Source organism: Atopobium deltae (assembly GCF_001552785.1).
Lineage (GTDB): Bacteria > Actinomycetota > Coriobacteriia > Coriobacteriales > Atopobiaceae > Atopobium > Atopobium deltae.
On sequence record NZ_KQ959492.1, the window covers coordinates 1 to 57,671 of the forward strand.

52 protein-coding genes (1 of these 52 running past the window's edge) are annotated in these 57,671 nt (G+C 53.3%); 5 read left to right on the forward strand and 47 right to left on the reverse strand.

Annotated elements, in window-relative coordinates:
* Positions 1-333: 333 nt before the first annotated feature.
* The 39 genes from HMPREF3192_RS03250 to HMPREF3192_RS03440 all read right to left on the reverse strand — a co-directional run bounded on the left by HMPREF3192_RS03250 (position 334) and on the right by HMPREF3192_RS03440 (position 42,571).
* Positions 334-1,011: a DivIVA domain-containing protein gene (locus HMPREF3192_RS03250; RefSeq protein ID WP_066305291.1), complete on the reverse strand. Its 678-nt coding sequence runs from the start codon at positions 1,009-1,011 to the stop codon at positions 334-336.
* 39 nt (positions 1,012-1,050) lie between these two features.
* Positions 1,051-1,302, reverse strand: a complete 252-nt coding sequence (locus tag HMPREF3192_RS03255) for a YggT family protein (RefSeq protein ID WP_066305292.1) — start codon at positions 1,300-1,302, stop codon at positions 1,051-1,053.
* Between the two features lie 82 nt (positions 1,303-1,384).
* Complete coding sequence (locus tag HMPREF3192_RS03260; RefSeq protein WP_066305293.1) at positions 1,385-2,263, reverse strand: cell division protein SepF; 879 nt, start codon at positions 2,261-2,263, stop codon at positions 1,385-1,387.
* Positions 2,264-2,349: 86 nt separating this feature from the next.
* On the reverse strand, positions 2,350-3,123 hold the full coding sequence (locus tag HMPREF3192_RS03265; protein WP_082715609.1) for a YggS family pyridoxal phosphate-dependent enzyme: 774 nt from the start codon (positions 3,121-3,123) through the stop codon (positions 2,350-2,352).
* Positions 3,124-3,141: 18 nt separating this feature from the next.
* A complete protein-coding gene (locus HMPREF3192_RS03270; RefSeq protein ID WP_231723346.1) occupies positions 3,142-4,017 on the reverse strand; it encodes a purine nucleoside phosphorylase YfiH/LACC1 family protein in 876 nt (291 codons plus the stop codon).
* Positions 4,018-4,097: 80 nt separating this feature from the next.
* Complete coding sequence (gene ftsZ, locus HMPREF3192_RS03275; RefSeq protein ID WP_066305300.1) at positions 4,098-5,240, reverse strand: cell division protein FtsZ; 1,143 nt, start codon at positions 5,238-5,240, stop codon at positions 4,098-4,100.
* A gap of 335 nt (positions 5,241-5,575) precedes the next feature.
* Entirely contained in the window at positions 5,576-6,835 is a 1,260-nt protein-coding gene (locus tag HMPREF3192_RS03280) for a cell division protein FtsQ/DivIB (RefSeq protein WP_066305303.1), read from the reverse strand.
* A gap of 13 nt (positions 6,836-6,848) precedes the next feature.
* Positions 6,849-8,516 carry a UDP-N-acetylmuramate--L-alanine ligase gene (locus tag HMPREF3192_RS03285; RefSeq protein WP_082715611.1) on the reverse strand — a complete coding sequence of 556 codons (1,668 nt, stop codon included), beginning with the start codon at positions 8,514-8,516 and terminating at the stop codon, positions 6,849-6,851.
* 159 nt (positions 8,517-8,675) lie between these two features.
* Positions 8,676-10,037 carry a UDP-N-acetylglucosamine--N-acetylmuramyl-(pentapeptide) pyrophosphoryl-undecaprenol N-acetylglucosamine transferase gene (locus tag HMPREF3192_RS03290; protein ID WP_082715612.1) on the reverse strand — a complete coding sequence of 454 codons (1,362 nt, stop codon included), beginning with the start codon at positions 10,035-10,037 and terminating at the stop codon, positions 8,676-8,678.
* Positions 10,038-10,042: 5 nt separating this feature from the next.
* A complete protein-coding gene (locus HMPREF3192_RS03295; RefSeq protein ID WP_066305308.1) occupies positions 10,043-11,620 on the reverse strand; it encodes an FtsW/RodA/SpoVE family cell cycle protein in 1,578 nt (525 codons plus the stop codon).
* Positions 11,617-13,344: a UDP-N-acetylmuramoyl-L-alanine--D-glutamate ligase gene (gene murD / locus HMPREF3192_RS03300; protein ID WP_231723347.1), complete on the reverse strand. Its 1,728-nt coding sequence runs from the start codon at positions 13,342-13,344 to the stop codon at positions 11,617-11,619. The genes HMPREF3192_RS03295 and murD overlap by 4 nt, the downstream gene beginning before the upstream one ends.
* A gap of 39 nt (positions 13,345-13,383) precedes the next feature.
* Positions 13,384-14,415, reverse strand: a complete 1,032-nt coding sequence (mraY, locus tag HMPREF3192_RS03305; protein ID WP_066305310.1) for a phospho-N-acetylmuramoyl-pentapeptide-transferase — start codon at positions 14,413-14,415, stop codon at positions 13,384-13,386.
* A complete protein-coding gene (locus HMPREF3192_RS03310; RefSeq protein ID WP_066305312.1) occupies positions 14,416-15,933 on the reverse strand; it encodes a UDP-N-acetylmuramoyl-tripeptide--D-alanyl-D-alanine ligase in 1,518 nt (505 codons plus the stop codon).
* A gap of 12 nt (positions 15,934-15,945) precedes the next feature.
* Positions 15,946-17,712 (reverse strand): peptidoglycan D,D-transpeptidase FtsI family protein, encoded by a 1,767-nt coding sequence (locus HMPREF3192_RS03315; RefSeq protein WP_066305315.1) that lies wholly within the window; start codon positions 17,710-17,712, stop codon positions 15,946-15,948.
* An 18-nt stretch (positions 17,713-17,730) separates the two neighbouring features.
* Positions 17,731-18,402 (reverse strand): FtsB/FtsL family cell division protein, encoded by a 672-nt coding sequence (locus HMPREF3192_RS03320; RefSeq protein ID WP_066305318.1) that lies wholly within the window; start codon positions 18,400-18,402, stop codon positions 17,731-17,733.
* Between the two features lie 91 nt (positions 18,403-18,493).
* Positions 18,494-19,456, reverse strand: a complete 963-nt coding sequence (gene rsmH, locus HMPREF3192_RS03325) for a 16S rRNA (cytosine(1402)-N(4))-methyltransferase RsmH (RefSeq protein ID WP_082715613.1) — start codon at positions 19,454-19,456, stop codon at positions 18,494-18,496.
* An 11-nt stretch (positions 19,457-19,467) separates the two neighbouring features.
* Positions 19,468-19,902 (reverse strand): division/cell wall cluster transcriptional repressor MraZ, encoded by a 435-nt coding sequence (locus HMPREF3192_RS03330; protein ID WP_066305328.1) that lies wholly within the window; start codon positions 19,900-19,902, stop codon positions 19,468-19,470.
* 384 nt (positions 19,903-20,286) lie between these two features.
* Complete coding sequence (locus HMPREF3192_RS03335) at positions 20,287-21,183, reverse strand: site-specific tyrosine recombinase (protein WP_066305331.1); 897 nt, start codon at positions 21,181-21,183, stop codon at positions 20,287-20,289.
* Between the two features lie 85 nt (positions 21,184-21,268).
* Positions 21,269-22,915: a CTP synthase gene (locus HMPREF3192_RS03340; RefSeq protein ID WP_066305333.1), complete on the reverse strand. Its 1,647-nt coding sequence runs from the start codon at positions 22,913-22,915 to the stop codon at positions 21,269-21,271.
* A gap of 143 nt (positions 22,916-23,058) precedes the next feature.
* The gene (locus tag HMPREF3192_RS03345) at positions 23,059-24,690 is read right to left on the reverse strand and encodes a DNA repair protein RecN (protein ID WP_066305335.1); all 1,632 of its coding nucleotides are present in this window, start codon (positions 24,688-24,690) and stop codon (positions 23,059-23,061) included.
* Positions 24,687-25,544, reverse strand: coding sequence for an NAD(+)/NADH kinase (locus tag HMPREF3192_RS03350; protein ID WP_066305338.1), 858 nt, complete (start codon positions 25,542-25,544; stop codon positions 24,687-24,689). Before HMPREF3192_RS03350 ends, HMPREF3192_RS03345 begins: the two co-directional genes overlap by 4 nt.
* 112 nt (positions 25,545-25,656) lie before the next feature.
* Positions 25,657-26,508 carry a TlyA family RNA methyltransferase gene (locus HMPREF3192_RS03355; protein WP_066305340.1) on the reverse strand — a complete coding sequence of 284 codons (852 nt, stop codon included), beginning with the start codon at positions 26,506-26,508 and terminating at the stop codon, positions 25,657-25,659.
* A 5-nt stretch (positions 26,509-26,513) separates the two neighbouring features.
* Positions 26,514-26,849, reverse strand: a complete 336-nt coding sequence (locus tag HMPREF3192_RS03360; RefSeq protein ID WP_082715614.1) for an exodeoxyribonuclease VII small subunit — start codon at positions 26,847-26,849, stop codon at positions 26,514-26,516.
* Positions 26,850-26,851: 2 nt separating this feature from the next.
* The gene (nusB, locus tag HMPREF3192_RS03365; RefSeq protein WP_231723348.1) at positions 26,852-27,514 is read right to left on the reverse strand and encodes a transcription antitermination factor NusB; all 663 of its coding nucleotides are present in this window, start codon (positions 27,512-27,514) and stop codon (positions 26,852-26,854) included.
* 3 nt (positions 27,515-27,517) lie between these two features.
* On the reverse strand, positions 27,518-27,880 hold the full coding sequence (locus tag HMPREF3192_RS03370) for an Asp23/Gls24 family envelope stress response protein (protein ID WP_066305343.1): 363 nt from the start codon (positions 27,878-27,880) through the stop codon (positions 27,518-27,520).
* Between the two features lie 84 nt (positions 27,881-27,964).
* The gene (efp, locus tag HMPREF3192_RS03375) at positions 27,965-28,528 is read right to left on the reverse strand and encodes an elongation factor P (RefSeq protein WP_066305344.1); all 564 of its coding nucleotides are present in this window, start codon (positions 28,526-28,528) and stop codon (positions 27,965-27,967) included.
* A gap of 81 nt (positions 28,529-28,609) precedes the next feature.
* Complete coding sequence (locus HMPREF3192_RS03380; protein WP_082715615.1) at positions 28,610-29,749, reverse strand: M24 family metallopeptidase; 1,140 nt, start codon at positions 29,747-29,749, stop codon at positions 28,610-28,612.
* A 76-nt stretch (positions 29,750-29,825) separates the two neighbouring features.
* Entirely contained in the window at positions 29,826-31,079 is a 1,254-nt protein-coding gene (locus tag HMPREF3192_RS03385; protein ID WP_066305346.1) for a dehydroquinate synthase/iron-containing alcohol dehydrogenase family protein, read from the reverse strand.
* Positions 31,076-31,618 (reverse strand): shikimate kinase, encoded by a 543-nt coding sequence (locus tag HMPREF3192_RS03390; RefSeq protein ID WP_066305348.1) that lies wholly within the window; start codon positions 31,616-31,618, stop codon positions 31,076-31,078. Before HMPREF3192_RS03390 ends, HMPREF3192_RS03385 begins: the two co-directional genes overlap by 4 nt.
* Positions 31,619-31,773: 155 nt before the next feature.
* The gene (locus HMPREF3192_RS03395) at positions 31,774-32,346 is read right to left on the reverse strand and encodes a prepilin peptidase (RefSeq protein WP_066305351.1); all 573 of its coding nucleotides are present in this window, start codon (positions 32,344-32,346) and stop codon (positions 31,774-31,776) included.
* A 16-nt stretch (positions 32,347-32,362) separates the two neighbouring features.
* Positions 32,363-32,896, reverse strand: coding sequence for a YqeG family HAD IIIA-type phosphatase (locus tag HMPREF3192_RS03400; protein WP_066305353.1), 534 nt, complete (start codon positions 32,894-32,896; stop codon positions 32,363-32,365).
* A 107-nt stretch (positions 32,897-33,003) separates the two neighbouring features.
* Complete coding sequence (mltG, locus tag HMPREF3192_RS03405) at positions 33,004-34,314, reverse strand: endolytic transglycosylase MltG (protein WP_066305355.1); 1,311 nt, start codon at positions 34,312-34,314, stop codon at positions 33,004-33,006.
* Between the two features lie 3 nt (positions 34,315-34,317).
* Positions 34,318-34,836, reverse strand: a complete 519-nt coding sequence (gene ruvX / locus HMPREF3192_RS03410) for a Holliday junction resolvase RuvX (protein WP_082715616.1) — start codon at positions 34,834-34,836, stop codon at positions 34,318-34,320.
* 45 nt (positions 34,837-34,881) lie between these two features.
* The gene (gene alaS, locus HMPREF3192_RS03415) at positions 34,882-37,533 is read right to left on the reverse strand and encodes an alanine--tRNA ligase (protein WP_066305357.1); all 2,652 of its coding nucleotides are present in this window, start codon (positions 37,531-37,533) and stop codon (positions 34,882-34,884) included.
* The gene (locus tag HMPREF3192_RS03420) at positions 37,520-39,076 is read right to left on the reverse strand and encodes an AI-2E family transporter (RefSeq protein ID WP_231723349.1); all 1,557 of its coding nucleotides are present in this window, start codon (positions 39,074-39,076) and stop codon (positions 37,520-37,522) included. The genes alaS and HMPREF3192_RS03420 overlap by 14 nt, the downstream gene beginning before the upstream one ends.
* A gap of 100 nt (positions 39,077-39,176) precedes the next feature.
* Positions 39,177-39,971, reverse strand: coding sequence for a SigB/SigF/SigG family RNA polymerase sigma factor (locus HMPREF3192_RS03425; RefSeq protein ID WP_066305359.1), 795 nt, complete (start codon positions 39,969-39,971; stop codon positions 39,177-39,179).
* Complete coding sequence (locus tag HMPREF3192_RS03430; protein ID WP_066305362.1) at positions 39,961-40,341, reverse strand: serine/threonine protein kinase; 381 nt, start codon at positions 40,339-40,341, stop codon at positions 39,961-39,963. Before HMPREF3192_RS03430 ends, HMPREF3192_RS03425 begins: the two co-directional genes overlap by 11 nt.
* Positions 40,331-41,071: a DUF948 domain-containing protein gene (locus HMPREF3192_RS03435; protein WP_066305365.1), complete on the reverse strand. Its 741-nt coding sequence runs from the start codon at positions 41,069-41,071 to the stop codon at positions 40,331-40,333. The genes HMPREF3192_RS03430 and HMPREF3192_RS03435 overlap by 11 nt, the downstream gene beginning before the upstream one ends.
* Before the next feature lie 69 nt (positions 41,072-41,140).
* Positions 41,141-42,571 carry a replication-associated recombination protein A gene (locus tag HMPREF3192_RS03440; protein ID WP_082715623.1) on the reverse strand — a complete coding sequence of 477 codons (1,431 nt, stop codon included), beginning with the start codon at positions 42,569-42,571 and terminating at the stop codon, positions 41,141-41,143.
* Positions 42,572-42,809: 238 nt separating this feature from the next.
* On the opposite strand from HMPREF3192_RS03440, the gene HMPREF3192_RS03445 reads away from it, so the two are divergent.
* Both HMPREF3192_RS03445 and HMPREF3192_RS03450 read left to right on the forward strand, forming a co-directional pair.
* On the forward strand, positions 42,810-43,568 hold the full coding sequence (locus HMPREF3192_RS03445; protein ID WP_066305367.1) for a gamma-glutamyl-gamma-aminobutyrate hydrolase family protein: 759 nt from the start codon (positions 42,810-42,812) through the stop codon (positions 43,566-43,568).
* Positions 43,569-43,613: 45 nt separating this feature from the next.
* Positions 43,614-45,434 (forward strand): OPT/YSL family transporter, encoded by a 1,821-nt coding sequence (locus HMPREF3192_RS03450; RefSeq protein ID WP_066305369.1) that lies wholly within the window; start codon positions 43,614-43,616, stop codon positions 45,432-45,434.
* A 92-nt stretch (positions 45,435-45,526) separates the two neighbouring features.
* Here HMPREF3192_RS03450 and HMPREF3192_RS03455 read toward each other — a convergent pair whose 3' ends face one another.
* Together HMPREF3192_RS03455 and HMPREF3192_RS03460 are read right to left on the reverse strand one after the other, a co-directional pair.
* Positions 45,527-46,768 (reverse strand): deoxyguanosinetriphosphate triphosphohydrolase family protein, encoded by a 1,242-nt coding sequence (locus HMPREF3192_RS03455; protein ID WP_066305436.1) that lies wholly within the window; start codon positions 46,766-46,768, stop codon positions 45,527-45,529.
* A gap of 175 nt (positions 46,769-46,943) precedes the next feature.
* The gene (locus HMPREF3192_RS03460; RefSeq protein WP_066305371.1) at positions 46,944-48,227 is read right to left on the reverse strand and encodes an SGNH/GDSL hydrolase family protein; all 1,284 of its coding nucleotides are present in this window, start codon (positions 48,225-48,227) and stop codon (positions 46,944-46,946) included.
* Between the two features lie 194 nt (positions 48,228-48,421).
* Here HMPREF3192_RS03460 and HMPREF3192_RS03465 point away from each other — a divergent pair, with 194 nt between their 5' ends.
* The 3 genes from HMPREF3192_RS03465 (at position 48,422) to HMPREF3192_RS03475 (ending at position 50,472) form a co-directional block, all read left to right on the forward strand.
* Positions 48,422-48,835 (forward strand): (deoxy)nucleoside triphosphate pyrophosphohydrolase, encoded by a 414-nt coding sequence (locus HMPREF3192_RS03465; protein WP_066305373.1) that lies wholly within the window; start codon positions 48,422-48,424, stop codon positions 48,833-48,835.
* A gap of 281 nt (positions 48,836-49,116) precedes the next feature.
* On the forward strand, positions 49,117-49,965 hold the full coding sequence (gene thyA, locus HMPREF3192_RS03470; protein ID WP_066305437.1) for a thymidylate synthase: 849 nt from the start codon (positions 49,117-49,119) through the stop codon (positions 49,963-49,965).
* Between the two features lie 15 nt (positions 49,966-49,980).
* Positions 49,981-50,472, forward strand: a complete 492-nt coding sequence (locus HMPREF3192_RS03475) for a dihydrofolate reductase (protein WP_066305375.1) — start codon at positions 49,981-49,983, stop codon at positions 50,470-50,472.
* 69 nt (positions 50,473-50,541) lie between these two features.
* Here the strand turns inward: HMPREF3192_RS03475 and HMPREF3192_RS03480 are convergent, their stop codons facing one another.
* From HMPREF3192_RS03480 to thrS, 6 genes are all read right to left on the reverse strand, one after another.
* Positions 50,542-50,880: a cupin domain-containing protein gene (locus HMPREF3192_RS03480; protein ID WP_066305377.1), complete on the reverse strand. Its 339-nt coding sequence runs from the start codon at positions 50,878-50,880 to the stop codon at positions 50,542-50,544.
* A gap of 91 nt (positions 50,881-50,971) precedes the next feature.
* Positions 50,972-51,763 (reverse strand): class I SAM-dependent methyltransferase, encoded by a 792-nt coding sequence (locus HMPREF3192_RS03485; protein WP_066305379.1) that lies wholly within the window; start codon positions 51,761-51,763, stop codon positions 50,972-50,974.
* 60 nt (positions 51,764-51,823) lie between these two features.
* On the reverse strand, positions 51,824-52,585 hold the full coding sequence (locus tag HMPREF3192_RS03490; RefSeq protein WP_066305381.1) for a phosphotransferase: 762 nt from the start codon (positions 52,583-52,585) through the stop codon (positions 51,824-51,826).
* Between the two features lie 62 nt (positions 52,586-52,647).
* Positions 52,648-55,266 (reverse strand): bifunctional acetaldehyde-CoA/alcohol dehydrogenase, encoded by a 2,619-nt coding sequence (gene adhE, locus HMPREF3192_RS03495; RefSeq protein ID WP_066305383.1) that lies wholly within the window; start codon positions 55,264-55,266, stop codon positions 52,648-52,650.
* Positions 55,267-55,556: 290 nt separating this feature from the next.
* Entirely contained in the window at positions 55,557-56,579 is a 1,023-nt protein-coding gene (locus HMPREF3192_RS03500) for a PLP-dependent transferase (protein ID WP_066305386.1), read from the reverse strand.
* A gap of 42 nt (positions 56,580-56,621) precedes the next feature.
* On the reverse strand, positions 56,622-57,671 hold the 3' portion of the coding sequence (gene thrS / locus HMPREF3192_RS03505) for a threonine--tRNA ligase (protein WP_066305393.1). 714 nt of this gene lie beyond the right edge of the window; the window shows 1,050 of its 1,764 coding nt (coding positions 715-1,764); the start codon falls outside the window, past its right edge; the stop codon is at positions 56,622-56,624.

Genomic DNA, 57,671 nt, shown 5'->3' on the forward strand with positions numbered 1-57,671 from the left:
AGGAACTACCAACAAAAAGAACTGCTGCAGCTAATAAACCCGCAACTAAAAGCTTTGAAATAAACTGCTTTTTCATAGAGGACCCCTCATTTAAAAGTGCGAACCCAAATAAAGCTGTATGAATTATAAAATTTTTCTAAATAGAGAGTAATCTATAGCTGAAAAAATAAAATCGGAAAATGTAACTAAAATATGGCTGAAGTTGTGAGCATGAAAAAATGGCCGTTGACCTGCGTCAACAGCCATTTTAGGATCTTTTTAAAACACGCGATGCATTGAAATACTATAGATGTGCAGCCACAGCGCTAACACGCCACGACGCTCGCGTCTACCTTAGTCCAAATCGTCCAAACTAATAGCGGGCGTGTGCTCGGGAGCAACTGGCGAAGGGTTCTCTTTTGCAGCAGCTGCAGTTACCGAAGGAGCTGCGGCATGATAGTCAGTCGCGGTCGATGCAGACGAAAGCACCTGGTTGGGGAAGGCTGCGTCAGCGTCATCCATAAAGTGCTGCAACAAATTCTTGTACTCGGAGCGGAATTCCTCACGAGAAGCCTTCAGACGGTCAATCTCATCAAGCTCGTTTTGCTTCTCGGCCAACGCCGCGCGAATAACCTCACGGGCACGCTGATCAGCCTCGGTGCGGATCTTATCGGCAGAATCTTTTGCATCGCTGATGATCTTATCGGCAGACTGCTGTGCAACGATAAGAACGCGCGAAATCTGAGCCTCGCTCGCCGAAGTATCGGCGGCGCTAACAAGAGGAGCCGAAACGGCTGCCTGCGTTGCGTCACCTGCCTGTAACTGTGAGGAAAGCTGAGCGACCTGCTCGTTTGCGGCCGCGAGCTGCTGCTCGGAATTGTTAAGACGGCCCTTGAGGTCAGCTATCTTTTGAAGCATAGCGTCAAGCTCACCAGAAAGGCGCTCCAAAAAGGCGTCGACCTCTTCGGTGTCGTAGCCTTGCTTAGAAGGCGAAAAGGTAAGCTGATCAATATCTGCCGGTGTAATAGCCATAAGGTTTCCTTTCGAAACTCGCGCTAGCTAAAGTACTAGCTAAAGTATACTCAGAATCAAACGTTTTATGAAGTCCAATACAATAATTCCGATAATAGGCGAAAAATCAATCCCTCCCATCGCAGGTATAAAACGCCTAAAGAGATTCATGTACGGACAGATGATCTTATCGAGCGCTATTTTGAAGTCCTCGACGAACTCGTTCCCCATGGGAAACCACGATAAGGCACACCAGATAAGAACAAGAATCTTGTAAAAACGAAAGAGCGATGCTATTGCGTAGGGAATCATGTTCTTAAATCCTCATTTACTGTACTTTGGGTACTCGCGGACGACAGGTCGCTGATTGCAAGCAGCGAGGTCTAATTGCAGCCTAGTCGCGTACGATCGTACCATCGGCGGTAAGTTTGGCAATTTCTTGCGCAGAAAGTTCTTTCCCCTCGGGAAGCACCACAAAACACTGTGCACCTAACTCCTGAATTTGTCCATTAACACCACAGGCCAGGCCCGCACAAAAATCAAAAATGCGCTTGGCGGAGTCCAAATTCGTGTTGCGGAACAGCAACACCACAGGCTGATTGGTCTTCACACGGCGCACCACCGTTTGACAATCCTCATACGACTGCGGCATCAAGACATACGCAGGTAGCTGACTGACGCCACGACCCTCATGGCCCGAACGACTCGCGCGAGGAATTGCCATCGAACGTGTCGGCTGAGAAGATCCTGCGCTTGCAGCGTGGTTGCCCGCTGCGGGTGCAGTGGCGGCGGTGTTGACGCTCGTTGCGTCGTCGGCGGACTCATCGATGTCGGCTGCGACAGATGCAACAGCGCTGGTAGCGCTTGCAACAGTGCCAAGACCCGTGGTACGACCAGCGGTGGAACCAAAATTGCTCCCAAAACGACGTGGCATCTCGGGTTCATCTTCGGGATAGGTTGTCTGAGCAAGGCCTCCACCATTGCCACCCAAAGGACGGCCAGAACGCGTATACACCGACACGCTATCGGCTTCAGGGCGCGGGGTGTTACCCAGAAGCCCATTGCCCGAAAAACCACCTGTGGCTTGGCGTCCTCTGTCGGCGCGATCACCGCGACGGCTATCGCGCGCGCCTCCTACTTGCTGCTGTGCGTCGCTCGGCTCGCCGTACTGATCGGGCTCGTCGTCATAAAAATCATCATCGTATTCGTCGTGGTACTCATCGTATTCAGGCGCTAAATGAAACTTCTCTTTGATGGTGTTCCATAAATTCATCGCTTACTCCCTTATCGATTCTTCCCTCTTGCTCTAACACTGGTCTAACACTCAATAACACTAGTTGTGGGCGGATGGCGCGCAGTCTAACACACGTCAAACGCATAGTTTGGATCGAACACAATTCTACCAAGCCGCACCATCGTCGAACCTTCGACGATGGCCAGCATATAATCATCACTCATGCCGCACGAAAGCTCCCGCAATGCACACCCCATGCGACCCTCTTGCTCGTCTCGAAGATTGCGCAGGCCCTCAAAACACTTCTGAGCTGCAGTTTTATCATGCGCGGGCGCCATTGCCATCAGACCGCAAAAGCGAAGGTGCTCAAGTGCCGCAAGTGCCTCGGCATCGCGAGCCAATTCCTGCGGAGAAAATCCCGACTTGGTAGCCTCCCCCAGCACATTGACCTCAAGCAATGCCTTGACGATAAGACCGTGCGCTTGCGCACGTTTCTCGACAGCAGCGGCGAGCTCCAACGAAGCAACCGAATGGATGAGGCGGGCTCGCCCAAGTACGTGGTTGATCTTGTTGGTTTGCAGGTTGCCAATCATGTCAAAACTCAGATCGGGCAGCGCGTCGGTTTTGCGCATGAGCTCCTGCGGGCGATTCTCGGCAAACTGATTCCAGCCAGCTTCGTGAGCCTCTTTGACCTGCTCGATATCGACTGTTTTGGACACGCAAATCACATCGATCTCGCTGGGGTCTCGATCACATTCGCGAGCTGCCGAGGCCACCGAATCCAAAATCTGCGCGCGGCGCTGTCCGAGAAACTCACGATACTGCGGATCACTGTATCGTGGGTCCTCTCGGTGAAAGCCGTCGTACTGTGGATCACGATAGTTTTGACACTGTTGCATAACGAGTTTGCACACTTCCTATTTGTCGCTCATAAAAGCGATAGCACCATGGCGGCCGCACTGCCCGTGCTCGGCACGATATGAGAAAAACGTATCGACTTCGCCGACCGTGCAACGCTGTACATCATAAAAATGCTCGCTGACAAGACCCGCCTCACACAGCGTGAGGTAAATGGCCCGACTCATGTCAAGATTGCGCTCGCCTACGCGAACACTCTCGCCAAAATCATCCACAAACGAGTCGATCAACTCTTCGGACACCTCGTATGCAGCAGCCGAAATGTGCGGCCCAACCCAGGCATGCACCTGCGATGGCACACAACCCGTTTGCGCACACAGCTCTTCTAGTGCACGAGCAGCAATGCGCTTTTTGGTACCACGCCAACCCGAATGCACAACCGCAAATCCTAGCCGAGAAGATCGAGTAGCTTCGGCGAGTTTCTCGTTGGTGGCATCGAGTGAGGCTGCAAGCTGATTGGTCTTCTTGACAGCCTCGTCAGAATCTGCCACAAGTACCACGGGCGTGCAGTCTGCAAAACACAGCAGCACCGCAACATCAGGCGTGGTGCACACGATGGCATCACAGCCCTCGGCTATCTGCTGTCGCACCTCATCAAACTGCTCAGGCTTGCTAATCGAACACACAATGTCCGAATGAATCTGACTCGGAACCAACAAATGCTGCGCGAGTGGCATATGACCAAGCGCTTCTAACACGCGGCGGCGGTTTTCTAACACCGCTTGAGGGTCATCTCCAACACCCATGCCAAGATTGCATGAAGCATACGGAGGCCTCGAAACTCCCCCACCTCGTGTGGTAAAGGCAAACGTGACCCCCGCTGAGCTCTGTGCTGTGCTTTGTGTATTGCGCTGCACATTACTCAGAAGGGTCACGCCACCTTTTGTACATTCAGTAAGTTGCGATTGAGGTTGCGATTGAGGTTGCGTTTGCACGGCACTACCTACCATGAACCTTACTTATGAACGCTGTTCTTCAAAAACTCAGGGATATCAAATGCCTGATTGCCAAAATTCGGGGCAGGACGGCTGGCACCACGAGCGGCTGCGCCGTTTGCACCACGAGGTGCGGGAACAACGCTGGGGGCGGCGGGACGAGGAGAAACAACGCGGCCACGCAGATCAGGCATGCTCGTCGCAGAAGCATCATCAAAACCAGTGGCAATAACGGTCACGCGCACCTGATCGGCAAGCGACTCGTCCACAACGGTACCAAAGATGATGTTTGCCTCGGGGTCGACGTTGGAAGCAACCAGATCGGCAGCCTCGTTAATCTCTTGAATGCCCAAGTCCTTGTTACCCGCGATGGAGAGAAGGACACGGGTTGCACCATCAATTGAGCTCTCGAGCAAAGGACTCGAAATAGCTTCCTGAGCTGCATCAGCAGCGCGGTTATCGCCGGAAGCCATACCAATACCCATCATGGCGCTGCCAGCACCACGCATAACGGTGCAGACATCAGCAAAGTCGAGGTTGATCAAACCAGGTACGGTGATAAGGTCGGTGATGCCCTGCGTACCTTGGCACAGCACGTCGTCGGCCAAACGGAAGGCCTCGAGCATGGTGGTTTTCTTCTCGGAAATAGAAAGCAAACGATCATTTGGAATCACAATGAGCGTGTCGACTGCCTCGGCAAGGGTTTTGATGCCCTCGACAGCAGCACCTGCACGCACGCGGCCCTCAAAGGTGAACGGCTTTGTGACAACTGCTACGGTCAGCGCGCCAACGTCATTTTTAGCAATGTTGGCAACCACAGGAGCAGCACCAGTACCCGTACCGCCACCTTCACCTGCGGTGATGAAGACCATATCGGCACCAGAAAGTGCGCGCTTGATCTCGTCGCGGGTCTCTTCTGCTGCCTGCGCACCAACCTCGGGATTGGCACCTGCACCCAGACCCTTAGTGATGTCGGTGCCGATGTGCACCTTAATGTCGGCATCGGAAATAGCCAGCTGCTGGGCATCGGTATTGATTGCAACAAACTCAACGCCGCGAATGCCTTCTTCAATCATGCGGTTGACAGCATTCGTACCGCCGCCGCCAACGCCGACGACTTTAATTACCGCAAGGTAATTCTGGGTAGCTTCTGTATCTGCCATGAGTCCTCCTTGTTTTGGGCACATACGCTCATGGGCTCATGACTCATGGGCTCATCGCGCATACACTCGCATTAAAGACTTACTAACAAGCTTTCCTACAATTTTCACTTACCAGCTTTACCAACAACCTTAAAGCTCAACTTAAACTAAAAGCTAGAGGTAAAGCGCGTAATCTTTTCATACTGGCTCGTACATTGCAAGCTTTTTGTGTAAACGGTGAAAAATGCAGGTCAGGCGCTGTGTTAGATTTGAGATAACCCTAAAGTATACCCTGAGAGTTTAAGCTGCTGGAAGGCGAGAAGGCCATGGAGAGAGACTAGAGGGTCGCTCGAATGTTAAGCGCTGGGTTTATTGGCAGGCTTATCAGTAGGCTTTTTGGGATCAGCGGGTTTGTCGGCAGACTTGTTGGTGGGTTTGTCGCCAGCTTGGTTGTCGCCAGGCGGATTACCAGCAGGATTACCATTAGCAGGATTACCATTAGCAGGATTTCCACCAACCACGCGACCGCCCGTGCCAGGATCGACTGACTCGGCACCAACCTTGCGGTAGCTCGGACGAGAAGGAACACGCACGTTGATGAAGGTAATTTGATTGGGATGCTGCTCGATCAACTGCTTAATGGTCGCTTCTTTTGTCGTGATATCGTGCGCTGCGCCGAGTGATACCTCAATGCCATTGGAAAGCACGCAGGATACTGACTCACTACTGGCAGCAGCATACGACACTATGGTCTTCGAGAAGTCCTTGCTAAAGCCTTTTACGTAACGCAACACTTCCAAAACACTCGGGTCGGTCGTCTTGGTCGCAGCCTGCGGATTGACAGATGCAGGCACCTGCCACACAAACAAGCATCCAACCTTCGTAGCCTGCGCTAAAGCAATGTCGTATGCCGACTGCTCTTTGGAAGCAGCAATTTTGCAAGGTTCAATCCACGTGCCATCTTGGCCTATGTACCAAGCAATATCGCCAGAATTCATCAGCACAAGGGCAGCAGGCGTGCGCTCTTTTACCTCGATACGCAGCTTATTTGGAAACACGCGTGTGATACGCACTTCTTCGGCCCAGGGATTGCGCTTAATGTTGTTGGCAATGGTATCGATAGAAGCATTGAGCAGCGTGACCCCTGCGGGAATGTTCGCGAGCTTAGCAATAACTTCGCTGGTCATATGCGACGTTTTAGGCGCATCGATCGACTCAATGCGAAAAATTGGCACATGCATGAGCAGTACAAACAAAAGTCCACCTACCGCAGCAATGCCTATGAAGCCGAGCAGGATCTTTTTAAGGGAAATCGAAAAGACTGGCAGGTGCATGCGCGATCCGCGGCTCGCTTTGGCTGACGTGCTTGCAGACGATATACCGCGCGACTGCTGCTGCGCTCGCTCGCTGCCAGCTTGCGATGAGGCCGCTGCCAAAGCCTGCAAACGTTGGCGCAGCGATTGACGTGCCTCAAGACGTGCAGGACTCGCTCCTTGCTTTTTGAGGTGCTTGAGGAGTTTCTTCTCGTCACGCGCGTTCGAAGAACGCGAGCTTGCAGAGGCAGAAGCCGAGGTGCGCTTCGTGGGCTTGAGCTTTTTGTGGTCCGAATGTGCCATGTCAACCGATACCTTAGACGGTCGCACCCTTGGAAGCGTTTGCATCCTTAGTAGCACAGACGCCCTTCTCGGCAAAGACAGTGTTGGCAGAAGTGGCGGTCAAACGCTCTTGCATCGCCTCAATAAAATCGGGTCCTAGGATCGTAATGTCGCCCGCACCCTGTGTGATCAGCAGGTCACCAGGCTTGCATACTTCGCAGAGCTTATCGAGAAGCCCATGGTGAATGGGGATAAACGACACGTCGTCGACATGGCCGTACTGCTTCACCGCCTCGACGATGGTCTTGCCCGAAATACCAGGGATGGGCATCTCGCCAGCGGCAAACACATCGGTCACAAAGAGCACGTCAGCATCGTCAAAGGCACTTCCGAACTGGCGCGCGAGCGCTTGCGTGCGAGAATAGCGGTGCGGCTGGAAGCACGTCACGATGCGCTTGAAGTGCAGCGATTTAGCAGCAGCAAGCGTTGCTTCGATCTCGGTGGGGTGATGTCCATAGTCGTCCACAACCGTGATGCCGCCTACTTCGCCCACGTGGGTAAAGCGGCGATGTGCGCCTTTGAACTGCGACAGCGCGGCGGCTGCCTTATGCACGTCAAGACCCAAAACGTCGGCCGTTGCAATGACGGCAGTGGCGTTGGAAATGTTGTGTCGACCAGGATTTGCCGATAAGACCACGTTAACCTGCTCGCCTGAGGACATCGTAATGGTCATGCGGTTGTTGATGGCGTCACGATGTTCGTCGAAGTTGATGTCGGTAGGGTCAGCGGAGGATGCGGTAGCGGTGGAAACGGCATTGGCGCTGGTTCCCACGGTGTCAACGCTGGTAGCACAGGCAACGCCCACAGGCTCGGCTTGTAGTTCTCGGCAGACGTAATCGCAGGAATCGTTAAAGCCATAGGTCACTACACGGCGACCCGTGGAATGCGCAAGGTCAACCAGGTGCTTCGAGTCGCCGTTAATCACAATGCAGCCAGCGTCGCCCACCAGATCCATAAATTTGCAGAAGGTCTTCTCGACATTCGCGAGATTGCCGTAATGATCGAGGTGGTCGGCCTCAATGTTGGTCACTACTGCAATGGATGGCGTGAGGTACAAAAACGAACCGTCGGACTCGTCGGCCTCGCAAACGAAGTAGCCACCCTTGCCGTCGCGGCCGTTGGTGCCGTACTCCTCGACGATGCCGCCGATAAGAAACGCGGGGTCGCAGCCCATGTGATCGAGCATAGAAGAGATCATCGACGAGGTAGTCGTCTTGCCGTGGGTGCCTGCAACAGCAATTTCTTCTCGGCCACGACCGAGGGCAGCGAGCATTTTTGCGCGGGGCCAGACTTCACAACCGAGCTCTCGGGCGCGGATAAGTTCGGGATTGCTCTCGGGGATGGCGCTCGAGATGACCACAACATCGGGTTTGATGGCGTCGATGTGCTTGGCCTCGTGACCGATAAACACCTCAATGCCAGCTTCGACAACTTCGCGCACGTAGTGGGACTGCTTGAGGTCAGATCCACTGACGGACACGCCACGCTGGTGCAACACGAGTGCGATGCCACTCATGCCTGCACCGCCAATACCGATGAAGTGCGCTTTTGAGCACGGAAACGAGGTGGCGGCTGCGCTGGGCGCTACAGCCGTGGGTACTGTTGAAGTTGCGGACGTGACATTTGACGGTGTATTTGACATATAGGTCTCTCCTCAAAATTCTCGAAGTATAAGCGCTAAGAACGGACTCGCCGAACGCGTGGTTGTAGACGTGCGGTCTTATCGCCAGCGGACGCTCATGCTTCGCATACGCTACAACTCTACCCTATCTTGCGGCGTTTCGTGCGCGTTTTGCTCGTTTTAGTGCGCCTTATATACGCTTTCCACTTCATCCGCAAGTTGCGCGGCGGCGCTTGACGAACGCAGGCTTGCGGCGGCATGGCGCATGTCGGCCAGGCGCTTTTCGTTGTGCAAAAGCGAGAAGAGCTCCTGCGCGAAAAGCGGAAAATCAAGCTGGTCATCGGGAAAAAGCAGAGCGGCACCGCAGTCGACCAGGCGCTGTGCATTGGTCGTCTGGTGATCGGCCGTTGCAAAGGGATAAGGCACCAAAATAGCAGGGACGCACAAGGCCGAGATCTCGGCAATGGACGAGGCACCAGCACGAGAAATAATCAAGTCGGCAGCGGCGAGCACATCGCCCATATTGGCAATGTAAGGCAGCAAACGATAGCGCTTCTTCTCCTCATCGGTAAGCTGAAGCGCTTCGACAGTCTTGTCGAAATCGGCAGCGCCCGTCGAATGAATGACGTAGAGGTTTTTGGATCCCAGGATGGCATCTTTGAGTGTGGCGATAGTGGCGTTTACGTGCTGCGCTCCAAGGCTTCCGCCCACAACGGCAAGCAGTTGCGCGTCGGCAGGAATGTCGAGCTTTTTGCGCGCCTCGTCGCGAGTGGCATTGATAACCGACTTGCGCACGGGGTTGCCTGTGAGCACGATGCAAGAAGAAGCGGTGGAGGTTACGGGGACGCTAGAGGGGGCGCTGGATTCGACGTTGGCGGTGGACTCCACTCCAGCGTCAGACTCGACGGCGTCGTTGGTTTTCTCGCCAAGGATATGCGCAAAGGCTTGCTGCGCGGCAGGAAATGCCACACAAATTCGCGCAGCTTGACGGGCAGAAATTTTGTTTGCGAGGCCGATTACCGAATTTTGCTCGTGCAGCAGGTACGGAACATTGTTCGCGTGACACCAGCGCACGAGCGGGAGCTCCACGTACGCACCGAAGCCGACGGCTGCATCGGGAGCCTGATGCTCGCTAAAGTACTGCTGCAAATATTTTTGTGCCTTATACATGTTCCACAGCGCGATGGGCAGCGTCCAGGGGCGGCTGCGATCAAAACCAGTCAGGCGCAGGGCCACAAAATCGTAGCCCGCTTCGGGGACAAGCTTTGCTTCGAGACGGTTGGGCTGGCCATAAAACGAAACCTTATGCCCGCGCTGTAGGAGCTCTTCGGCGAGCGCGAGTGCAGGGTTCACGTGACCAGCGGTTCCTCCTGCCGCAATGGCAATGTGCAGGGGTTTTTGCGGGGCTTGCTGGCTAGTTTCGGGTTGCTGCGGGGTTTCAGCGAGTGGCTGCCCCTGCGAGGTTTCAGCGCCTTGCTGCTGTTTTGTTTCGGTCTGCTGTTTTGTTTCGTTTTGCTGTTTTGTTTCGTTTTGCTGTGACATGCGCCTTACCTCCTGCGCAACGTAACGGTTGTTGCTTCATCGTGCGATGCACCTGAATTGTCGCGACGTTTTGTTTTGGCACCACGTTTGCCGCGGGCAGAAGAGCCTAATAAACTTGCGCGGGCTTCTCGCTTTTCGCGGTCGGAGCGTGCATCGCGATCCGAACGATCTTCTCGGCGAAGCACACGTACACCTTCGCGAGCGGCAAATGTCAAGGCAGTGGAATTCCCGCCACGCACTCCCCCAGCGGATGCGCTAGCAGGTCCTGCCTCCGCAAGCGAAAGCTGGCTGCGGCGGCGGTCAAACTCGGTTTCGGGCAGCACGCTTTGGCGCGAGACGGACAAAATCAGCCCCACGAGCACGAGCGTGCCCATGATGGACGAACCGCCGTACGAAATGAACGGCAACGCCTTGCCCGTCATGGGGATGAGCCCGACGATGCCCAGCATGTTGACGAACGCCTGGATCGCCAAGATAGTGGCCGAGCCCCATACAATAAACTTTCCCCGCAGGTCGGGGGCGTGACTGGCAATATGCAACGCGAACAAGATAAGCAAGAAATATAGCGCGAGCAGACCGAGCGTTCCCACCATGCCAAGCTCTTCGCCGATAACCGCGTAGATAAAATCGTTGTGAGCCTCGGGCAAATAAAAATACTTCTGGTGTGAAAGCCCGATGCCGACACCCGTGAGCCCTCCGTTGCCGAAAGCGTAAAAGCCTTGCAGCAGCTGGTAACTAATGCCGTACGGATCCAACTCGGGGTTGAGCATCGCCAAAAAGCGCGAGCGAGAATAGCCGGTCGCAAGCGCCACAATCAGTATAAAGATAAGACCGACCACGGCGAGTCCGCCCAGAATACGCCCAGGAAAACCTGCATAATACGCCATACACATCAGGGTCACGAAAATGATGATCGTGGTTCCCTTATCGGGCTGGATGAAAATCAGCCCCAGCGGGATCACGATGCCCAGCGTCGCTTTTATGGCTGCTTCGCGGGTATCCATGGTCTTCTCGACATAAAAGCGGTAGAGAAGTTCGGCAGCGATCAAAATAATGGCCGCTTTGATAAATTCGGACGGCTGGAAGCGAAACACGCCGAGCGAAATCCAACGCGCGGCACCCTTGGACGATGAGCCAGCTGCAACGGTAACCAGCAACAACACGATGGACAGACCGGCCGCAATTTTTAGATTTTTGCAATAGAGGTGATAGTCGATGCGGCTAATTGCAAAGGCCAACACAGCTCCAACACAGGTAAACGCAAGTTGTCGATTAAAGAGCGCTGCGGCGTTTCCGCTGTTTTTGAGCGCTGTGACGGAACTTGCCGAGAAAACCATCAGCAAGCCAAACACGCACAGCGCAAACACCGTCACGATAAAGTGCAGGCGCGGTTCCATAAAACGAGCAGGTACACCTGCGCTTATGCGTTGAAGCACTCCGTGGGGACGCTCTTTGCGCGTACTGCGCGCGGTGCGCGCAGCGTTGCGCGCGGTACCAGGTGCAGCACTGCGACGGTCATGGCCTCGATCAGCTATGCGAGTGTTTGGAGCGTGCGAATCTCGTGAAGCGCGCGGTGGTTTCATGAGCTTTTCTCACACTCCTTTGGATTATTATCGGTAGTTTTATCGGGGCTGGTGGTCTCGGAATCGGAATTGGCAGCGTGGTTCAGATGCTGGTTTACATGCTGCATAACCAGCTGCTTAAACACACGTCCGCGCTCTTCATAGCCGCTAAATTCATCAAAGGAAGAGCATGCTGGCGATAAGAGCACGTAATCACCCTTGTGTGCAAGCGCTATTGCCTGCTGCAGCGCGTCGGCCAGATGCTTAGCGTGCTCGATGCGCAAGCGCGGATCATCTGTTTGACGCTGGTCTTGCTGTGATGTCTGATTCTGGCCCGAAACTTGTGTCTGCTCCTGATACGTGGATAGCGCTTCACTCAAACGAGATGCCGCTTCACCAAAACAAACCACGGCCTTACAACTTTCCAACACAGCTTGATTAAACTCAGTCAATTCCGTGTGCTTGTCGTGGCCTCCTGCCAGCAAAATAACTTTTCCCTTGGGAAACGCTGTCAGTGCTTTGACCACAGCATCAGTGTTGGTTGCCTTAGAATCATTGATGTAGTGAATGCCTGCTGCATCGGTTGCCACAGGCTCGATGCGATGCTCAAGGGGCGAGAAACTCCGCAGCGTTTGGCAGATCGACTCAACAGAAAGCCCCAGATCAAGTGCACAAGCACAGGCTGCTAACACATTTTGTATATTATGCGTCCCCTTCAGCGTGAGCTCATCGACTCCAAGCAGCGCATACAGCTTGGCATCCAATCGCACATACAAGGTCTTCTCGGCGACAAAAGCCGCACACGGTGTATGTGGATCAGCGGCCGTATCGCAGATGCAAACACGCAGTCCCCGTTTATGCAGGCGTTCAACAATGGGCGTTAGATTACTGTCGGAAGAAATGACTGCCAAATCACCTGCATCAAGCTGCGCAAAGATGCGTTCTTTGGCAGCAACATAATTTTGCAAGGTTTTGTGCCACGACAGATGATCGGGCGTGATGTTCAGCAAAATGGCCACGCGAGGATGCAAGTGCTGCGTCTCGGCAAGTTGAAAACTCGAAAGCTCAGCCACAAACCACTCGTCGGCGGGGCGCTTTGCCACGTTTGCAATACTCAGGGTGCCAATATTACCCACCGCTTTGGCGAGAAGACCCGCCTGCTGCAAGAGCGCCGCAATGAGCGTGGTCGTCGTTGTTTTGCCATTGGTTCCCGTAATACCAATCCACTTGTCAGGGCTTTGGCGCCACGCAAATTCAGGCTCGCCAATCATGGTTTTCGAGCACGAAGCTGCTGTCTGATAAAAGCGACTAAACGGCGGAATGCCAGGAGAGGTAATCGTAAGGTTATACGCAGCAACGTTGGCTGGCGCTTTCACCTCATCGGTTCCCAACACGAGTCGAACACCAGCATCAGCAAGGTTTTGCAAAGGATCGTCGGCGGGTTGCTGCTGTTGTTGGGATTCATGCGTATGAGCTTCATGCACCTGGGCTTCATGCGTCTGGGGTTCACGCGCATGAGCGCCACTCTGAGTACCACCATACATGGTGATAGATCGAACAGTCCCGCGGGGCAAATCTAACAAATACTGAGCAACGGCCACACCTGTTTTGCCGACGCCCAAAATGCAGACATCGCCGAGGGTCTTCTCGTCCACGGTCTTCTCGTCCGCGACCGCTGCGGAAATGCACTTCTCCCCCACGCTCGCAGCACCAACGGTCTTCTCGTCCGCACGTTGTTCATTCACATTTTGCCTTGTCATACCCATCGCTTGCTCGCGCCTGCCTTAGTTCAGTTGGAAATACAGCGCAAAGCCAAGGGCCGCAAACGCAGCCGAGATAATCCAAAAACGAATAACGACCTTCGTTTCGCCCCAACCGAGCTTTTCGAAATGATGATGAATGGGCGCCATCAAAAAGACACGCTTCTTGGTGAGTTTAAAACTCGCCACCTGGATGATGACCGAAAGGGCTTCACACACAAAAAGACCGCCCATGACTAGCGAAATTACTTCAGCCTTGGTCAAAACGGCAAGCGCAGCAAAAGCGGTACCAAATGCCAGCGAGCCCGTATCACCCATAAAAATGGACGCGGGATAGCAGTTGAACCACAAAAATCCAACCAAAGCGCCCGCAATCGATGCAGCAAAAATAGCTAAATTGCCGTCGCCATAAATAAACGAAACGGCTGCCATCATGCACATGACCACACACACGGTTCCACCCGACAAACCGTCAAGGCCGTCGGTCAGATTCACGGCGTTAGACATCCCCGCCATCAGGATAAACACAAACAGGACGTAGAACCATGGGACGCGCACGACGGTCGCGCCCACGGGAACGACGGTAGTCAAAAAGCCAAGGTCCAGATCAATGCCGACTGGAAAATGCAAGGTTGGTGTCACACCCGCACAATTCACAGCGAGAAGGGCAAACGCGACCGAAATCAAAAACAGGCCGATCATTTTTTGCGATGGGGTTAAGCCTAGCGAGCGGCCATGCATAACCGATTCAATATCGTCCGCAATGCCGAGAAAGGCCGTGGCAAGGGTGGCCCCCATACAAATGCTCAGCGATATCGACCAACGCGCCATGCAAATACAGGTAACAACCAACCCCAATAAAATCACAACGCCGCCCATCGTAGGGGTACCCTGCTTAATAAGGTGGCGCTGCGGTCCGTCCGCACGAATCTGCTGGCCAACGCCCTCGTGGCGCATGAGCGTAATGAAGAGAGGCATAACCGCCAACACAATGATGGCCGCAAGTCCCATGGACAAAAATATCTGATAGCTCGGATAGCTTGGAGAACCAAACACTTATTCGAGCACCCCCTTTACGAACAAATCCAACGCGCTGGATCGCGATGCCTTTGCTAATACTACGTCATCTTTCGTCAGGATGGGCTTGATGGCGTGCAGGGCCTCGTCCACCGTTTTGAAGATCTCGATCTTATCGTCCGAAAAACCCATCACAAGTGCTACTTGTCGCATACCTTCCACATAGGTCGCTCCGATAAGAACGAGCATGTCAAGAGGCTTCGCGGCCGCATAGGCACCCACTAAATCGTGGAGACGCGCGGCTTGGGAGCCCATCTCGCCCATCTCGCCCAACACGGCAATGCGTCGTCCCTCACAATGCAAACTACACAAAACATCAAGGGCTGCTGCCATGGACGTTGGACTCGCGTTGTAACTATCGTCAATCATACGTGGTTTGTCACCGCCACCCACAAGCTCCAAACGCATATGCGTCTGAGGCATCTGTTGTATAGCTTCAATGCTTGCTTGACGGTTTATACCAAGTGAATCTGCCACCGAAAGTGCAAGTAAAAAGTCACTTAAGAGATGTTTTCCAGGGATGGGTAAGGTTGCAGGAATATGCATGCCATCGGGATAGCAAACCTCGCACGAAACAAAACCTTCAGGGTTAACTTGAACGTTAGAAGCATGCAGCTGCGCGGACGCGGTCGTGACATCGCTGGCGTCGACCGCGAGCTTAAAACCAGCAGCTTTGGTGCTGTCAATAGCAATATCATGACCGCCAACAAATGTGACAGCTATCCCAGCCTTCTGTGCAAAATTCGTTGCAATAAAGTCAGAAAAATCGTCTACAGCCCACAAGTGTAAAGAAGGTTCAAGTTGCATACCCTCAAGGGAGGCTTGATCCATGCCATCCACGATTTCTGCTTTTGCACGTGCGATGTTTTCTCTCGAACCCAACAGGCCAATGTGGCTGGTACCGATGTTGGTAATCAAAGCACAGCACGGACGAGCAACCTCGGACAGTCGATGTATCTCACCAGGATGGTTCATGCCCATCTCGGCAACAACAACCTGCGCGTCATCGGGGGTTGTTAGAAGGGTCAATGGTAAGCCAATAAGATTGTTGAAGTTGCCCTTGGTTGCATGGGTAACATAAGCGGCCGAGCATGCTGCAGCAAGCATATCCTTTGTGGTGGTTTTGCCAACCGAACCCGTAACGCCCAGCACGCACCACTGCGGATGCTTTTTGCGCCACGCTGCTGCGAGACGTAGCAAAAACTCTTGCCCATCGTCATCCTGTGCACGAACAAGCGCACATCCTGCGGCGTTTGCCTGCTGGACAAGCGCTTCTTCGGGCGTGCGCGTGACTACAACACACGCCGCTCCCGCCTCAATAGCACGCCCAGCATAGTTGTTGCCATCAACACGCTCACCCTGAAAGGCCACAAAAAGCCCTTCAGGAGTCACCGTCCTCGAATCAATGCTTGGTTGTTTTGCAACGGTATTCGGATCACCACACAGCTGAGTCGCACCCGTTGCTTCACATATAAGACCCACTTCTAACGCAAGCATCTACGTGCCCTCCTACTTTTGCGCCACAGGCTGAATGCCCATATCGCTCAATGCTTCACTCATAATTGACGAGAAGACCGGCGCAGCCGAAGAAGCTGCCAAATAGCTCGTGCCGTTCAAACCAACATACACCATCACCGATGGATTGGAAGCGTTGGCAAAACCGATGAGCGAACTCAAATACGATGAGTTCTTGTAGCCTCCTGACGTAGCCTGCTGACCCGTACCAGTTTTACCAGCCACTTCAAAACCATCGACATGAGCGGCTTTGCCCGTGCCCTTCTCGACAACTAATTGCATCATTTTGGTCATTTGAGCTGCAGTTTCTTCGGACATCACACGCGTATTTGAACCCGACCAGTCAACCTTTTGGCCATTTTTCGAAATCAAAAAGTGCGGCGTCGTCATCACACCCTTGTTGGCAACCGAGCTCGCTGCGCGCATCATTTGCACCATGGGCACAGCCGTGGCCTGACCAAAGGACATAGCGCCTACGCGTGTGTCGTTGTAATCGGAATCCTTCGGGACCAGTCCCGCGACCTCGCCTGGAAAATCGATGCCCGTCTTTGAACCAATGCCAAACTTTTTGACGCCCTGCATAAAAGTTTCGTTGCCAATCTTGCGACCCACGAGTACCGAACCCGTATTGGACGAACGGCGCAAAATTTCCGACACCGACATATCCATCGTGTAGCTGCGACGATCGTCGTCACGAACATTATCGGAACCAACTTTAACGCTTGGTGGTACCGAGAAGACCGTGTCGGGTGTGACTACGCCCTTCTCGAGCGCCATAGACATCGTCATAATCTTGAAGATTGAACCTGGCTCATAGGCGCTGGCCACCATCTTAAAGTTGAGCGCCTCTTGCACCTTATCGTTGGGAGTTTGCGGCTGCAACAACGGCGTAGAGCAGGCAGCGAGGATCTCGCCCGATTTGGGGTCAGACACCATAACCATGCCTGACTCTGCTGTATATTTTTCCACCGCTTCGGTGATTTTTTGCTCGGCGACCTGCTGAATGTTGACGTCAAGCGACAGAACAATATCCTGCCCGTTTTTGGCTTCCTCGATCGTGGAGGCGCCGCCCGCAATGGGCACACCGTCGGCTCCGACCGCCATGGTCATGCGCCCATCGGTTCCCGATAAGATCTTGTCGTAATACAGCTCAAGACCCGTTTTACCTTTGCCATCGTTGCCCACGATTCCCAAAATCTGTGCAGCTACAGCGCCATAGGGATACACACGCTTCATATCACTCAGATAATAAATGCCCGTGAGCTTCTCTTTGCGCAGCGCGGCTTTGAGCTTCGTAGCTACGGGATTATCGACCTTTTTTTGCACGTAGGCAAAGGTCGTTTTCTTTTGTAGGGTTGGTTTGTAGTCTTCGGGTGTTCCGCCGAGAAACTCAGCTAAAAGTTTGGCGGTTTTATCGACATCTGCCACCTCTTTGGGGTTAGCGTAGATCGTTTTGCACTCTTCACTGGTCGCTAGCACGTTACCGTTGCGATCGTAGATGGTGCCGCGCTTGGCGTGTAACACGAGTCGATTGGTGTGATTAGATGCGGCTTTAGCGCTCAGGCGTGGACCATCAATGACCTGGAGCCACACAAGACGCAGAGCAATGATGAGCAGTACACCCAAAAAAATCGCGCCCATGCGCAAAAAGCGCGTTTGAGCATCAGCAACCACGCATTCTTGTCGAGCGTCGCGGGTGGTCTCGTCATACGAAGAGCCGCGAACGCGGCTCTTAAAGTTCTGTCGATCTAAGCGTTTCACGGCTGTAATTGTACCGTACTATTTACGGCCTGTGTTACGCAATGTGTTGTTGGCGCGTGCAGAAGTTGTGGGGACCGTGGTTGCCTTGGCAGACTTGGCGGACTTTGCGGACTTTGCAGAAGACTGTTCGGCGCCCTTATCGCCAGCTTTTGCGGACTGCGCGGTCTTCTCGTCAGCGGCGGTCTTCTCGACCTTAGCGTCAGCTTTGCCGGCCTTATCGGCGGGCGCCTCAATAGCTTTGTCAGTATCGCCCATCGAAGCGGTAAAGGTCTGCGTGGCGCCAGCACCCAAGGTAATGACCTCGGTCGAGGCAGCGCGAAGCATGCCATAATTTTGCGTGGCAATGCGCGTAATGCGCGCGCTATTCGAAAGCGCGGAGGTCGTCGCCTTAAGGTCGCGGGTCAAGCCCTGCGCCACCTTGATTTCGCCACGCATTTGCTGGGTGGTACGAAGCATGGAGGCAGTTGCAGCATACAGGCTAATGCGAATGCAACCAACCACTGCGATCACGGCAACAATGCTTATAGCCATACGAATGCGTGTCAAGAACTGCGGGGAAACCGTTTTGCGGACGGAAGCATCAAGACCACGACCCTCGACAACCTCAAAGGCACGACGAGTTTGCTGTTGTTCAAGCTGTCTTGCCTGCTGCAACTCAAGACTGCGCGCTTGTGATGCCAAGTAAGCCATAGTATTCGATGCTCCCTTATGCGTAGCCGCTTACGCTTGTAGTACGTTTAAAGTGCGTTTAAAGTGCGTTATTGCTGTATGTTTGCTGCGTTTATTGCGAAGCAAAAAGCTTTGTCGCCACACGCAGTTTGGCGCTTCGAGCACGGGGATTGGAAGCAATCTCTTCAGTCGACGCGACGAGTGGCTTTTTTGTTTTAACCTGCAGTATCGGCTGTTGTCCACAAACACACACGGGTATATCGACGGGACAAATACACCCACTCGAAAGCTGCGTAAAGATATGCTTAACCAGGCGATCTTCCAGCGAGTGATAACTTATCACGCAAATCCGTCCGCCCTCATTGGCCCAACGGATAGCCGCTTCAAGACCCTGCTTGAGCATATCCAGCTCATGGTTGACCTCAATGCGCAACGCCTGAAAGCTCTTACGCGCGGGGTGTCCCCCATGACGGCGCGCTGCAGCAGGAATTGCTGCTTTAATGATGTCAACAAGCTCGAGCGTTGTAGCAATCGGCGCCTGTTTGCGACGGCGCACAATCCCACGCGCAATGCGCGAAGCGAAGGTCTCGTCCCCATAGACGCGAAGAATCCGAGTGAGGTCTGCTTCGTTATAGGTGTTTATGACCTCGGCGGCGGTTAAGGTGTTATTCCTCGGATCCATTCTCATGTCAAGAGGAGCATTCTCGTGGTACGAAAAGCCCCTCGCAGGGATATCGAGTTGCGGAGAAGAAACTCCCAAATCGAAGAGAAAACCATCGACTCCAGCAACGTGTGAATCAAGCAGAAGTTTGTCAAGATCCCCAAAGTTACCTTTGAGGAAGCGATGATTCACGCCAGGAAGCTCTTGTTCAAAACGAGCGCTCGCAGCGGCCAAGGCCATATCATCTTGATCAATACCAATCGATAAGCCCGTGAAGCCGAGTGATTTTGCCAACGCAACGCTATGACCAGCGCCACCCAAGGTGCAATCGCAAACGACGTCACCCTCCTGAGGATCTAATGCATCAAGCACTTGCTTGAGCATAACGGGTACATGCCGATATGCTGCTGTCAAAACGGTCCTCCCTACTCACCAAAGAGCAGTGAGTCAACATCGTCGTCCAAATAAGAAGCCTGAAGCTCTTCCCACTTGGAGGCTGCAAAGATTTCAAAATGATCGACATTGCCGACGATTTCGACTTCGCGACCGAGTCCGAACTTCTCGCGAAGTTTGTCCGAAATCTTGCTTAAGGCAATACGACCAGCGCTGTCAATATCAACCGTGGTGGTCAATGCCGAAAGCTTACGGCGGCGAGCATCTTGCACTTTATCCAGAGGATTAAAACCATCGGGGAAAAAGCTCTGCATCCATTTTTGATGTTCTTCGGGAGTAAACCCACACAAAGCACCATGAAAAGGCACCAAGCAGACCTTCTCGCCAAATTGACGACGAAATTCCGCAGGTAAGGTAAGACGTAACTTGGCGTCTAGGTTGCGATTATAGTGGTCGGTCAAGTACATCTTACCCTCCTTTCGTTATGCGTCTGCTATGGAGTACTATCCATGTTGCATATGACCACTATACGGTTTTTCGCGACATTTCTCAACACTTTGACACACTTTCTCCCCCTTATTTTTCTTTTTCTCCCCGCAGGTAAACGACGCTTTTTGGCACTACAATTTGCAACACAATATGTAGTGTTTGATTGCTCGTAAAACCACTACAGGTATACGAAAAACCTCCCATGGGCGGTGGGAGGTTTAAAACAAAACGTATGTTCGAGATAAAAAATAATGTACTAAATATGGAGCGATTCCGTGAGCGGCCCCGCGAGCGGTCGATTTTTGAGGATTAAGGGTTTTTTTATCACTCGTGGGCGCGCGGATGCGATCGCAGTGCGCGACCTATGCGCCAGCGCGCGGATGTGAACTCAAGTACACCATGCGTATGTGCGTACGGTCAATGTGCGTATACAGCTGCGTCGTCGAGATGTCGGAATGCCCCAACAGCTCCTGCACGACACGCAAATCGGCCCCACCCTGCAGCATATGCGTCGCAAAACTGTGTCGCAGGGTGTGCGGATGCAGGCCCTCAAGCCCCACAACGCGCCCGTACTTCTCGACAATACTGTGCACCGACTGCCGAGAAATTCGTCCACCCCGTACATTTAAAAACACAGCAGACACATCAGCTTTGCGCGCAAGACTTGCCCGCCAGCCGCCCAAATACGCCTCGAGCATCGCCGCGGCAGAACCAAGCAACGGCACCACGCGCTCCTTGGAGCCCTTGCCGTAGACGCGAATAATGCTATCGGCAAGCAACACATTTTGCAGGTCAAGGCCACACAACTCCGAAACGCGCAGGCCACAGCCGTAAAGCACTTCGAGCATGCAGTGATCGCGCTGCGCAGAAGGCGTACGCGCAAAAGGCTGGTCCAGAAGGGCGCTTGCTTGTTCAGGAGAAATAACATCAGGCAGGCGGTCGGGCTTTTTTGGCAGCGGAATATCGGCTGTAGGATGCACGGAACTGAGCTGCTCAGCCACCATAAAACGATGAAATCCCTTGATGGCTGAGCAGGCGCGCTCAATGGACGAGCTTGCCAACTCAAAGCTACCCAGGAGCCTCAAATATTGCTCCACATCGGTGCGTGTGACGGCATCGGGCTCGGTAATGCCTGCGTCAACAAGATAGGTTACATAGCGCTGCAGGTCGCGATTGTATGCCTCAACCGTGTTGTGAGCACAACCACGCTCGACAGCCAAGTACGCCAAATACTCTTGTAAACAGCGCTGGATATCCATAACCCTTCCTTGTTACGCGCGATGCTCGTCTGCGCAGGCGTCGACGGCGCAGTCCACGCGCGATGCGCCCGCGGTGTGCATCCCCCTACGCGGGCTGTACCTCGCTCGCATCACAGCCCTCGTACGCTCCAATAGCAGCACGAACAAATTCTCGAAAGAGTGGCTGCGGCTTCGTCGGACGGCTCTTAAACTCAGGATGAAATTGTGACGCCACAAACCACGGATGCTCCTCAGGAGCAAGCTCGACAATCTCTACCAACCGCCCATCAGGCGAAACTCCCGAGAATACCAAGCCCTTCTCGGCAAGCTGCGCACGATACGCATTGTTCACCTCAAAACGGTGACGATGGCGCTCGTACACCACGGGCTCCTGATACGCCGCGGACGCAAGCGTGTCTTCTTGTATCTTACACGGGTATGCACCCAAACGCATAGTTGCACCCTTATCCTGTATGTCTTTTTGCTCGGGCATAATATCGATCACAGGGTCGGCACAATCGGGCGCAAATTCCGCTGAATGCGCATCGATAAGACCCAGGACGTGGCGTGCATATTCGCAGATAACCAGCTGCATACCCAGACAAATTCCCAAAAACGGAATTTTATGCTGACGCGCATAAGCGATGGCCGCAATCTTGCCTTCAACACCGCGCACGCCAAAGCCGCCAGGGACCAAAATACCATCAGCATTGCCGAGTTTGGCGGCAACATTGTCCTCGGTGATGGTTTCGCCGTCGATAAGATCGATCTGCACGTGATGGCCAAAATACACGCTTGCGTGATGCAACGCCTCGATGACCGAAAGATACGCGTCTGGCAGCTGCACATACTTGCCCACCACCGCAATGCGTACCGTCTGCGCTTTAGCATTGGACATATGCAGCAGCTGCGTAAAGGCATACCAATTTGTCATGTCGCTTTCGCGCAGCGGCAGGTCGAGCTTCTCGCACACACGCTGATCGAAGCCCTGCGCGCTGAGGTGCTCGGGCACATCATAAATGGACGCGCAGTCGGAGTTTTCGAACACGCAGTCATTGTCGACGTCGCAAAACGACGCGATTTTATTGCGGATAGCCTCGTCGACGTGGTGATCAGAGCGACAGACGATAAGATCAGGCTGAATCCCCATACTGCGTAACTCTTTGACCGAATGCTGCGTCGGCTTCGTTTTAACCTCATGTGCTGCGGCGATGTACGGCACCAAGCTCACGTGGATGACCAGCGTATTGCATGCGCCCTTATCTTTACGAAATTGGCGAATAGCTTCCACAAAGGGCTGACTTTCGATATCGCCAATCGTACCGCCGAGCTCGGTGATGACAACGTCGGCGCCCGTCTGCTCCTCGATGCGCAAAAAACGATCTTTAATGGCATCGGTGACATGGGGAATTACTTGCACGGTGCCACCCAAAAAATCGCCTGCGCGCTCGCGCATAATGAGCGACTGAAAGATGGAGCCCGTCGTAAAGTTGGAATTGCAGGTTAGATTTTCGTCGATAAAGCGCTCGTAGTGACCCAGATCAAGGTCAGTCTCGCGGCCATCCTCGGTCACGAACACTTCCCCGTGCTGGAAGGGACTCATCGTCCCTGGATCGACATTCAAATACGGGTCGGCTTTTTGCATCATAACCTTATAGCCGCGCGCTTTTAAAAGGCGCCCCAGCGCCGCAGCGGTAATACCCTTACCCAGCGACGATACAACGCCACCTGTTACAAAAATATGCTTTGTCATGATTGCCCCCGTATACGTAAAAACCGTTTCTACGGGATTTCATGATACTGCACTTTTACGGTCCGACGGCCGAGAATACCAATCTTGTGCGAAAAAAATTGTACGAAAAAATTACCGAGAAGATCAAGCGTGCACAATGACACTTAGGCGTGCTGCGAAGCAGCGTCCAGCAGCGCCTGTGCATGCTCCAACGATGCCTTGCTGGTGTCACCCGAAAGCAAACGCGCAATCTCTGCCATACGCTGCGCGCCCGTCACTTCTGTGATGTGTGTTTCTGGAACAGCGGCGTCGGTCTTATCGACCACATAATGCTTCGAAGCAAGTACGGCGATCTGTGGCAAGTGCGTCACAACAAGCACTTGGTGAGTGCGAGCAAGATCTTGCAGCACCGCCCCCAGAGACACTGCCGTACTACCACCAACACCAGCATCAATCTCGTCAAAAATCAAGGTGTCAACCGTATCGGCGCGGCCAAATACCACTTTGCACGCCAGCATGACACGGCTAATTTCGCCGCCTGAAGCGATATGCGCAAGTGACTGTGGCTTTACGCCAGACGCAGGCTTGTATAAAAATTCAAATTTTGCAGGACTTGTTTGGGTCCACTGCTGACGTGAAAGCTCCGTGTAGTCAAACTCCAATGAGGCGCTGCCCATTTGCAACCGCTGCATTTGTCGAGTAATCGCTTTGGTCAATTTTGGTGCAGCAGCGCGGCGGGCGTCGTTCAGCGCTTCTGCTGCCGCCTGCAGGGCTTGTTGCGCCTCCTGTAGTGCGCGTGTTGCTTGTGCGAGGCCATTATCGCCATCAGTTGCCGCGGCAACTATGTCGGCTGCCCACTGTCTGCGCTCAAAAACTTGCTGTATACTTGGTCCATAGCTGCGGATAAGCCCTTGCAGCTGAGACATCCTTTGATGCATGGCTTCAAGCGCGTCGGGATCAAATTCCATAGAGGTTCGGTATTCTCGCAGTTCATGGGATACATCTTCTATATCAACCAAAGAGCTTTGTAGACGATCAGCAAAAGCTTCGAGCCTCTGATCGTGGCGTGCTGCCTGCTGAAGCTCAGTGATGGCGCACGCGAGCATATCCAGTGCCTCATCGTCATCAGAAAGGCAAGAATACGCCCCGTCCACATGAGTAAAGAGTGACTCAGCATGCTGGGTAAGCATAAGTTTTGCTTGCAGCTGCTCATATTCATCCTGCTGAGGGTCAACCGCACCGATTTGCGACAACACAAACTGAGCTTCATCCAAACGGCTCTGGCTTTGATCGAGCGTTGCTTTAATCTGCTGGGCAGCTTGCGTGCAGGCTTTAACCTGTACAAAACACTGGCGATACTGCTCAAGGCACGGTTTGATCGTATCGTGCGCCCAACTATCCAATAGTTCAAGATGCGTGTGAGTCGATAAAAGCTTCTGATGCTCATGTTGACCGCATAAGTCAACACTCGTCCCAAAATCCTCAGCCAACTCGCGCACCGAGGCAAGCTGTCCATCAATATCAATACGAGAACGTCCTGTAGCAGTAATGCGTCTTCTGACGATATGACCGTCGGGATTGGCGGCCGTGTACAGGCTACCTTCAACGAGCATTTCATCGGCGTCGGCGCGTATCATCGACGTGTCGGCACGCTCACCAATAAGCATCTTTAGGGCATGTAAAAGCGCCGTTTTTCCAGAGCCCGTCTCGCCCGTAATAACCGTGAGTCCTTCGGACAATTCCAAAGAAGCCTCTTTGATAAGCGCAACATTTTGTACGTGGAGCTGGTCAATCATTGCTGAGCGGCCCTCCCATAAAAGACACGAGAAACTGAGCGATAAAAACTCGAAGGTCCACCGTCAAGCAGGATAATATCACCCTTACCACGACGTACGCAGACCTTCTCGACTAGCTTATCTTTGCTTACGAGCTGGCCGTCCACAAATGCGGAACGTGCAGCGGGACGATCCTGCGATGGCGTAATCTCTACCACATCGGAGGGACTTGTCAAAAAGGTGCGCGCCGAGATGGTATGCGCTGCAATAGGCGTGACGATCATACCCCTAAAATCGGGGTGAACAATGGGTCCACCCGCCGAAAGAGAATAGCCTGTCGAACCAGTAGCTGTTGCCACCACGACCCCATCGCCGCGCAGGGTGTCGATGTGGTTGCCCGATACGTCGATGCTAAACGCAATGATGTCACCTTCGGGACCGCGGGTTAGCGAAAGCTCGTTTAGAGCAAAATACTGGGTGGTCTCTGGAGCATCGGTTGTGGTGTCGAGCGTCTGCAATTCAATCGCAAGGGTCATACGACGCGATACATGCATCTCGCCCGCAAGTGCAGACGCAAGTGTTTTGACGATGTTGTTTGAATCGGCAGCCGTTAAAAAGCCAACATGGCCAAACGAAAGTCCTAAAAGCGGAACTTCGGCGTAACCGATAATGTTTGCCGCCCGCAATAGAGTGCCATCGCCGCCAAGAGAAACCACGAGGTCACAACTCTCAGCTGAGGTGGTGGCATGCAAAAACTTTTTCTTATCGTGAGCCCAGATGACGCCGATCGCCTCGTTCTCGAGCCATGAGGTCAGTTCCGTAGCAGCTTGCACTGCTGCAGACCTCGCATAGTTAGGAACTATGAGAACTTTCATGCACGGACTCCTTAGTGTTTTGTACCGCATCGACATCGCCTGTATGGCGTATGTGTCGTGCATTTTGCGACGTGCTTCTCGGGCGTGCTTTCTCAAGTGTAGCAGACCCGTTTTAGTCGGAACGTGCCTGCGCAATAACTCGGTCAAAGTCAAGCGTTTTGGGTGGTTTTGCCTGCAGAGCATCGATGCCCACATAGGTCGTATGCAGCAAAAACTCATGGTTTCCTTTGTGGCCCACGAGGGGACTTGCACACATATTCTGCAGAGAAAAACCTCTGTTAGAAAGTTGTAAGCTTACACGCTGCAAACAGTTAAGCCATACAGCTGGATCGTGCACCACCCCACCTGCATCCACCTGTTCTTTTGCAGCTTCGAACTGCGGTTTCACCAAGGTGATAAACTCGGCGTCGAGGCGCAAAAGTGCAGCTACAGCATCGGCGATGGTAATAATTGAGGTAAATGAAACGTCACAGACTGCCAAGTCAAAGCTGTGCACATAGCGGGCGAAGCGGGCGCCTGCGGGACGCTTGGTGTCTGCGGGATCTGCAGGGTCTGCGAGCGCAATAATGTTGGTTCTTTCGAGAAGGGTCACGCGCGGGTCATTGCGCAGTGACCAATCGAATTGCGCATAACCAACATCGACTGCCACTACATGAGCAGCACCTCGGCGTAATAAGCAATCAGTAAAACCGCCAGTAGAGCAACCAATATCAAGGCAGGAACAATCTTTTGGACTGACGGCAAAATTATCTAGAGCGGCGGCGAGCTTCTGTCCCCCACGACTCACATAGGCATCGTGAGCTCGGACATGCAACTCAAGCCCAGGGGTAACTTTTTCGGCAGCGGATGAAAAACGCCTGTTAGATGTTGATACCTTACCAGCCATGACAGCTCGTAAGGCATCATCTTTTGTTGCAAAAAAGCCACGTGCGACAAGTTCATTGTCAAGACGTACTCGTGCCATAATAGCTACGCTTCTGCAGATGTTGAATTGTTGATATCGGAGCTGGTAGCTTCCGTAGGATCAGCAGTCTTATCGTCAGGTGCATCCCCAGTGGACTTCGTCTGCTCATCGGTCTTCTCGACAGACTTATCCTCGAAGGAAGGCAACGTTTTTTCGAGATCGACAGCGGTTATCGTGTCGGGTTTATCGACCATATCGACTGCACGCGAGCCCAAGGCAATTGCCTCTTCAAACAAATCCAGCGAATGTTCCAAGGAGGTATCCTTATCGCGAACTGAGTCGACAATTTCATCGAGTCGATCGCAAATCTCGTTAAATGACTGATACGGCGAAGCGCTCACGGCTAGCACTCCTTCTCGTCGTCTGCGGGTACGGGCGCTTGCGAATCGGGCGTGTCGTTAGTGGGTGTTTGCTCGGTACTCTGCTCGTCAGGCTTCTCGTTGGTGCCAGATGCGTTGAACTTGTCGGTCTGCTTATCGAGCTGAGCGGCAGTATCGAGCTCGGTGCTCTGCTCGTCAGCATCGAGCTCACTAGTCTTCTCGACAGCAGCTACTGCCTGCTTGAACTCATCGCTGCAGAACACCTGTTGCTCAAAAATTGCCTCGGAAATGTTGCCGAGAAGAGCATTAATAAAGCCACTCGAATTGTCGGTACCATACATTTTGGCGAGCACAACCGCTTCGGCAATCGTGACGGAAGCATCGATGTCAGGAAAGTACAGAAGCTCGCAAACGCTCAGACGCAAGATGCTGCGATCGACGGAAGGCATGCGCCGCATGTCCCAGCGCTCCGAAAAGCGCTTGATGTAGTCATCAGCCTCGGTCTGGTGCGCATCAGCTGCAAGCGCAAGCTCGGAGGCAAAGGGCTCCAGCGGTCCGTCGGACAACGCATAGTCGCCTCCCGTAAGTACATCAGAGACACTTCGACCAGTTGCCTCGGCCTGAAACAACAACTGCATCGCTTGGGCGCGCGCTAGTCTTCGACCATGAATTGGGGCGCTGCTCACAAACTACTCCTTGGGAAAGACAAGACTGTCGATACAAACGTTGACGGCAGAAACCTCAACACCGACCTGCTCGGCAATGGCATCCGCTGCTGCAAGACGCACCTGCTCAGCGAGCTTCGTGAAAGTGTAGCCAAAAAAGACGGCCAGGTGCACGGTAATGACGAGGCCCTTCTCGTCCACGTCACTCTCGACCGCACGCGTCGGCGTGAGCGCCTTGGCGGTCAATACCGAAATAAGATTCGAAGCAATATCGTTGCCGCCCACGCGAGCAACACCCTCGACCTTGTTGACGGCCTCGCTCACGATGGTACTTATGACGTTTTTTGAAATTCCAATACCCGAAATCAAAATTTCAGTTTGCTCCATACAGCATTTCTCCTTTAGAGGACTTTAGCGGACGTGCGTCGGATGCGCTTACGTTAGCGCTTTGCGAGCGCACGATGGATGTACTTAGAGGCGCTGTACAAACTTGCCGGTACGCGTATCAACTTTAACATGCTCACCCTGATTGAGGTACATGGGAACCTGAATAGTCGCGCCCGTCTCGATAACAGCAGGCTTGGTGCCACCCTGTACGGTGTCGCCCTTAAAACCAGGATCGGTTTGCGTAACCTCAACCTCGATGAACATGGGCGGGTTTACACCCAAAAGCTCGGTGTCAGCATACAAAAGCTGACAGATGTCGTTCTCTTTAAGCCACTTGGAGTTATCACCAATGTACTCGTCCGAAACGGCAATCTGATCGTAGGTCTCGACATCCATGAAATTGTAGGCGTCGCCGTCGTTGTACAGATACTGCATCTCTTTCGTGATGAGCTGCACGTTTTCGAACTTTGTACCCGCATTGCAGGTTTGGTCAATCGTGCGACCGTCGCGCAAATCCTTGAGTTTGTAGCGGACAAACGCGCCGCCCTTGCCAGGTTTGACGTGCTGGAACTCAACAATGGTGTAATATCTATTGTCAATCTTTAGACCCATGCCATTTTTAAAATCGGCTGTGCTAATTGTTGCCACAAGAAACCTACTTTCTCATATGTTTTATATACCGTTAGAGTATAGCGTTTACGACAAAAAGCCGCGAGGTAGGCAGCGAGCTTAACAGGGTAAGCACACGAGCTCGTGTGGAGACGCCGTAAAGCAGTCATAACCTGCCTGTGTGACGACACCACAGTCTTCAATGCGAACGCCAAATTTACCAGGCAGATAAATACCTGGCTCGATGGTCACCACAGAGCCCTCAGGAATGAGCTGCGCGTAGCTGCGGTTGAATCCTGGCTGCTCATGAATCTCCAGGCCAACGCCATGACCAAGGCCGTGACCAAAATACTCACCGTAACCAGCATCACTAATCACCTTAACGGCAATGTTGTGAATATCTTTGCCGATAACCCCTGGCTTGACGGCTGCAGCTGCGGTCTCGTTCGCGAGGCGCACGATATCGTACACCTTTTTTTGCTCCGCTGAAGGCGTACCCACACAGACCGTACGCGTCATATCTGCATGATAATCGCGGTAGCCCGCGCCATAGTCCATGACGAGAAAATCGCCCTCTTGAATCTTATAATTGCCTGGCAGCGCGTGTGGGTTAGCGCCATTGGGGCCGCCAGCAATAATCGTGTCAAACGAAAGGGTATCCGCACCATGGGTCAACATGTAATTATCAAGCTCAACGCGGATATCCTGCTCGGTCATACCTGGCTTAATAAAGGTGCAGATGTACTCAAAGGCCTCGTCGGTAATCTCCTGCGCGCGACGCAGCAAGACCAGTTCCTCATCATCTTTAACGATGCGAAGCGTTGCGATGTCACCATGCAAGCGAGGAAGCATACAGGCGTTACCGCGCTGGTGAATCTCGTGCTGCAAATCATCATAAAACGAGAGCTCAACCGTGTCTTCAACGGCAACCACACGACTACAGGTTTGCGCAATGCGATCGGCCGTCCACGCTGCAGGATCGATAAAGTCCATGTCGATCTTCCAGATGGTATCTTGTCCCAGACGCGTCATAAAGGTGTTGTAGTAGCGCGAGTCCGTATGCAGCCACTGATCAGTGGCAGTGATAAACGCCGTATGCGCAATCTCAAAATCAAAGGTACGCTCAGAGCCCGTCAGCCAACGAAGGTCAGGATTGTTGCGCAAAACAACCGCATCGTAGCCCTTCTCAGCCATGCGCTGACGAAGGCGCGCAAGACGGGTTGCCCCTACCTGTGTTTGAGATGCTTGCATTTGTGACATAATCGAATCCTTTCTCGTTATACGTTCTTACTCGTTTACGTTCTACTCGTTTCTCGTTCTTACTCGATATGCGTTCTTACTCGTTTACGTTCGATGCTGCTTGCAGCAGCTGCTTGCGAGAAGCGCACCACGCTTGCAAATGCTCCTGTAGAAGCTCATCAGGCACCGCGGTGTAGCGCACGCGCCCTTCGGCTAACGGCAATGGCAACACAAAGCGATTGGCGCGAGCAAAACTGACCCGCTTCAAAGCGCCAATAAGCTCATCTGCCGAAATGTCGCAGGCGATCTGACCAATCCCCAAAGTTTGCAACGCTGCATCTTGCCCATAAACCAAATCAATGTCGCCCTCGCCAAGCCCAACCGCCAAACGCGCGCTAATGCGCAAGCCCTCCGCGCGCTTCAGTGCCCGAGGAACACCCTCGAACAACTGGTCAAATGCCAGCTCAAAAAGCATGCCATACGTATTGGCTTGCCGCACAGCAACGGAGCTCGATGCCTCAATATACCCGCGAGACTTAATTGTATCAACCAACTGATCAAGAAGCGTCTCCTGATCGTGACTCGCAATGGCATCCACACGCTCGGCAAGACGAGAAAACCCGTCGCTATTATCGCACAGCGCCGTCGACACCATGTAGACAAGCGCTGTTTGATACTGCTCACCCTGTGTCAGATTGAGGTAGTTCACATCGCAAAAAGCCATGCGCGGGCGCGCGTTTGTGCTTATAAGCGCAGGCATCGCACTCGATGCGCCCGATGCACCCGACCAAGACGCCGCAGCGGATGCCGATAAGGGCGCGGGTGTTGTAATACCTTCAATTGCTGCAAGCATACTCGTTGGGACAAACACGTATTCCGTCCCCGCACACCAGCTGTTACTCACATAGGATGCAATGCTCGCGAGTTTCTCGGCACCTGCAAAAACAAGGACATCATCTGCGGTAATGTGCTCATCGCTTAAAAAGCGCATGATTTCGCAGGCGGTATCCAGCGTGGGTGGTGCGTCGGAAATGTCAGGTGCAAGACGCGCTTCCGCACAACGAAAGCCCGCATCAGCAATTTGACGACGCAGCTCTTCGGCCAAATCGTCGGACACATTCGCGCTGCAGATAAGAGCTGCGCGCTTGGTAACGCCCACCAAAAGACGCATCTCTCGACCCATGTTGTAGAGCGCGTCGACACCTATACGCAGGTCACAGGATGCTTCGGGCAACATAATCGACTGACGCACGGGCTCAGCATACGCCATAGGCGCAACGGCGGGCGCGACGGGCGCTGTGGATGTAGCGTTTTGCGAGACGCCGTTTTGTGTCTCAGCGTTTTGCGTCATAGCAAGCCCTTCTCCCACAAAAGCTGCGCCGTTGCTTGCGCGACCTCATCAAACGTTTTATGCGTGATGCAAACCGAAAAATCCGCTAGTTTTTGATACAGGGGGCGTCTGTGCTCGTACAGAAGCTCGATATTCTCAACCAGATCAAAATCGGGACGACGATCGAGGCGCTGAATTTGCTTGAGCGAATCAGAAAGTCGCCCATCCAAAAACACCACGCTGCCCATCTTGCGCATGAGCGAACAATTCTTTTGACTCTCGACAATACCACTGCCGCAGCTAACAAGCAGACTTTTTTTGGCAAGAAGGCTTTCCAACGCGCGGGTCTCGGCCTCATACATGGCTTGAGGCCCTCCCTTATCGTAGATTTGCACCAGGGTACAGCGGTTCATACGCTCGACAATACGATCGGTATCGACATAGGGACGGCCAAACAAGCGGCCAATATTGCGCGCCACCGTTGACTTGCCAGCACCAAGAAAGCCCACAAAAAAGATATGGTCACATCCTTTGTGTACGACATATCCAGGCGCCTTCATACAACACTACTTCCCTATCAACCTACGATACCGCGAGTTGGCGAGAAGATCGCGCGCTTGCAACAACTTGCCGACAAACGCAAGCCTTTCGACAACTCAAGACACTTCATTTTACCATCACGTATGATGGCCTCGACGCCTTGCACACAAAGCTGCTACAAGCTGGGTGCTAAGCACAGAATACCAACAAACGAACAGCTAAGCCACGGTACAAATGCAAAGGTTTTTTGTCTTGTTACATACCCATAGGTTGCCGCCGCAAACGAAGCAAGCAGAAGCCCCATAAACACAGAACGCCCCAGCAAAACCGACCATGCCGCCACAAATTTTATGTCGCCCATGCCAAAACCAGCACGGCCTGTACGAGCGCGCCAGTACCACTCAGCAATACTTGCCACACACACTATCGTTACCGAGAAGACCAACGGGCCAAGCAACTGCATCCATGGCGCAGGTAACATCCATGGCGCTGGCTCTGACGCAGACGACATCCATGGCGCAGATGTCGACTCACCAGTCACCAGATACAACCTATAACAGCAGCCCAACATGAAAACTGCCGCTGAAGCCATATTAGAAATTGTTCGCGTACGAAGATCTTGCCACGAAGCGTGTATCGATATGAGCACTACCCCTGCAAACAGCAACGCTGCTACGGGATCGCTGGGCAGCAGCGTGGGCACGGGATCACTAAACATGAGGGCTGCTGCAGAATCGCTAAACACCATCCATACTAAACACCACCTACTCTTCTGGAGATGCTTCTCCTTCAGGAGACGTTTCTCCTTCAAAATGAACAGATCGTAGAATCCTATGTTCTACTATTCGGAAGAGTTTGGTATAGAACAGATCGGTAACCGAAAGTGGTCTAACAAGAATTGTCGAAATCCCCGAAAGCTTGCCTGCAACGACATCGGTAAATACCTGATCACCGATAAGTACCACTTCGTTTTTTGCAACCCCCACATGGTGCATGGCTTTATGCAAAGCCCACGGCGCGGGCTTCATCGCATGGTCAATTTTATGCACTCCAAGCAACTGCGCGGTATGGGCCACATCGCGACTAAAGAAGTTGTTGGAGACAAGACAGATGGAAAAACCCGCTGCCTGAGCTTTACGTATCCACGCCAAAATATCATCAGGCACCTGCTTGGTTTTGCGAGACACGCAGGTATTATCGCGATCGAGCAACAGGCAGCGAATACCTGCGTCCCACAAGGCGTCTAGGTCAATAAGGCTGACACGCGCTATATAAGCATCTGCTGTGAATAGTTTCATGACACGTTTTTCGTCGAGCGGGTGAGCGTTGAAGTGCCTGAGCTGCACTTAGCTTTGGCAGCGTTGTGCTGGCAGCGCGCGCTGTACTGGTGGAGCGGGCATTGCACTTAGCGTTGAGCTGGCTGCGCGGCCTTGGCCTCGGCAATCGCCTGTTTGTGCTCCTCAAGCGTCTTCGAGAAAGCATGCTTCGAGTAGCCTTTCTTCTCGATAATAAAGAAGTAATAGTAGTCGGTCGAAGCGGGATTAAATGCCGCCTTCAGCGAGGCAATACTCGGCGCGCAAGTGGGCGTGGGTGTGAGGCCTTTGTGCAGGTAGGTGTTGTAAGGACTGTCCTTTTTAAGGTCCGCGGGCGTAACCTCGCGCTTGACGACATAGCTCATCGTAGCATCGCTCTGCAAGAACATGTCCTTCTTAAGACGATTATAAAAGACGGACGCAACAAGCGGACGATCCTCGTCGGTCACCGCCTCGCGCTCAATGATCGAGGCCATCGTCAGTAGCTGATAGTTGGTCAACGTCACGCCGTACGTCTTTTGAATATGTGCACGAGCAGCATCAAAATTCAGCTCAGAGTACTCTTTTTGGTATTGCGATAACATGGCACGAATCACCAGGTCAGCAGTGACTTTTTTATCACTAAAGTCGTAGGTTTTGGGGCACAAAAACCCTTCCAGCGAATCTGTACCACTAGGCACATCCTTCAAAAAGGCAAAGTCTCCCGCGTAGTTTGACAGCTTCGCCTGGGCGAGAAAATCTTTCTGTGGGATCCCGAGGGTCTTCTCGACAAGCGCAGCGGTCTTCTCGACCGTCAAACCTTCGGGGACAGTGAGCTTATTGTTGTTGGTATTGGGACCTTGGACCAGCTGGCGGATAATATCGGCAATGGGTGTTCCACCAGCAAATTCGTAGGTGCCCGGCTTGATGGAGCTTTGGGCCTTTTGGTTTTCGAGCTCAGCAAAAAAGTTTTTGGTGCTATCGATAAGACCAGTGTCGTAGAGCTGTTTTGCCACGTTTTTGGCGGAAGCTCCCGCCTTGATGGTAATCGTCGCTTTTTGACCCTGCGCAAGCTGGGTGTGAGCAGGCGCCCCGAAGAAGAAATGCTTGATCGAAAAACCTGCGCCGACAATCACCGTAAGCGCTATGGTAAGTATGATAAGTGTGCGTATGAGCTGGACTTTTGCATCGACAGAGGCAACGGAGCTTTTTGTTGCAGCTTGACGCGCGGATTTAAATGACTGCATCTGCGAGATTTGCTGCAGAGGCTGTGCTGGCTGCGGACTCTGAACGCCGTGTGCCCGTGGCGTATGCTGCGTCCGCGTCGTTTGTTGCGACGAAGCCGAGGCAGAGGCTGAAGCGAGAGCGTCAGGCGTAGAAAAACGACGGGCATGACGAGGTGCTGACTCTTTGTCTTGGGCCATAAACTACTCCTTGGTGGTTGGCTCAGCGGCTGTGCGCTCAGCTGCGGACTCAGCAGTTGCGGGCGCGGGGGCGAACTCAGTCGTGGTCGCGTCCGTGGATTCGTGCGAGGCATGCGCTTGGCTATCAAGCCATGCCTGCAAAAATAAGCCGGCAGCAATCATATCAACTTTTCCACGCATGGTTTTATCGGAAAACCCTTGTTCACGCAATACACGCTTTGCCTCGACCGATGACAGTCGCTCATCCGAAAATACCAGCGGAAGCCCGCAGGTCGCAGCAATGTTTTGCGCGCATTCGCGCACACGTGCTGCCTGTGGGCCATCCTCACCCGAAAGTGTTTTGGGCAAACCGCATACCAAAAGCCCAGGCTCAAAATCTTCAAGCACACGACGAAACGAGCGCGCACATGAGCGTACTTCCGCTGCTGGAAGCACTTTTACAGGGCTTGCAATTCGCATTGAGGCATCAGAGATAGCAATGCCAACACGAACTTCTCCAATATCAAGCGCCATTACTCGCATGAGGCATCAGCATCTATTCGCATACGTGCCATACGCCATGTGCAACTACTTCGTGAGCATGTCGCGAGCAAGCGCCAAAGCGTCATCAATGCCCGCCACATTTTTGCCGCCAGCTTGCGCCATGTTTGGCCTGCCGCCACCGCGGCCGTCGACCTTCTGCGCCACAGCGCGCACGATATCCCCTGCTGCAAAACCTGCTTTGACGCAGTCGTCCGTTGCAGCAGCCAAAAGAGCAACCGTGCCCTCGGGCGTCGCAGAAGCAAGTACGCAAGCGATAGGTGCTTGACCAGCAGAATTGCGAATGCCATCCCAGACGTTACGCAGCTCTTTAGCGGAAATACCCTCGAGCTTCGCAACCGCACAGCGATAAGCACCCGTGTCGATTGCCTGCGATAAGACCGTGCCTACCACATCGGAGGCAGCTCCACTCATCAGCGCCCCAATACGCTGATGCGCGCTATGTACTTCCTGCTGCAGCATCGCGATGCGTGTGGTGATCTCGGAAGGCTGACACTTCAGAGCTGCGGCGATTTCACCAAGCTCCTCGAGTCGCTCGTCCACGTACTCGACGGCACCTGCCGAGGTCACCGCCTCAATACGACGAGTATTCGAGCCGATCGACGACTCGGAAATAATCTTGAAGAGGCCAATCTCGGAGGTGTTGCGCACATGCGTGCCACCGCAGAGTTCGCGCGAGAAGGGCACGTCAGCCTCGTCGGTCGAGACCACGCGCACGACATCCTCGTACTTCTCGCCAAATAGCGCAATCGCGCCTGTATTTTTGGCCTCGTTGTAGCTCATGATCTTGGTAACAACCTTGTGAGCTGCGATAATTTCGGCGTTGACCATGCCCTCAATGCGGGCAATCTGATCGGGCGTCAACGCCTCAAAGTGAGTAAAGTCAAAGCGCAAACGATCAGGAGCGACAAGCGAACCCGCCTGGCTTACGTGATCGCCCAACACCTTAATAAGCGTTGCGTCGAGCAGATGCGTCGCGGTGTGATTGCGGCGGATAAGTTCACGGCGACCCAGATCAATACGTGCTTCTACCTGTGTTCCTACGCCAACGGTACCCTCGCGCACCACACCAATATGGGCGATAAGACCGTCGCCTCTATTCTTGGTATCGATGACATCCATGCAAAATGCGGGGCCCACAATTTTGCCCGTGTCGCCAATCTGACCGCCCTTCTCGGCATAAAACGGCGTTCTGTCAAGCACCAGCTCGAGCTCGGTACCTGCGCCAGCAGAATCAATGCGCTCGCCATTGACGACCAACGCCATGACGTGTGCATCGTTGATGACATTGTGCTCGTAGCCCTCAAAGACACAACGCTCGAGCTCGTCGGATAGTGCAACCCAAATGTTGTTGGCTTTGCCCCAAGCATCGTGATGTGCCGTCTTGCGAGCGAGCTCGCGTTGCTCTTCCATCTTTTGCTTAAAGGTATCCATGTCGACCTCGTGACCCGCTTCCAGAGCAATTTCGCAGGTCAGGTCAATGGGGAACCCGTAGGTGTCATGTAATTTAAAGGCAACGTCACCAGGAAGGGTTTGCTTGACGCTGAGTTTAGCGAGCTCGGCTTGGAGGTTCTTCTCGCCCGCATCGAGCGTGGCCGAGAAACGCTGCTCTTCGGCGGTGATAATACCGTCGATAAGTGCTTGGTTGTCAACAAGTGCGGTGTACACATCGCCCAGTAGACGCTTGACCTCGTGGAAGTAGGTCGTCAAAAATTTGTCGGTGATGCCCAACAAACGGCCGTGATACACGGCGCGACGAAGCAGGCGGCGCAATACATAGCCTCGTCCTTCGTTGGAGGGCAAAATGCCGTCGCCGATCATGAAGGAAACGGCGCGGGAGTGGTCCGCCAAAATGCGCAGGCTCTTATCAACAGCAGGATCCTGCTGGTAGACCACGCAAGCGAGCTTTTCGCCTACACCAATGAGACTACGTAGAACGTCGCCCTCGTAGTTCGATCCTTTGTGCTGCATGATAGCCGCAATACGCTCCAGACCCATGCCCGTATCGATGTTGCGATGCGGCAAGTCGGGCATCGAGCCGTCCTCCTGGCGATCGTACTGCGTAAAGACGAGGTTCCAGAACTCAAGATAGCGGTCGCCATCATCGCCGGGCTTCTCGCCATCAAACTCGGGACCCTGGTCAAAGTAGATCTCGGAGCACGGACCGCAGGGGCCAGTGGGGCCAGCTGCCCAGAAGTTGTCCTCTTCCCCGAGGCGCGAGATGTGGTCGTAGGCAATGCCCTGGTCATGCCACAGCTCAATGGCCTCGTCGTCATCCTCATAGACCGTCATGTAGAGGCGGTCCTTGGGAAGACCCAGGTATTGTGGGCTGGTGATAAATTCGTAGGCCCAAGCAATTGCGTCTCCTTTGGTGTAGCCACCGAAGGAGAAGTTGCCGAGCATCTCGAAGAAGGAAAGGTGACGCGCATCGCCAATATTCTCGATATCGTTGGTACGCAGGCACTTTTGACAAGAGGTCGCGCCGATTTCGCGCATTGTCTTGGTGCCCTGGTAATACTCCTTAAACTGGTTCATGCCCGCGTTGGCAAGGAGCAAAGATGGGTCGTCCGGGATGAGCGATGAGCTTGGATACAGCTTGCAGCCCTTCGATTCAAAAAAACGTAAAAACTGCTCGCGGATCTCGGCAGTTGTCATTGTTTTATACTCAGACGTTGTCATAGTGCTCCTCAGTGCTTGTATGCTTATCAGTTTCGTTTGTATCGTGTGCAGGACGCTTTACTCGCGTCACGTGGTGCACGCCCACCTTGAAGAATGGCTCCGTACGCTGCTCATTGTACTTGCGCACAACATCGGCGATCGTCGGAAGCATGTCCTCGGGGGGTGCTTCGGGGGTAACCTCAAGATTCTCGACTCGTGGAACAAGACGCGAATGCTCGAAGAAATTATCGTCATCCAAGGCATCAAACGATGGCAGAATTGCGCCCGTTGCATCGTGAAATGGCGTGGACTTAAACAGTGCACCATTATACGAAACTAACTGGCGATGTGTGCGCCGCTCGAAGCCATAAACAAAAATACCTTTAATAGCTGCCGATAAGGGTATGGCCAAAATCATACCCAGCACGCCACCCAAAGCATTACCAATCATGATGGCAGTCAGCGACATAATGGGGTGCACCTTGACGGACGACTGCATGACCAGCGGCGATACCAGGTTGTCAGTAAGATTTTGCGCAACAAATGAGGCCAACAGAGAAAATCCAGCAAGGTGGTAGTTTGTAAAGAGGGCCAGCAAGGCTGCCAAAGACGCACCAATCCACGGACCAATAACGGGAATGAAGTGCAACACTCCCACCGTGATGCCCATAAGTCCCGCATAGGGGTGGCCAATAAAGGTGAATCCAAGGTAGCTCAAAAGGCCGCCAAAGAACGCCGTGATGACGATGCCGCGCATGTAGCCGCCCATAGCACGACTCATAACAGCAAAGAACATCGTCATGCTTTCTTGGTGGCGAGGACCTGCCAAAACAGAGAGCTCGTGCACGATGGTTGGATAGTCTTTGGCAAACCAATACGCAGCAACCAGACCTAAAAACATGATAAAGATATCGGTCAAGGTTCCCACAATATTCGTGACAATGCCGCCCGACAAACGACCCGCAAGCTCGCTTGCCGAATTCGAAAGCACGTTCGAAAACGAATTGACGCTCTGTGAAATAATGACTTGCACGTCGGTGCCAGCAATCGTTTGATGCTGGTTCATAAAGGAGTGAAACATCCCCTGCAAGGTGTACAAATAGCGCGGCATCGCACGCAGCAGGTTGAGAATTTCTTCTATAAATGGTGGCAACAGCAGCGTAAGGACAAATATGATCACTCCGAGCACTAAACCAAGCGACACAAAGGCTGCTAGACCGCGCGGAACCTTATGGTCTTCGAGCCAGTTCGTAACAGGGCTGCAGATAAAACCAATGATGCCGCCCCACAACAAGAGCTGCACGGCAGGCCAAAGCTTACTGAGTATCATGAAAGCCACAAACAAAAGCACGAGTGCGCCAATGATCGTCCAAATTCGTATACCCACGCGCTGGACACGCAGGTGACGATTCGCCTGTGCAGCGGCGCTATCGCTGCTTGGGCTAGCGTTGTTTGCGCTTGCGGGTGTGGCGTTGGCGCCGTTTTGACTCGCGGCGCTTGCGTTTTGGCTCGCGGCGTTTGAACTCTTCACCCGCGCGTCTGTGCTCTTGGTTGTTGTGCTCACCAGTCACCCTTCTTTTTTCGTTCTGGTTCGTGTGTTGCTTGTGGCTTGCTCTTCTCGTCAGGTCGGTCTTCTCGGTAGCGGAAGCGTCGCCAGGCGAAACCTAAATGTGTGGCTCGATCTTCTCCTGAATTTTTTTGAGTGTACGACGAAGCAGACGAGACACCTGTACCTGCGAAATGCCAAGTTTATCAGCAATTTCTGCTTGCGTGAGGCCATCAACAAAACGCATACGAATCACTTCCTGCTCACGCGGAGAAAAATCGCGGATCGTTTGCTCGATGACCATGCGGTCGTCCGCCATCGCAAGCGCAGTGTCCTCGCTGGCGTACTTATCGATCACCGAAGGCGCTTCGTCGTCATCCAAGGAGGTCGTCTCCAGAGGAATAGCACTGTAGGCGCTGCTGGATTCCATAGCTTCCAGCACTTCGTCGACGGACGTATCCAAGTACTCGGCGATTTCCTCAACCGACGGGCTTCTCTGCAAGCTTTTGGTTAAGGCCTCCGTAGCCTGGCTGACCTTAGCCGAAAGCTCCTGCAAGCGGCGCGGCACACGCACTGACCAGCCCTTATCACGAAAGTGACGCTTGATTTCTCCCATGACGGTGGGGGTTGCGAAAGTCGTAAATTCTAGTCCACGCGAAAGGTCAAAGCGGTCGATGGCCTTAATAAGACCAACGGTGCCCACTTGGATTAGGTCGTCGAGGGGTTCTCCGCGGTTCTTAAACTTGGCAGCCAAAAAGCGCACCAAGTTAAGGTGATTCACAATGAGCTGCTCGCGGGCGTCTTCATCGTTGTGATGCTTATAGCGCACAAAAAGCTCGTGGGTGCGTTGCTTATCCCATGCGAGCTTGTGCGACGAGCGCCGTGTTGACGAGCGTCTTGTACTAGTTGGCATTGGCACCGCCTACACAGCTCGAGCACTTCATAAGGTGCAGCTGCTTATGATCTTCGTCAATAGCGTATTCATCACAGATGGCCGATAAGAGCAGGTCAGCGTACTGCAGCGCATCATCGTCGGCGTGATGTACGTCGCCCAACGAAAAATCGATGCTCACAGATTGTGGCGCGAGCGTAAAGGTAATTTCACACAACGAAGCACCTGTGGCGCAGGCGTAGACAAAGCCCTCTTCTGCGGCCATGCGCAAATCTTCGACATCGTCCACGTCCATGTTGATAACAACGGCCAAATTTGCAGCTGTCATACGAACGCAGCGCGCAAAACGCGATTGCGCAGGCACGCTTAAGCTAACAACATTACAACTCATGGTTCTCCTTTATATTGGCTTGATTCGCCGTTGCCGAGTCCTCCGCTGTCGTATCTATCGTTGCCGAGAAGTTCGCGCGCGGGGTGCTCGCGCCTACAGTGCTCTCGGTGCTCGGGTAGGTGAAGTAATGCGATTTCTCGGTTTGAGGAGGCGTGGCGGGGGTCGGTGTCGCTGCGGCGCCAGGTGCAGCGGATGCGGCTGGCGTCGTCTCGTTGGTCTTCTCGGCAGGCGTAGCGGAAGCAGCACCTGTCGGCGTTACACCCGACGTTGCCTGCAGCACATGATCAAAACCTTGTTTTGCCGAGTCGAAGCCCTGCTTAGCCGAGCTGCTAATCTTTTCGAACAGACCCGAAACACCCGAAGCGGCGCGGGCACCTAGTTTGTTGACCGTGCCAGAAAGCTGGGCGCCCGTCGAGGTCACCGTCGAGACGTCCTCCAGGATTTCGTCCGCTCGAACCAAGGTAACCGTCAATGCATCGACCGCTGTCGAGGTCTTATCGAGCAGCGGCTCGAGCTGCTTCGAAGCCTGCTGGAGCTCATCGACCACCCCGTCTAGCTTTTGCACAACGGGTTTGACCTCCTCGGCTGTCTCGGTCACGGCTACAGAAATATCCCGCAGCGATTTGCGAGAAGAGCGCATCGTGAAGGCCAGCTCAATGACGGCCCAGATGCCAGCAACGATCAGTACGATTAATGCAATTTCGAGTGGTGACATTTCAAGTGGTGACATATGGTCAACCTTTCACTAACGAATCTCATTGCTAGTCATTGTACCCACAACGCCCGCCTTACGCACAGCTCATCGAGCCTCAGTATCGGAGTTGACATGAGCGCCTGGACCGGCACCAAAATCAGGCGCGCGGTGATAACGCTGCGCTTCTTGCTGCCTGAGCGCTTCCCATCCACGAGGCGAGGACTCGAAGAAAGCCCCTAGCTTGAGCCCATCGGGCAAATACTGTTGCCAAACCCATCCGTCAGGATAATCGTGCGGATATTTGTAAGGTCCATAGCTGTCTGACCCAGGGCGATGACGATCTCGCAAATGCGCAGGAACTTCTCGCAAGGGTCCGTGCCGAACCTCGTTGAGCGCCGCATCAATGCCCGCCTCGGCGGCGTGCGACTTGGGGGCAAGCGCGTTATATAATGCCGCCTGTGCCAAATTAATGCGACACTCGGGATAGCCAATGACCTCGGCTGCTTTGAACGCCGCATGGGCCACAAGCAGCGCTCTTGGATCGGCGTTGCCAATATCTTCCGAAGCGGCAATCATAATGCGACGAGCAATAAATTTGGGGTCTTCACCTGCATCGATCATGCGCGCGAGCCAGTACAGGGTTGCATCGGGATCGCTGCCGCGCATGGACTTGATGAACGCCGAAATGCAGTCATAATGCATGTCCCCCGCTTTATCGTAGGAAAGCTGCGTATGAGGGCTTGCGTCCTGCACATGCTCGGTGGTGATATGGCACACAGTGGCTTGCGCGTTGGCGAGAAGATCGCTGGGGTTGTCATCGGAGTTGTCGCCGGGCTTCTCGGCAGCATCAGCTGCGCTTGGCTGTGCCAGCTGGCTAGCCAACTCAAGCGTCGTTAACGCAAAACGCGCGTCGCCAGCAGCAATGCGGATCAAGGTCTGCCGTGCCTCGTCATCAAGCGCAAAACGTCCCGCAAGACCATTCTTATCGGCAAGGGCGCGATCAAGAAGCGCGGCGATGGCCTCGTCGGGAAGCGGCGTAAACTCAACCACTCGCGAGCGGGAAAGCAGCGCCTGATTTACCTCGAAGTACGGGTTTTCGGTCGTGGCACCGATGAGTACCACGATGCGATTCTCGACAGCTGCCAGCAGCGCGTCCTGCTGAGAGCGACTAAAGCGGTGAATTTCGTCAATGAATAAAATGGTTCGCTTGCCATACGAATAGAGCCGCGATTGCGCCTGCTCGATTTCTTGGCGGATATCCTTTACCGTGCCCGTAATGGCCGAAAGCTCGACAAACGTTGCCTGCGTGTGCGCCGCAATAATGCGCGCAAGGGTCGTTTTGCCCGTGCCCGCAGGGCCGTACAAAATGACTGACGATAAGACATCATGCTCGATAGCACGACGCAACCATGAACCGGGTCCTACCGCAGACGTCTGACCAACAAAATCATCAAGCGTCGTTGGACGCATACGCACAGCAAGAGGGGCATTTTTTTGCGCGAGTGCACGGTGTGCATTCGAAAATAAAGTATCCATATAGCTAGTGTAACGCACCAGCATAGCGGCGGTGGGGAACTGCTGCAAGTTTTAACGTTTATCTCAAAAAGGTTAAAAGATGTAGTTTCTTTGTTGTGGCGCTCAACCATGTCTTATGCTACTAAGTTAAACCTTACGGGGTTGCGCGGGCTTGCGACCACACGAACTTCTCGGCCGCGCTAAAGTTCACGCAAGGTTCGCACACTATACATCACTACGCGAAAAGGAGTCGTTGAGCATGTCATTTACTGCACCGATTATTGGTATTACCTCTCATTGCGAGATAACAGGACAAAACACCATTAATAAGCAGTATGCTCAATATATCGCCAACGCTGGTGGCATCCCTTTGATTTTCCCCCTGATAGAAACGCTGCACAAAGACGCATCTCTGCTGGATATGCACGTGAATGCCTATCTTGAGCGCATTGATGGGTTGTTGCTGACAGGCGGTGGTGACATCGACGCCAACTCTTTTGGTGGAAGTGTTTACGAGTCCTACAGCCATGCTGAGCTGGTCGACACCTGCCCTGTACGCGATACATTTGAAGGCGCGTTGTGCAAGCGCGCTTACGAGCAGAATCTTCCCATTCTAGGCATTTGCCGCGGCATGCAGCTGCTGAATATCGCACAAGCAGGGCGCATGGTACGCGATTTGTCCGAGCAGCCAGGACTTTCGGCCAGCGCCAAGCATCACAACGTAGAGCCTTACGATAAGCCCGCTCACCACGTCACGCTGGAGGCTTCCAGCAAGCTTGCACAAATCTTTGGTACCACGCAGCTTGCGGTTAACTCTCACCATCATCAGGCGGTAAGTACGCCTGGTTGTGGCATTCGCTTTGTGGGTTGGGCTGACGATAAGACCCCCGAAGCGCTGGAAGTTGACGATAAACCCTTTGTGATTGGTGTACAATGGCACCCCGAAGTATTGGGGACACAGCCACAACTTTTTGAAGCATTTGTTAACGCAGCGCGCGAGCGTAGTCGCCGAACATAGCAAAACACGCAAGAGAGGCGTGCAAGGAATTTTAGGAAGGTAGCCATGCCCACATATTCATCCGATGCGCAAGCGTCTGGCGTGCATACGCCCGATGCTCATCCGTCCGCCGCGTCTAGCACGTCTGATGCACTGCGCGCGTCTGGTACGCCGCGCACGCCTGGTGCAGGATCTTCTGCCCTTACCACACGCTCGCTCATTATTGGCGCGATAGGTTCAGCCATTCTTACCGCAAGTTCGCTGTTTATTGCGCTGCGCATGGGCATGCTTCCGTGGCCCATTTCGTTTGCGGCCATTGTGTCGGTTTTGGCGCTCAAACTTTTCCGCTCGCATAACCTGCACGAAGCCAACGTGATGCACGCCGCCATGAGTGCAGGATCAATGATCGCAGGAGGGCTTGCGTTTACCATCCCTGGCCTGTGGATTATGGGTATTGGACAAGACTTACAGCTCCATGAGGTTCTTATCGCAGCACTTGCAGGAACCCTAGTGGGTCTTATCGCCTGCCAAGCGTTGCAACCGTATTTTATTTGCAATAAAAAGCTCGTCTTCCCCATTGGCTCGGCTGCTGCCGATACCCTTGTAGCCGTGGGCGACAACGAGGCTGCTGATGCTCCCGCGCTCTTTTGGGGTCTTGGGTTTTCGGGCCTCTACGCGGCTGTGCGTGATGTGTTTCACCTGTTTCCCAACATTTTGTTTGCGAGCAGCGCGCTCAAAGGCGTGGCGCTCGGCATTTTTAATTCTCCTTTGAGCATCGCACTGGGCTTCTCGGTCGGCGTTGTACCAACAGCCGTTTGGTTTTTAGGTGCGCTTATTGGCCATTTTGGTATTGTGGGGCTGCTCCCCCATCTTGGGCTTGTGACGCTGCAGCAGGCACTCGATATGCGCATGAGCTGCGGACTTGGCCTGATGTTGGGTGCGGGTGCAGGCACAATCATTCATTCGGTGCTTGCCCACAAAAAGAAGCAGGCGGCGGTGGAGGCTATGCAGTCGGCATCAGCTGACGAAAAGATTAGCGGCCAGCCCGACGACGCAGCCGACGACGCAGCCGACGGCGCGGCACAGACATGCGACGCACAACTATCGCCCAAGGCACGTCGCCTGAACTGTGGTCTCAATCGCATTGCTCTTTTTAGTGCGCTTGCCGTGGCGCTTATCTGCACAGGTCTGAGGCTCGATATTGTTGCAAGTACCGTCGCAGTGGTAGCAACCTGGTTTTGCATTTATCTTTCGGCGTGGCTGACGGGCACTACGGGCATCAACCCCATGGAAGTTTTTGGTATGCTGGTGCTTTTGTTAGTACAGGCCCTCTTTAGAGTACAAAGCATGAAGCTTTTGTTCCTTATCGCCTGCGTGGTTGCTGTGGCATGCGGCATTGGCGGAGACGTCATGAACGATTTAAAGGCTGGCGATAAGCTCAACACCAATCCACGCGCACAGATGGCTGGCATGACCGTTGGTGCTCTGGTTGGTGTCGTGGTTGCTTCATGCTTGTTGATGGGCATGTATCATCTGTATGGTGCGAGCTCCTTTGGACCACAAGCGACCTTTGTCTGCGTGCAGGCAGCCAACGTTGCTGCCATGGCTGGAGGCATTGCTCATATGGGTGGCTTTATCGTAGGCCTTATCCTAGGTGGCATTCTTGCTGCTACAGGACTGCCCGTCATGACCCTCGGACTTGGCGTTTACCTACCCTTCTTTTTGTCGAGTGGAGCGGCCGTAGGAGCAAGCCTTAAGTTTGTTGTTTCCAAAACAAAGCTGCTCCCAAAATCCAAAGTCGATGGTTTTGTGTCAGGACTGCTTGGCGGCGAAAGCCTCGTAGGTGTACTCATTGCCCTTATCGGCCTGGTGAGTTTCATTCGCTAAGCGCTAACACGCTGGCGCGCCGAGGACTTTACACAACGCCGCTACACAGCGCACTTGTGCAGCGCTCTTACCAACACACCTGCGCAGCGCGCTTACGCAAAGTAGCTGTAGTGCGGGAAGCGCTCGGCATAGCTCGGATCAAGATGCTGACACAGAGCCACAAAGTAGTCATCCGTCATGGAGGCAATGTAGTCTACGGCCGTTAAATCGTGATCATCCTGCCAAGCGTAGCGCTGGCCGTAATATGCCAACGAGCGCTCGAGCGGCTTAATATGATGCACAAACAGCGGATTTTCCTCGTCTCCTTGCTGCATCCAAGTCAGGCACTGCTCGTAGAGCATCTCGAACAGCTCATCCACGCGGTTCGAAAGATCCCCGCTCACCTCGTGCGTCAGGTAAATCTTCTCGTAATTTTCGCGTTTTGCACGAGCCAGCTCAGCAAAGGCCTCATCACTCATCGAAATCTGCGTCGAACCCAAACTGTGGCGCACGATATCGTTGCTAAACGCCGATAAGGCCCAGGTGTTGTAGCGACTTCCCAGTCCATCATCGAAGGTCTTCTCGTTAACAATTCCTGCACGAACGGCGTCTTGGCGGTCCTTGCCAACATAGGCGAGAATATCGGAAATACGCACGATACAGCCTTCGAGCGTCATGGGACGCAGGTGCAAAATCGTGTCGTTGCCCGTAGCCCAGCAGGCCTCGACAATGTGGTCAAACTCCTCAAAGCTGTGCAGATTGCTGGTCTTAAATACCTGCTGTTCAAACTCGCCGTTGTGACACAGCGCACCGTCGAGCATCTGCAAACTGATGTTACGGCGGTACAGCACATCGAGCACGCGGGCGCTCATCACGTTGTGGAAAAACCAGCGGCCTGTACGCTCGTGATATACCTTGTTCAAAAAGTACTCCCCCGCGTGACCGAAGGGCGTGTGCCCAATATCATGACCCAGAGCGATGGCTTCGATAAGATCGGTGTTTAAGCCTAGAGCGCGACCCATGTCACGGGCAATACGTGCTACGAGCTGCACGTGGAGACCGCGACGGCAAAAATCATCCTGCGGTCTAAACGAGAAGACCTGCGTCTTGCCCGCAAGACGGTTATATGCCTGCGTGTGCATGATCTTCTCGACATCGCGCACGAACGCACCGCGCAGAGGTGTTGCAGCATCCTGCGGAGTATTTTCGCGACGGATAACCGCGTCGTCGTTGCAGCGATACGGATTAAAGCGCTTATAGTGCTGATATTGCTCGACAAGCTCCACTTCTGCAGCACTGAGCGACTGCGTCATATGCGGTGCGAGCGGGTTGATGCATGTTGTCTGGGAATCCATCTGTGTTGCAAGTTTCGACTGATTTGCCATCTTCGACTGAGCTGCCATCTGAAAATCCTTTCCCTTATGTTTTTCGCTTACAGCATAGCGCAGGGGTCGGACACAACTTTTGTCGCGGGTGGATTTTCGCATTATGAGCGGAATTATTACGAGCGAATTTGCGCACGCAAACTTGTTATGAGCGGATTATCTGGGCCAAGTGCTCAGCGATACAGATATGCCCTTGTGCGTTGGGGTGCTCGAACCCATCGGCCAAAAGTGCAGGATCATGATCGAGCAGCTTTGCACCATCTACTACCTGCATCTGTGCATAGGGTGCAACCGCCTTGCGGATGATATCAGGAATGTCCGCTATACAACTGCGCGGATGCGTGGAAAATGGTCCCTGCTCATACCACAGTGGTGTCAAAACAAAGCAGGACACCTGCGGCCAGCGTGCATGAATACCCGCAAGATAGCGCTTCACATCGCGAGCAGCTTTTTGAGCGGGATATACTTCATAGCGATAATTCACACCAAACGAAACCACGATGCATGCAAGGTCAAGCGTTCGAGGGACTTGTCCAGAGACTGGTGCGTTCGTCGGCTGCGGCAAACTTTCGGGCATAAAGACTTGCCCACCAACGCCCTGGTTTATGAGTTCAAAATCAAGACTTTTTGCAAGGCAGCAAGCCCACGAATCTGATGGATCACCGCAGATAAACCCTTGCGTAATGGAGTCACCAAGCACCAACAGCTGTGGTCTAGCTGCCAAAGGACGCAAAAGAGTCCCATTTGCGTACAAATAACGCAACTCACAACTTTGCAGCGATGGCAAAAATATGCGGACCGAGAAGAGCTTGCTGGAGTCGTGAGGCTTTTCGAGATCGTGGAGGTTCTCGGCATGCGCGAAATCAGATGCGGCGAGCGCTAAACGCAAGGTATGCGTATGAGCCGTGTGAGGGCCAGGCGTCTGTGCATATGCCAAAAGCATGCCTTTGTACTGGCCATTTACTTCGTAGGAAAAGCCATCAAATATGGCGAGTTGCGCATCACCAGATTGTGAAACTTGTGCTTGCTGCATTAGCTCAAACGAACGCTTGGTTCCTACGCTTGGTTCGTGAAGACGCACTTCAAGATCGACAGAACTCGCATCCGTTTGAAACGCCACAACTATCCCTGCACTGCAGGCAGCCATATCGCGATATAAGCCTGGATGCCAAGCAGCACAGCTATGGAGCGCTTCTCGCTGCTCACGGGTAAAACGTCCAGGTAAAACCCATCCGTCATCGCCGCGTTGCACACTCACACAGCCCTGCACAAAATCAAGGGCGAACGCCTTTTGAAGTTCGGTGTTTTGGCGCGCAGTGCTGCGGGACGTGCTGTTTTGGGACGCGTCGTTATGAGACGTATCGTTTTGAGGCACTCCGTTGTGAGGCGCGCCGTCAACGTACTGATATGTCAAAGGCTTCTGCGTCATGATCTTCTCTCCTAGCAAACACTATAACTGAACAAAGGTACGAGATGAGCAAGGTTTCAATAAACAAGGTAGGCGGTAAAAACCCCAAAAACGTTCAGGACTCAACAAAACGCACATGAAAAATTTCGCGCACGGCACCCGATGCACCGCCCAAAACTGATAGGCTATAAGGTAAAAAAGTCTGAGGAGATCGCATGAAAACACTGCACATTAGCTGCGCTATTATCGTTCATAAAGGGCACATACTCGCCTGCAAACGCGAGGATGAGCGCTTCTGCGGCTGGGAATTTCCTGGCGGAAAAATCGAGCCAGGCGAAACCGCCGAGCAAGCCTGCCTACGCGAAGCGCGGGAGGAACTTTCGGTTGAGCTTGGGCCTGGATTTTTCTACGACACTGTCGAGTACGACTACCCCGATTTTCACCTCACGATGGAATGTTTTATCTACGAACTCAAAGAAGGTCAGATGCCCCAGCCGCGCGTGCATACCGAGCTGCGCTGGCTTGAACGTGGCGAGCTACTCGCTGTAGACTGGCTTGCTGCCAACGTCAATCTTGTCAAGAGTATGGGCTTTTTATGGGAACATATCTTTGCTGAAGGATGCCTCTAGGGCCCCACAGTCCATGGGTATCATAAAAAATGACTCATGTTGAGTATATGGAGTATTCTCATGGTAAGCGTACATATTCTCATGATGAGTGTTCATGTTCTAACGAAAGGCATGATATAGGTGATCAAAACCGCAGTTCAGATACACAGACTGACACACAAACCACCACATATATTTCGTCTGACGAGAAGGTCGACAACGTAGCAGCTAATTCGACGATTGATAAACCCGTCGAGTCAGCAAGCGCAACAAACTACACGCAACAGCACGAAAGGAATGGTATGAGTAAGGCAGATACACAATTCATTCGGATGTGCTCTGACATTATTGAGCATGGTACTACAAATAATAGCGAGCTTGTCCGTCCCCACTGGGAAGATGGTACGCCTGCCTATACCATCAAACAGTTTGGTGTCTGCAATCGCTATGACTTGCGCGAAGAATTCCCTGCGCTCACCTTGCGACGCACGGCACTCAAAAGCGCTATGGACGAGGTGCTGTGGATCTATCAGAAGAAGTCCAACAACATTCATGATCTAAAGTCACACATTTGGGATCAATGGGCCGACGAGACTGGTTCTATCGGCAAGGCCTATGGCTATCAAATCGCGCAGGTAAGCCATTACCCCGAGGGCGATATGGATCAGATGGATAAGGCACTGTACGACCTGAAGCACACGCCATTTTCGCGCCGTATCATAACCAATATGTACACTTTTGCGGATCTCTCGGAAATGCATCTTTACCCATGCGCATATTCGGTAACCTACAATGTGACGCAAGGACCCAACGATCCCAAACCCGTCTTAAACATGCTTTTGATGCAGAGAAGCCAGGACATTTTGGCAGCAAATAACTGGAATGTTGCACAATATGCCATTTTGTTGATGATGGTGGCTCAAACCTGCAAGATGCAGGCAGGTCAGCTGGTACACATCATCAGCGATGCGCATATTTACGACCGCCACATCCCCATCATCAAAGAACTCATCACCCGTCCTACCTACCCTGCGCCCAGTGTCACGCTCAATCCCGAAATTGACGATTTTTATGCCTTCACCACCGACGATCTTATCGTCGAAAATTATCAACATGGCCCACAGGTCAAAAATATTCCTATCGCAATATAAGGTTGTGGTGTCATTATGAGGGCAATTGTTGCAGTTACCAGTGATTGGGCCATTGGCTATAAGGGGCAGCTGCTCATTCGTAATAAAAGCGATATGAAACATTTTGTGGCACACACTACGGATGGCACCGTGATTATGGGGCGCACCACGCTCGAAAGTTTTCCTGGAGCAAGCCCCCTTCCCCGCCGCCGCAACATCGTACTCACGCGAGACATGAGCTACGCGCCAGAAGGCGTCGAGGTGGTGCATTCTATCGAGCAAGCGCTCGCGGCTGTGCGCGATGATGACCCGCAAACGGTGTGGTGCATCGGTGGACAAAGCATCTACGAGCAGCTTTTACCCCACTGCAGCGAAGTGATTGTCACTAAGCACGCTTGTCAGCGCCCAGCGGACGCCTGGTTTGTGAATCTCGATGCCGACCCGACCTGGCAGCTTGTTGATACCGAGCCGGGCGGCATTACCGATGAGGGTATCGAGTTTCGTTTTTTGACCTATCGTAAGCGCTAAACTATGGCATGACTGGCTGCACGATCGCCGATCACAGACGACCGCAGCCAGCCAGATAAAAATCACTCGCTAAGCCGTGTGCATCATAACCAACTGAAGACAGCTATCAGCATTCGCATACAACGAGTGCGGTGCATCAGGCGCCAAATAGATGCTATCCCCTGCGTGCATCTGGTATTGCGTCGTGTCGACCGTGAAGAGAAGATCGCCCGATAGAAGCGTTACCACGACCATATCGGGTGATGTGTGGGTCGCAATGCTCTGACCCTGCGCAAGGGCAAGGTGTGTGAGCTGAAACGCTTTCGTTTGAAGCGGTATTTTTGACAGGATCCCATCTTTTGTTGTGGGCATGTTTTTGAGTATTTCGAGCAGTGGTTTTGACTCGGTAGCTGGCTGTATATCTGACATGAGTGTTCCTCCCACTTATGCTTTGGGCTTCTCGGTTAGTCTGTGTTGGTCGCAGATTTTGCTCTTACGTCGACCTTCTTGGCTCGTTTGCCTACTTCTTGGGCTTCTCGGCCACCAAGGCAATGCCACACAAACTGTCCTTGTAACGTGCAAAAGTCGCACGCATCTGCTTAACGCGCGACAAAGCCCCTGGAATGGTCAGGGCGTTTTTAAGGATGCGCAACACGCGCACAAAGCCCTCGTCGGCAAGGTTGCGACGCGGATCCATTAAGAGCATGGGCGCCGTCTGCGTAAAACGCACGACAAAGCCAGCATTCACCAACAATTGCGTCCACTCACTGGTGGTGAGGGGGCGTGCCTGCACCTTAATGGCGCGCGTCACATCCTGATGAATATGCTTTTTGAGTTCGTCGTCAATATCGTCTGGCAAAAGCCCTAGTTCGTGGATGGCATAGCGACCGCCCGGGCGCAAAATGCGAAAAGCCTCGCCAATAATAGCTTTTTTATCTTCCAGCGTCTGCATGGTAAGCATTGCCTCGCCCACCACCACGTCAGCACTGCTTGAAGCAAGGTCAGTCTTTTGAGCACAACCCAACTGGCAGCTGCCCTTTGCCGCAACAATGTTGTTGACCAGCGCAACGGCATCGGGATTGGCGTCGATACCGCGATATGATTTGGGTTGCATCTGCAGTATTTCTTGCGCCGTACGGCCAATACCAGGCGCAATCTCAACAATGTCAGCGTCAGTCACGTGCGCTTGCCTCAGCATCGCTTTCGTGAGCGCAAGACCACCAGGTCGCAAAACTCGTTTGCCAAGGCGAGCCAAAAGCCAGTGGCCAGGCACGGTTGCAATGTTCTTATCTTCAAAAGCAGGTGTTGCCATCTGCGTCACCTCTCTATGTCAGGCGGCCTGGTGTTTATGCGCTATATGCTATGTACGGCGTTATTGCCAATCGGCAACATCAATCCACGAAAGCAATGCTTCTTCGTGCTCATGATGATCACGCGCAAGTTCTGCGGCCGCCACAATGGGGAACCAGCGGTAAACCACTTGCTTGGGAAAATCAGCGCGCTCACAGTACAAATCCAGATACGACTTCGCGAGTTTCTCGTCATCAAACGAGAAGAGCATGTAGGTCATAGCAACATCGGCCGCGGGGGTACCTTGTGTTGCATGTGCCCAGTCTAAAATAACGAAGCTGCCATCGTCAAGTACCAAGACGTTGGTGGGATTAAAATCTCCGTGGCAGATGCGGCGACGGCGCTGCATGCCGTCAAGAAGCATGTGCAGGTCATAGCGCGTCGTGGCATTGAGCATCGTCAACGAGTTAATCATACGAGCAAACTTATCCTTTTGACGCGGCAGCAAGGGGGCCGTGTGGCTTTGAATGTCGAGCTGCAGGGTAACAAAATCGCTCAAATATTGCTCGGTCTTCTCGGGATGGACGCTCATAAGCTCGGCCAAGGTCGGTGCCTCAAAACGCTCGGTCTTGAGTGCCCAGCAGCCGTTATCAAGGGGCGATACCTCGAGAAGCTTGGGCGTAGCAATACCCGCTTCGTTCACACGGGTCAAGTTGAGTGCTTCGTTTACCACGTCCGAAGCGGGCTTTTTCTCGTTAAAGGCTTTAACAATGCTGTCGCCGCAATCCCACACAATTTTATTAACGCGGCGAACGATTTCTTTTTTGGACTCAGAAAGTTTCATGGGTACTCCTTGGGTCAAGATCTTTGGGTAAGATCCTTTGGTTAGATTAGGTGCGGGTGCGTCTAATCCTCGTACGTCGTAGCAGGGCGTCCGTAATAGGCATCCATAAACAGGCTCTTAATTTCTTCGATCAGCGGGTAGCGCGGGTTGGCTGCGGTGCACTGATCGTTAAATGACTGCTCAGACATATCGTCGAGGGTGTCGAGGAAGTACTGCTCGTCAACGTTATATTCGGCAATCGTGCGCTTAACACCCACGTGATCGCACAGGTCATAAATCTTGGCAATAAAGTTTTCGAAGACCTCGTTGTCGTCAGCACCCATTACGCCACAAAAACGTGCAGCTTCAACATAGCGCTCGAAGGTTTTGGGGTGATCGTACTGCGGGAAGGTACCCATCTTTGCAGGGCGCTGTGCAGCGTTATAGCGAATAATGCGTGGCTCCAACACGGCAAGTGCCAAACCGTGAGGGATGTGATGGAAGGCGCCCAGCTTGTGCGCCATCGAGTGGTTCACGCCCAAGAAGGCGTTGGCAAAGGCAAGGCCAGCCATGCAGGAAGCGTTGGCCATGTGGTCACGAGCCTCTACATCGTTGGGGTTATCGTATGCGCGAGGCAGATACTCAAAGATCAGCTTCATACCACGCAAAGACAAGCCTTCCGTATAATCGGATGCCATAACCGAAACAAAGGACTCGATGCAGTGCGTCAAAGCGTCCAGGCCCGAGGCAGCCGTCAAGCTCTTGGGCTGCGTCATCATGTTGTCGGTGTCGATGATTGCCATATTGGGCATGAGCTCATAGTCAGTGATGGGCCATTTTACGCCCGTCTCGGCATCGGTGATAATGGCAAACGGTGTGACTTCGCTTCCCGTACCCGACGAGGTGGGAATAGCCACAAAGAAGGCCTTTGTGCCCAGCTTGGGGAAGGTGTAAATGCGCTTGCGGATATCCATGAAGTCAACGGACATGTCCTCAAAATTCTGCTCGGGGTGCTCGTACATAGACCACATGATCTTGGCTGCGTCCATAGCCGAGCCACCGCCGATGGCGATGATGCAGTCGGGCTCAAAGGCACGCAGCTGCTCGGTGCCCTTAATGGCATCTTGCAGCTTGGGGTCGGGCGAGATGCTCCAGAAGCTGGTGTGAATAATGCCCAGCTCATCGAGGGTATTTTCAATAGTTTTAGTAAAGCCACTCTTGTACAAGAATTGGTCGGTGACAATAAAGGCACGCGATTTGCCATAGACCTCTTTGAGCTCGCGCAACGCAACGGGCATGCAGCCCTTTTTGAAATAAACCTTCTCGGGAGTACGAAGCCAAAGCATATTTTCGCGCCTCTCTGCGACTGACTTGATGTTTAACAAGTGCTGCGGACCAACATTACCCGACACCGAATTACCGCCCCACGAGCCGCAACCCAGGGTCAGTGATGGGGGCATCATGAAGTTATACAAATCGCCGATACCACCTTGCGAGGCAGGCGTGTTGATCAAAATGCGGCAGGTTTTCATAGCGTTGCGATGCTTTTCGAGCTTTTCTTCCTCGTTGACGTTAATGAACAGCGATGAGGTGTGACCGTAGCCACCGTCGGCAACCAGACGCTCGGCCTTAGCAAGAGCCTCGTCAAAAGTCTTGGCCTTATACATGGCAAGCACAGGCGACAGCTTTTCGTGTGCCATCTCCTCGGAGGGGTCGACGCTGGTGACTTCACCGATCAAAATCTTGGTCGAGCGAGGCACCTCCACACCTGCGAGCTGCGCAATCTTGTAGGCCGATTGACCAACGATTTTTGCATTGACGGCGCCATTAATGATGACGGTCTTGCGCACGCGGTCGAGCTCCTCGCCCTGCAAAAAGTAGCAGCCACGGTGCGCAAACTCAACGCATGCCTCGTCATAGACGTCGGCCAGTATTGTGACCGATTGCTCGGAAGCACAAATCATGCCGTTGTCAAAGGTCTTAGAGTGAATGATGGAGTTAACCGCAAGCTTGATGTCGGCAGTCGAGTCGATAATAGCGGGCGTGTTACCTGCGCCAACGCCCAAGGCGGGCTTACCAGAAGAATACGCAGCAGCAACCATACCAGGTCCGCCCGTAGCCAAAATAATGTCCGCCGTGCGCATCAGAGCGTTGGTCAGCTCGAGCGAGGGCCGATCGATCCAGTCGATAAGACCCTTGGGTGCGCCGGCCTTCTCGGCAGCTTCACGCACGACGCGCGCCGCAGCGATGGTTGCCTCTTTAGCGCGAGGATGCGGGCTGATCATAATGGCGTTACGCGTTTTGAGGCAGATAAGCGCCTTAAAAATGGCCGTTGACGTAGGGTTGGTTGTGGGAATAACCGCCGCCACGATACCAAGGGGCTCGGCGACTTCCTTATAACCAAAAGCAGGGTCATCTTTGATGACCCCACAGGTTTTCATGTCCTTATACTTGTTGTAGATATACTCAGAAGCGTAGTGATTTTTAATGACCTTATCCTCCATGACGCCCATGCCCGTCTCTTCGACGGCAAGCTTGGCAAGAGGAATGCGCTGCTTGTTAGCGGCTAACGAGGCGGCATAAAAAATCTTGTCCACCTGTTCTTGCGTAAACGTCGCGAACTTTTCTTGCGCCTTGCGCATCGCGGCAAGACGGCTCGTAAGCTCGTCCACGCTTTGGATGAGTGGCAGTGCCTTGGACATAATTCCCTCCAACATATCCTGACATATCTGACAACGTATGCACAATTTTGCACCGTTTTGTACACGACTTCGTCTGCGGGTTTGACTGCTGTGGCGTTCTCGATACAACGTCGCGCTCGATACAACATCGTTCTTAGCTTTTATAGAGCTTCGTACGCAATCCCGCGCCGACTCTTTTATCATACAAAATTCAGGTGATAAAAAGAGCGATTATTTCAAGAAAGTTACGAGAAATTAGGGTATATACCTGCGGATTGACTAGAAATGCGTGTTCATTTGAAAAAAGTTGACTACTGAAGAGAAGACAATATCGCTTCGAAATGTTCCACAGTTTGGTTGCCACATGAGCTGACGCGAACCCAAGCGTTGCCATTTTTGTCGTAGAGAAGTTCCATGTACTCAGCAAAAGGATTGTCAGCGATGGCGGCGGGTTTAGGCGTTTCGACAACGCCATATTGCTCCTGCCAGGCAGCGACCAACGCCTCGGCTATCTGTGGTGGATCGGATTCACATGCGTCATCGTCAGAAACGCTGTTCGTGTTCGTGACGCTCGTGCTCGTGCGCTGTCGCAGACGCACATCACAGACGGGACCAAAGCCCCCGTGAAAAATACTGGCGGCCGTACGCATACAGGGGTCCGACGCCAGCCCTGGATAGCGAACCTGCGCCACCAAAGGATGACAGTGTGCATAATACGCAAACTGCTGCGCAAAATCACAATGCGCGTGCATGGCGGCATCCAGCTTTGGAAGCGCCTGCAAAGCTTGCATGAGGCGTGGGTCAGACATCGGCACGCACACCTCATCGAGCCTGTCGATAAGATCGCCCAGCAGCGGCAAAGTCTTTTTATGGATGCCCACAACACAGATGCCGCAATCACGTTGCTGCAAAAGGTAATCGAGCTTCTCGATGCAAATATCAGCGCCGACTTGGCAGGCGCTACACAAATGCGAGGTAGGAAGGCTTATATCCACAAGCAAAAGGGACTGTGGACGCGGGAGTTGTCTCACCATCATGCGAATATTATCGAGTGAGGCGGGCGCATGCTGCAGCAGTCTGCTCCAAACCAGCTCGTAAAACTGCGGTGTGCACTGTGACGTTGATTGCTCTTCGGGATGTGCGTCAGACCGCGCTTCGGACGATTGGGATGCAGACGTCTTGTGTGTGGGACGCGCAGGACGGCTAAACAGTGGCCGACGCTCAAACAACGACTGCGCAGCAAGCAGGTTGTAAGCCACGTCGGTCGCTACAAACCAGACGCGAGCCGCCCCAAGACGGCTCGCAAATGTTGTATGTATCTCGGTACTGCTCATTGACCTATGCGGCGCGCGCTTCCTCGCAGTGCGCAGATGCGCCTAGCGGCGCTCGCGAATCTCCGCCGTCAGGCTGTTGATAAACTCGTCGAGCGACGTTTGGTGCGTCTCACCAGAACGATCGCGCACGGAAATATTGCCAGCAGCAGCTTCCTTCTCGCCAAGAATAAGCATGTACGGAACACGATCGATGCTACGCGCTTCACGAATCTTGTAGCCGATCTTCTCGTCACGTGCATCAACCTTCACGCGAACACCAGCTTGACGAAGGCGCTCGCCCACTTGTGCTGCATACCCGCGGGTCTTCTCGGAAACGGGAAGTACCTTTACCTGGCACGGAGACAGCCATGCGGGGAATTTTCCTTCGTACTGCTCAATCAGCATCCCCGTAAAGCGCTCGAAACTACCAAAGCCAGCGCGGTGAATCATAATGGGGCGCTTCTTGGTACCGTCGGAAGCGGTGTACTCGAGCTCAAAGCGCTCAGGTAACTGGAAATCCAGCTGGATGGTGCCGCACTGCCAGGTACGACCCAGGCAGTCCTTCAGATGAAAGTCAATCTTGGGGCCATAAAATGCGCCGTCGCCTTCGTTAATGGTGTACTCGATCCCCATGGAATCCAGTGCATCACGCAGACTCTGCTCGGCATGAGCCCAATCCTCATCGGAACCCATCGAATCGTCGGGGCGAGTCGAAAGCTCAATGCGATACGGGAAGCCGAATTGCGCATAGTACGAGGTAATGAGGTGCGCGGTATCGGTAACCTGCTCGGTAATCTGCTCGGGCGTAATAAAGAGGTGCGCATCATCTTGCGTAAACTCGCGAACGCGGAACAGGCCGTGCAGCGTGCCCTTGAGCTCGTGGCGGTGGTCAATGCCCGCCTCGGCAAGCTTCAAAGGAAGATCACGATAGCTGCGTGGACGATTCTTGTAAATCAGGCATGCACCAGGGCAGTTCATGGGCTTGATGGCGTAATCTTCGTCATCAATGCTGGTGGTATACATGTTGGTCTTGTAGTGATCCCAGTGGCCCGATTGCTCCCACAGCGAGCGTGACAAAATAAGCGGCGTTTGCACCTGCTCATAGCCATAGGC

Bases quoted from the DNA above. Each gene is read 5' to 3' on its own strand.
- ruvX (WP_082715616.1), bottom strand. From the start codon at position 34,836: ATGCGAGTAATGGCGCTTGATATTGGAGAAGTTCGTGTTGGCATTGCT.
- alaS (WP_066305357.1), bottom strand. From the start codon at position 37,533: ATGACAACGTCTGAGTATAAAACAATGACAACTGCCGAGATCCGCGAG.
- HMPREF3192_RS03400 (WP_066305353.1), bottom strand. From the start codon at position 32,896: ATGAAACTATTCACAGCAGATGCTTATATAGCGCGTGTCAGCCTTATT.
- thyA (WP_066305437.1), top strand. From the start codon at position 49,117: ATGAGTAAGGCAGATACACAATTCATTCGGATGTGCTCTGACATTATT.
- ftsZ (WP_066305300.1), bottom strand. From the start codon at position 5,240: ATGGCAGATACAGAAGCTACCCAGAATTACCTTGCGGTAATTAAAGTC.
- HMPREF3192_RS03440 (WP_082715623.1), bottom strand. From the start codon at position 42,571: ATGGATACTTTATTTTCGAATGCACACCGTGCACTCGCGCAAAAAAAT.
- HMPREF3192_RS03500 (WP_066305386.1), bottom strand. From the start codon at position 56,579: ATGAGCAGTACCGAGATACATACAACATTTGCGAGCCGTCTTGGGGCG.
- HMPREF3192_RS03485 (WP_066305379.1), bottom strand. From the start codon at position 51,763: ATGGCAACACCTGCTTTTGAAGATAAGAACATTGCAACCGTGCCTGGC.
- HMPREF3192_RS03380 (WP_082715615.1), bottom strand. From the start codon at position 29,749: ATGTCACAAATGCAAGCATCTCAAACACAGGTAGGGGCAACCCGTCTT.
- HMPREF3192_RS03435 (WP_066305365.1), bottom strand. From the start codon at position 41,071: ATGTCACCACTTGAAATGTCACCACTCGAAATTGCATTAATCGTACTG.
- adhE (WP_066305383.1), bottom strand. From the start codon at position 55,266: ATGTCCAAGGCACTGCCACTCATCCAAAGCGTGGACGAGCTTACGAGC.
- HMPREF3192_RS03450 (WP_066305369.1), top strand. From the start codon at position 43,614: ATGCCCACATATTCATCCGATGCGCAAGCGTCTGGCGTGCATACGCCC.
- HMPREF3192_RS03480 (WP_066305377.1), bottom strand. From the start codon at position 50,880: ATGTCAGATATACAGCCAGCTACCGAGTCAAAACCACTGCTCGAAATA.
- HMPREF3192_RS03265 (WP_082715609.1), bottom strand. From the start codon at position 3,123: ATGCAACAGTGTCAAAACTATCGTGATCCACAGTACGACGGCTTTCAC.
- HMPREF3192_RS03460 (WP_066305371.1), bottom strand. From the start codon at position 48,227: ATGACGCAGAAGCCTTTGACATATCAGTACGTTGACGGCGCGCCTCAC.
- HMPREF3192_RS03340 (WP_066305333.1), bottom strand. From the start codon at position 22,915: ATGACAAAGCATATTTTTGTAACAGGTGGCGTTGTATCGTCGCTGGGT.
- HMPREF3192_RS03260 (WP_066305293.1), bottom strand. From the start codon at position 2,263: ATGAATTTATGGAACACCATCAAAGAGAAGTTTCATTTAGCGCCTGAA.
- HMPREF3192_RS03295 (WP_066305308.1), bottom strand. From the start codon at position 11,620: ATGAAACCACCGCGCGCTTCACGAGATTCGCACGCTCCAAACACTCGC.
- HMPREF3192_RS03395 (WP_066305351.1), bottom strand. From the start codon at position 32,346: ATGGTGTTTAGCGATTCTGCAGCAGCCCTCATGTTTAGTGATCCCGTG.
- HMPREF3192_RS03330 (WP_066305328.1), bottom strand. From the start codon at position 19,902: ATGTACTTGACCGACCACTATAATCGCAACCTAGACGCCAAGTTACGT.
- HMPREF3192_RS03465 (WP_066305373.1), top strand. From the start codon at position 48,422: ATGAAAACACTGCACATTAGCTGCGCTATTATCGTTCATAAAGGGCAC.
- HMPREF3192_RS03345 (WP_066305335.1), bottom strand. From the start codon at position 24,690: ATGATTGACCAGCTCCACGTACAAAATGTTGCGCTTATCAAAGAGGCT.
- HMPREF3192_RS03320 (WP_066305318.1), bottom strand. From the start codon at position 18,402: ATGGCTTACTTGGCATCACAAGCGCGCAGTCTTGAGTTGCAGCAGGCA.
- HMPREF3192_RS03350 (WP_066305338.1), bottom strand. From the start codon at position 25,544: ATGAAAGTTCTCATAGTTCCTAACTATGCGAGGTCTGCAGCAGTGCAA.
- HMPREF3192_RS03255 (WP_066305292.1), bottom strand. From the start codon at position 1,302: ATGATTCCCTACGCAATAGCATCGCTCTTTCGTTTTTACAAGATTCTT.
- HMPREF3192_RS03285 (WP_082715611.1), bottom strand. From the start codon at position 8,516: ATGTCAAATACACCGTCAAATGTCACGTCCGCAACTTCAACAGTACCC.
- HMPREF3192_RS03385 (WP_066305346.1), bottom strand. From the start codon at position 31,079: ATGACGCAAAACGCTGAGACACAAAACGGCGTCTCGCAAAACGCTACA.
- HMPREF3192_RS03250 (WP_066305291.1), bottom strand. From the start codon at position 1,011: ATGGCTATTACACCGGCAGATATTGATCAGCTTACCTTTTCGCCTTCT.
- HMPREF3192_RS03280 (WP_066305303.1), bottom strand. From the start codon at position 6,835: ATGGCACATTCGGACCACAAAAAGCTCAAGCCCACGAAGCGCACCTCG.
- HMPREF3192_RS03390 (WP_066305348.1), bottom strand. From the start codon at position 31,618: ATGAAGGCGCCTGGATATGTCGTACACAAAGGATGTGACCATATCTTT.
- mltG (WP_066305355.1), bottom strand. From the start codon at position 34,314: ATGGCCCAAGACAAAGAGTCAGCACCTCGTCATGCCCGTCGTTTTTCT.
- HMPREF3192_RS03370 (WP_066305343.1), bottom strand. From the start codon at position 27,880: ATGGAGCAAACTGAAATTTTGATTTCGGGTATTGGAATTTCAAAAAAC.
- HMPREF3192_RS03290 (WP_082715612.1), bottom strand. From the start codon at position 10,037: ATGTCACAGCAAAACGAAACAAAACAGCAAAACGAAACAAAACAGCAG.
- HMPREF3192_RS03455 (WP_066305436.1), bottom strand. From the start codon at position 46,768: ATGGATTCCCAGACAACATGCATCAACCCGCTCGCACCGCATATGACG.
- HMPREF3192_RS03425 (WP_066305359.1), bottom strand. From the start codon at position 39,971: ATGCCAACTAGTACAAGACGCTCGTCAACACGGCGCTCGTCGCACAAG.
- HMPREF3192_RS03490 (WP_066305381.1), bottom strand. From the start codon at position 52,585: ATGAAACTTTCTGAGTCCAAAAAAGAAATCGTTCGCCGCGTTAATAAA.
- HMPREF3192_RS03355 (WP_066305340.1), bottom strand. From the start codon at position 26,508: ATGGCACGAGTACGTCTTGACAATGAACTTGTCGCACGTGGCTTTTTT.
- HMPREF3192_RS03335 (WP_066305331.1), bottom strand. From the start codon at position 21,183: ATGGATATCCAGCGCTGTTTACAAGAGTATTTGGCGTACTTGGCTGTC.
- HMPREF3192_RS03445 (WP_066305367.1), top strand. From the start codon at position 42,810: ATGTCATTTACTGCACCGATTATTGGTATTACCTCTCATTGCGAGATA.
- HMPREF3192_RS03310 (WP_066305312.1), bottom strand. From the start codon at position 15,933: ATGCTTGCGTTAGAAGTGGGTCTTATATGTGAAGCAACGGGTGCGACT.
- HMPREF3192_RS03475 (WP_066305375.1), top strand. From the start codon at position 49,981: ATGAGGGCAATTGTTGCAGTTACCAGTGATTGGGCCATTGGCTATAAG.
- HMPREF3192_RS03430 (WP_066305362.1), bottom strand. From the start codon at position 40,341: ATGAGTTGTAATGTTGTTAGCTTAAGCGTGCCTGCGCAATCGCGTTTT.